Consider the following 56220-nt stretch of genomic DNA (forward strand, 5'->3'; position numbering starts at 1 on the left):
CGGTGATTCAGTTGTCGCGCCACATCTGCTATCTCGACGGTGAACTGGAGTCGCGACATCTCGATCTGCGTCCCTTCATCATCTACGGCAATGAGATCGAGGTGGTGCCGGGCGGTTTGACCCGGGTGGCGATGACCAAGGGTTCGCTGATCGTGAACTCATCGCAGGGCGGGGGCAGCAAGGATACTTGGGTCCTGGCGGACTGAGAGCGTTGGATCGATGTTGAGCCGGATCGCTGAATCACTCTATTGGATGACCCGTCATCTCGAGCGTGTCGACAACACCGCGCGGGTGCTGGACATCAACGTTGTCTACATGCTCGAGGCCGACGAAGGCGCGACCGAGGAGATGCAATGGCGTCCTCTACTGACCATCATGGATGCCGATGAGGTCTACGACGCCTTGCATCCGGATGCGCGGGTCACGGTTCAGCGGGTCATCCATCTCCTCACGCAGGACCGGACCAATCCGGGCTCGCTGCTGATGAGCCTGAAGCGCGCACGAGAGAATGCGCGCGTTGTCCGTGACCGCATCTCGAATGAAATGTGGGAGGCGCTCAACGAACTCTGGCTGGCCGTCGACAAGCATCTGAGAACGACGCTGCAGCCCTGGCGCGCCGCTGAGTTCTACGCCCTGATCCATCGTCAAACCGCCGCCTTCTTCGGGCTCACGCAAAGCACCATGATGCGTGGACCCGCCTATGGCTTCATGGCGCTTGGCACCCTACAAGAGCGGGCCGACATGACCGCGCGGATCCTCGACGTGCGCTACCATCTGCTGCTGCCTGATCTCCGGCTTGTGGGTTCGCCACTCGATTATTACCAATGGGCCGCGTTGCTGAAATCACTGTCTGGATTCGAGGCCTATCGCCGTCGTTACCAAACGGGCATCCGACCGATCGATGTGGTCGAGTTCGTGGTGTTGAACAGGGATTTTCCCCGTTCATTGAGCTACTGTGTCAACGGAATGGAGCGGGCGCTCGGACGCGTTGGCCCGCTGCCGAACGGCGAGATCCCGGAACGCCTCGCCGCGTTGCGGGGTCATCTCGATGGGGCCACGCCACAAGGGATTCTGGAGCTGGGTCTGCATGAATATCTCGACGATTTCCTGGCTTTGTTGGCTGATTTCGGCGCAGCCTTGCAAAGCGATTATTTCGAAGCGCACCTGGGGGACGCTCCGTGAGATACCAGATCGAACGGACCGGTCGGATTCAATTTGCCGCTCCGGCGCGCGAGCATCATGTGCAACTGCGCTTGGCACCTTGGGACGATGACAGTCAGACCTTGCTCAGGGTCGAGGTGACGGTGGCGCCAGAGGTTGGGATCGCCGCGGTGCGCGATGGGTTCGGTAACCTCGTCCACCACTTCGCGGTTCTGGGCGCGCATCATGAACTGGCGTTTCGTATGCGCGCCGAGGTCGAAACCCGACTCACGAACCCGTTCGACTTCCAACCGGTCCCGCTGGCACGCGAGCGGGCTTGGATTGCCGATGCGCTGCATCAGGCCCCTCGCTTATGGGACTTTGTGCTCCACCAGGGACCGCTCACGCCGGATTTACCGGCCCAGCTCCGGGATCAGCCCGTGCCGCAGCGGCGCGAGGACCGAGCCTTGTTCGATCAGATCCAGGAGCTCAGTGCTTGGGTGCGGACCCTCACGCCGTTCGATCCCGAGTTGGACAAGCCCGTGTGTGCGCTGCCGGCCTTATTCGACTTGGGACGCGGCTGCGCGGCCGATCTCGCGCACCTGTTGATTGCGGTGGTGCGCCAGTGGGGGGTGCCGGCGCGGTTCGTCACGGGTTATCTGGATGCGAGCTACTTCGAGCCGGATGACGAGGACCCACCTGGCACCGAACCCCGCCCACAGCGCTCCCATTTCTGGGTTGAAGTCCTGATCCCGGGGGCTGGCTGGCGCGGCGTCGATCCCGCCCTGGGACTTCTCGCCGACGCGACCTATGTGCGGGTCGCCATTGGTCGCGATGCCCGGGATGTCCTGCCGCTGCGTCAGGCATGCCGGGGGGTGGGCGTCGCGCCGACGCTTGAGGAAACGCTGAGCGTCATCCCCGACACCGCCTGATGGGCGCGGCATGGCCGTTTGAAGTCTGGTTGGTCCCACGCTCCCTCTTCAATGTTCGATCCGGGACGCTCGTGTCAACTCGGCGAAGCGAACGCCCCGCATCCCCCCGATCTCTTGACTCAGTTGTTCGATGTCGTGCGGTTTGCCACGAATGATGATGGTCTCGAGACAGTTGTGGTGATCCATGTGGACATGCGTGGTGGCCACCACATGAATGTACTGACGGTGTTGCGCCGCGAGGATGTGTTGAGTCAGCTCCCGCTGGTGATGGTCGTAGACGATCGTGAGGACGCCCGCGACCTCCTCGTCACCGCGCTCCCAGGTGTCCTCGACGATCCGTTCGCGGATCAAATCGCGCACCAATTCAGAGCGTGAGGCATAGCCTTTCTTAACAACCCGTTGATCGAGTTCATCAAGCAGCGGGCGTGGCAGCGAGACGCTGAAGCGAATGGTTTCTTCGGCACTGGACATATTGGCCTCATCAGAAATAAGAGCAACGGGGCGCTCCGGGCTGTCGCCTGGACGTGGAAAGACGGCCATGCCCGCGGGTGGCGTGCTGCCGCCGGCGGCTGTGGACGCCTCTGACGACGAGTGCTAAGGTGAGAATATGATTCATCTGGATTAAGTGCTACGAGGCTGGTGCGTTCATCGCGCGCCGGGTGGTTGCGATGCATATCGTTGATGGTGTTCTCAGCGCGCCGGTCCTGATCGGTGGTTCCCTGTTGGCGCTGGCTGGGATCGCGCGAGGTTTGCATGAACTCGATCCCGAATCGATCCCCCAGGTCGGTCTGTTCAGCGCCGTCTTCTTCCTCGCCTCATTGATTCATGTTCCAGTCGGTCTGTCGAGCGCCCATTTGATGCTAACCGGGCTGTTGGGACTCCTGCTGGGGTGGGCCGCGTTTCCCGCAATCCTGGTCGGATTGGTCTTGCAGGCCGTTTTTTTCGGGTTCGGTGGTGTGACCGTGATCGGTGTCACCACGCTCAATCTGGCACTACCGGCGGTTGTGATGGGAGTCCTGGGGCGTCATCTGCTCTGGCGCTTCGGTGGCTCGCCACGATCGCTCGGTGTGCTCTCCCTGGGGTTTCTGGTTGGCGCGCTCTCGATTGGCCTCTCGGCAGGGCTGGTCGCCATAGTGCTGGCCCTGAGTGGCAGTGAATATCGGGTCGCGGCCACTGTGGTGATGATTGGCCAACTGCCGGTGATGGTAGTGGAGGGATTGATCACGGCCGCGGCACTGCGTCTGATCCTGACGGTCCGCCCGGAACTCGTCCCGGTTGGTCTCGGCACCGACGCCCTTCGTGAACAACCGCAGGAGGCGTGAGGCCGTCCGAGCGGTGCGTGAAGACTTGCTTCCGGGGGGCGCGATGCCCATGCTTGCACCCCAAGATGAGTGAGCTCCCGAGACCAGCGCATGAGGCCCATCCGCAGCCCTGGATCGCGTGTCGACGCGAGCCGGGCGGTCAGGTGTGTCTGGTGATCGGCGGGTCTTGGCGCCTGGGGGCGGAGCCGGCCGATCTCGCCCGGGTGCGTGCGGAGCTGTTCGATGAGCCGGACCTGTCGGGCGTGGTCTGTGACGCGACTGAACTCGTTGAATGGGATTCCGGACTGGCCAGTGTCCTGGCCGCGTTGGCATGGCACTGCCAGGAGCGTGGGGTCGCGTTCGCGACCGCCGCGCTCCCCGAGGGGTTACGGGCTCTGTTGGGCTTGGTCGAGGGGGGGGCGCGGCCGAGCGGCGCCGGTGCACCGGATCGCGCCGATCCGTTCGTGCGCCGGTTCGGTCAGGATTTCATTGCTTTGGCACGTTCGACCGGCGAAATCCTCGCCTTCATCGGTGAGGTTGCCTTGGCCTTGCGCTCCTTGCTTGCGGGCCGTGCCCGCTTCAAGCGGGCTGACCTCTGGTTGCTGATCGAGGAAGTCGGAGCGGACGCCCTGCCGATCATCAGTCTGATCAGCTTTCTGGTCGGTCTGATTTTGGGCTATATCGGCGATCAACAACTGACCCAATTCGGCGCCGGGATCTTTGTCGCGGATCTCGTCGGCTTGGCGATCGTCATCCAGATGGGCGCGCTGATCACGGCCATCGTGCTCGCCGGGCGAACCGGTGCGGCATACGCGGCACAACTCGGGACCATGCAGGTCAACGAGGAGATCGATGCCCTGCGCACCCTGGGGATCTCGCCGATCGAGTTCCTGGTCCTGCCACGCCTGCTTGCACTCATCACCATGACGCCCTTGTTGGCGATCTATGCGAATGTGATGGGCATCCTCGGTGGTGCCTTTGCTGGAACCGTGGCGGGTGGTCTGAGTCTGACCGAGTATTTCACCCAGACCCAGCAGGCCATCGGCTGGAACCACCTATCGCAGGGGTTGATCAGTGCCTGCGTGTTTGGCGCCATCGTGGCCGTATCGGGTTGCTTGCGTGGCATGCAGAGTGGCCGCAGTGCCGCGGCGGTCGGTGAGGCAACGACCTCCGCGGTCGTAACCTCGATCGTCTTTATCGTGATTGCCTCGGCGGTGCTGACCATCGTGTTCGATGCCATTGGGCTGTCCTGAGTTTGGACGCGCTGATGCTTGGCGACAGTCAGGTGTGCGGCAGAGGATCCATACCCTCCTCTCATGAGGGGGCGCCTTCTGACCCACGCATCGCGCCAGGTGAGCCTGCGCTTTAAAGACTTCTCCCATGTCACGGCACCAGGTCACCCCAGCCAGATCGAGCAACCCATGTCATCGGATGTAGCGACCAAGCGAACCGCGGATGCCCACCTTGTTCTCGAAGGGGTTGCGGTCGGTTATGGCGAGCAACTGATCCAGCGTGATCTCAGCTTCGGCATCCGCCGCGGCAGTGTGTTTATTATCATGGGGGGCAGCGGGAGCGGGAAGAGCACTCTGATGCGCAGTTTGACCGGCCTTCTCGAACCCAAGGCAGGGCGCATCCTCGTTGACGGGGAGAGCTTATGGGAGGTGACCGCTCCGGTGCGCAGTCGTCTGATGCGACGCTATGGAGTGATGTATCAGAGCGGAGCATTATGGAGTTCGATGACCTTGGTGGAGAACGTCAGCCTGCCACTCGAGCAGTACACCGCGCTCGGGCGTGACCGCATTCGTGAGATTGCGCTTTATAAATTGGCGTTGGTCGGACTCGCTGATGCCGGCAACCGCTACCCGTCACAGATCAGCGGCGGGATGCGCAAACGTGTCGGGGTCGCGCGCGCGATGGCCTTGGATCCCGATGTGCTCTTCTTCGACGAGCCCTCGGCCGGCCTCGACCCCCTCAGCGCGCGGCTGCTCGACGACCTGATCTTGGAATTGCGAGCCAGTCTTGGCACGACCATGGTGGTCGTGACGCATGACCTCGCGAGTATTTTCGCGATTGCCGATGAGGCCGTTTTCTTGGATGCGGCCTCACGCACCATGTTAACCACAGGCGCTCCACGTGAGCTCCGTGAACACAGTGAGTGGGAGATCGTGCGTGATTTTCTGAATCGAGGCGAGACATGAGCAAGCAGGCCAACCCGACGGTGATCGGCGGCTTCGTGCTCGGGGCCTTGGCGCTGTTCGCGTTTGCGCTGATCCTTTTCGGCAGTGGCGCGTTCTTGCGCGAGCGGATCCCGATGGTGACCTTTTTCCCCGGTTCGGTCCAGGGTTTGAACGTGGGGGCTCCGGTCCAGTTCGAGGGCGTGACGGTTGGGCGTGTCACCGGGATCGAATTGAACTTCACGCCCGAGACAGGAGTCTTCAGTGTTCCGGTCTCCTACGAACTCTGGCCTGACAGCGTCAACATTCGCGGGGAGGAGCCCGGTGATTCAGCCGAAGAGATCCTGCGCGTGTTGGTGCGTGAGCGTGGACTGCATGCGCGTCTTGAGTCCGTGAGTTTCGTCACGGGTCAATACATGATTGCCTTGCAGCTCCAACCCGGACGCACCTCGCAGTTGTTGGTCGACCCGGACGATGTGATCGAGGTGCCCTCGTTGGAGGCGACCCGAGATCGCATGACGGAGATGCTGGAGAATCTTCGTCTCGACGACCTCGTGAACGAGGCCGCGCTGACCCTCGCCTCTATTCGTCAATTGATTGGCTCGGGCGAGGTGTTGCAGCTCATACGGAGCCTCGAGGCGGCGCTTGACCAGACCCGGGCGCTGTTTGTTGACATCGACCGCGAGGTGGAACCGATTGCCACGCAACTGCGCACGACACTGAGCGACTACAGTGAGCTTGCCAGACTGCTGAGCGACAACATTGTCCCATGGACCAAGGATCTCGATGCCGCGACCGATTCCCTGATTGGTCTGGTCGAACGGGTCGACGCTCAGGTCGTCCCCATCGCGACGGGAACCCAACTTGCCTTGGCTGAATTTCAGGAATCGATGCGCGTCTTGCGTCAGCTGACCATCGATCTGAACGGAACCCGTGCGCGGGCTGATACCTTCCTGACCGAGGCGTCCGGAACGGCCCGGGCGTTACGCTCCTTTGCCGATCAATTGGACCGACATCCCGAGGTGTTACTGCGAGGGAGGCGCTAGTCAGCGCCACTGATGGGACCTGGGATCTGGCCGCGTCGGCGCGGTGGGGATGCCGCCCGTGCGGCGGCGGAAACGACGTTGAACTCGGCGCGCTCAGATTGGTGGTCGCTGCCACCCACCGGCACCCTAGGGGAAAGCCGGTGGACAGTCGGGAGGAACGCCCTGCAATGGCGGATCAGGAACCGAAGATCAACTCGGACGTGAGGGCGGATTCGGTGGTGGATTCAGACAGGGTCTGGACCTCGACGACGGGCGTCTGATCCTGTTCCGCGGCGATGCGATCCGATTCGGTCATCACCATGGTGGTTTGGACCCCACCAATCAATAACGCGACTGCTGCGACGACGCCTAATGCACCCATGATGATCTCCAAAATTGTGTTTCTGATAAGATTATGGTTAGTATATTATCAAAATCTAATTAAGCAAGACCTAATATAGGTGTGCGCAGCACATCCGTTCGATCGGCCCCGTTAGGAGACCGGCAATCGGCTACGCCAGGTTCTCGGTTGAGCACTCCGCCTCATTCGGGCCGGCCTGCGGGAGGCGAGATCGGGCGCATACGACCATGCCGCGGTCTCGCGGGCGGGCACCCCGCATCTTGAACAACGGGGGTGGTGTCCGCAGGGCGTGCTGGCCTGAGGATGAGTTGCCGTCATCTGCGTCCTGAATGGAGGGAACGCCGAACGGCTGAACCAATCGGGGGGGCAAGCACCAAACGGTTGATGAAGAGGCCAGCATGAGTCCGATGTCTCGGCCTTCGCATATCAGTATGTTTGAACATTCGAAAATATTGATTAATGTCAACCAATCGGTTGCGGTTTCGCCATACTGTTGCACTGGTGCGAGAGGTCGTTCTGCTCGTACCTTGTTCAACCAGGTCGTTCGAACAGGAGAGAGGTGATGATGAAACTGAAACGCACTGTCCTGGCCGTGACGGTTGCGGGTGTTGCGGTACTTGCCTCAGCGTCCGCTAACGCCTTCTGGGGTTGGGGTTCGGGACCCTTTGGCATGTTCCCGGGCAACTGGGGCGGACCTTGGGGATCGCCTTGGCATCGCGGCCTTTACGGTTATCCCTATCATGGTTATGGCTATCCGTGGGGGGGCTATGGGACGCCCTATGGTTGGGGTACGCCTTACGGTTGGGGAGCGCCAGCTTACGCACCCTATCCGGGCCTGACCTACGCCCCCTATGCCTGGCCGAGCGTGACTCAGCCGAGCACCAGTTCAAGCCAGTAATATCAACGAGGGCCCCTGCGTCAGTGCCATGATCCCGTGGCGCGACGTAGGGGCCGATCCGCGCCCGCATCGCACCCCATGGCTCGCGATGATCATTGTTCCAACGCTGAACGCATCGCCACATCTGACCCCGACCGCTCGTGACATCACTGTGCAGGCGGCTGTGTCCAGTCCGCTTGCGAGTCGTGTCCAGGAACCGCTCCGTTTCGCGCTCCCGAGGTTCGGCGTGCGGTTGACGAGGGGCGAGTTGGCCTTGAGTCATCTGTCCTCGCGTGGTTGTAGTTGCCAAACCTGCTCCCTCAGCGCCGTTAGACCGCGCTGGCGAAATCGCGGCGCGTCATCGATGATGTCGAAGCTGGCGAGTGATTCGATGCGATAACGATCGGAGAAGAGGCGGCTGACCTCCTCGTCGGTCACGGCAAATGGCGGGCCGGACATCTCTTCCTGATCATAATCGAGAGTGATCAGGAAGCATGTGGCGGTTGTCGGGACGATCGCTTTGAACTGATCGCTGTAACGTGGGCGCATCCCGGGTGGCAGGGCGATCAACGAAGCCCGGTCGAAAACGGCCCCGACCTCGGCGAGATCGCATGCCGTGAGTTGAAAGTAGTCGCCGACCAGGATCTCAAGTTCGTCAACCACATAGCGGCGAAAGGGGGGCTTATCGCTCATCTGTGGGTGCAGCTCATGATCCTGAAAAAAGGACCGAATCGCCGGTTCACTGATCTCCACCCCCAGGACGCGATGTCCGCGACTGACGAGCCACAGCATGTCGAGCGATTTGCCGCACAGTGGCACGAAGACCTGGGTGTCCGGCGCAAGGTCGAGCTGTGGCCAATAGGCCTGTAAGTGGACATTGATCTCAGTCTGATGCCAGCCGATTTCCCCACGTTCCCACCGATTCAGCCAGAATTCCGGTGTCATCGTTGACCCTGTTGGTTGATGGTCGAGAGCGTGAATTCTAACGGAATGCGAAGCGGGCGCGCGCCGCCGGGTCCGCTCCGGTAGGATGGATGGCTGAATCGCGGGATGCCACGGCATCCTGCTGGGGGCAGCGTCCTGGGGCACGGCCCGGAAGGGTCTAGAGCTTGAAATGGGGGAAACCGATGCAGGTATTGGTTGGCGATATCGGCGGCACGAAGACGGCCTTAGGTCTTGCGACGACCGAGCAGAGCCGGGTCGTGCTGCAGCAGACACGGGAGTTTGCCAGCGCTGAGTTCGCCTCACTCGCGGCGATCGTGCAGCGCTATCTCACCGAGACCGACGTGAGCGTTCGCAAGGCGGCCTTTGCGGTGGCTGGACCGGTGCGCGAGCGCGCTAGTCGGACGACCAATCTGCCCTGGGAACTCGATGCGGATGCCTTGGAGCAGATGCTCGGCTTCTCGAACGTGGTCCTGCTGAACGATTTGGAGGCAACGGCCTGGAGTCTCACCGCGCTCGCGCCAGCGGATTTGGCAACGCTTTACCCCGGCGAATCCGTGACGGGGAACGCCTGTGTCGTCGCGGCTGGAACCGGTCTCGGCGAGGCGGGGCTCTTTTGGGACGGGCAGCGGTATCATCCCTTTGCCACGGAAGGCGGCCATGCCGATTTTGCGCCGACCAACGCTCTGGAATCCGCCCTGTATGATGTCCTGACCGAACGCTTTGGCCATGTCAGTTGGGAGCGCGTCGTGTCCGGGATGGGGATTCGTCATCTCCACGATTTTTTGTTGGTGTTTCGCGGTGCGCAACGGCCGGATTGGCTGAGCGAGGCCGCGCGGACGGGCGATGAGGCGGCGGCCATCGCTCAAGCGGCCGCAGCCGGTTCCTGTCCGATCTGCATGGAGGCGATGGCGCTATTCTTCCGCTTGTATGGCCGTGAGGCTGGGAACATGGCGTTGAAGCAGATGGCGCTCGGGGGGGTCTTCCTCGCGGGTGGAATCGCCCCGAAAAACCTAGATGCACTCAAACGCAGTGCCTTCCTCGACGGTTTTTTCGATAAGGGGCGGCTCGAACCTCTGATGCGGGCCATGCCGGTGCATGTGATCATGCAACCGCACGCGCCCTTGATCGGCGCGGCACGTTTCATGGCCGCGCAGTGATCGCATGACCGACCGGGTCTGGCCTGAACCGCGAGACGCGGTCCGCGTGCGGCGTCAACAATCCTGAATCCATCCACCCCATTCGCAGCGAGTCGAGAACAGTGAAGCAGATCATCGCGATTTCAGGTATGAGTTGTCAGCATTGTGTTCGTGCCGTCACCGAGGCACTCGAGGCGACCGCTGGTGTCGAGCAGGTCGTCGTTGATCTCGCAGCCGGCACCGCCGAGGTGCAGGGGCCTGCCGCCGCGGAGGATGTGCTTGCCGCGGTGAGCGCGGCGGGTTACGAGGCGCGCATCGAGGTGCTCTGATGCCCGCCTCGGATCCTTGATCATCTGGTGCTGTATCAGGATCGGGGGCTGATACCGGGTTCTGTCCCGGGAAGAGAACAGAAGAGTCGGCGGCGGCCACCCGAATGCCGCCGGCGCGGTCGTGGATGGTCATGGAGTCGTCAGCTGTGATGGTGAGCCGGGCAGTCATCGGGGAATGGATCGAGTCGCGCCGCGTGCAGCGGTTCATTCTCACCTTGATCGTGATCAACGCCGTGACGCTGGGTCTGGAGACCTCGGCGACGATGACGGCGCGCTATGGCGATGTGCTCTACGTGATCGACCGGATGATCCTGGGCGTGTTCGTGATCGAGATCCTGATCAAGCTCTATGCCCAGCGACTCGATTTCTTTCGTCGGTCGTGGAATGTCTTCGATTTCATCGTGATTGGGATCGCCTTGATTCCCGCCAGCGGACCCCTTGCGGTCCTGCGCGCCCTGCGGGTCTTGCGGGTCCTGCGCTTGGCCTCGGTTCACCCGCGGCTGCGGTTTGTCGTCGAGGCCCTGCTGAAGGCGATCCCCGGCATCACCTCGATTGCTGGGCTGATGCTGTTGGTCTTCTACGTTGCCGCCGTGATTGCGACCGGATTGTTCGGCGCGCGGTTTCCCGAATGGTTCGGCTCACTGGCCGCATCCCTCTATACGCTATTCCAGGTGATGACGCTCGAGAGTTGGTCGATGGGGATCGTGCGGCCCGTGATGGAGGCCTATCCCTATGCCTGGCTCTTTTTCATCCCATTCATCTTGATCGCGACCTTCACGATGCTGAATCTCTTCATCGGCATCATCGTCGACACCATGCAAACGATGCACGAGGCGCAGCATGCGATCGAGCGTGAGCGAATCGAGGAAACCGTTCACCGTGACAGTCTGCATGTCGAGACGGAGCTGCGCGCCTTGCGCGAGGAGATCGCCTCCTTACGCGACGAACTTCAACGCGGTCGCGAAGCGCCCTGAACGGCCTGCGCGCCCTTGTCACCAGGGGACCGACCCGAGGCCCGCCACTCGGCGCGCGCCGAGTGGCGGGCGGGCATGTTACGGCTCTTGACGCCGCCGCTTTCGCATGGACTCGTCCGAAATCGGGATCTCGATGATCGGTAGACCCAGGGTGTCGCTGTGCGAGACACCCCGCAGATCGTACCCGCGATGCTCATGGCCGGCCGGACCGAGGTAATAGTAGAACTCGCTCGTCCCGGTGAAGCGATGATAGGCGATCAGATCGACACTCAGGGTCGAGTCGAAACCAGGCATCATGCCCAGGGGGATGAAAAGACCTTGCTTGTCTTGATCGGTGCCGAGCGAGGTATAAAACAGATTCAGGACCTGGTCGGCGTGCGCTGGATCCTCGACGACTTCGATGCCGAACCGCCGTTGCAACTCGATGGCGAGGCGTTGATCGGCGTAGTCCTGAAACGGGGCATCCCGCACACCGAAATGGCTTACGAGGAGCAGCCGTTGGCCCCGCAGGGGTTCGAAGTCGTCACTCGGAAGTCGCCCGGCAACTTCATCGATGGAATAGGAGACGAGACGTTGCGCGGTTGCACCGGCCAAGGAATCGCTGGTTTGTCGGGCACTGCACCCACTCAAGGCCAGGGCGATGCCCGCCAGCCCGATGCTGGCCATGCGAATCGTTGCGAACTTCACTGTTGCGGTCCTCATTCTCGATGCCCGAACGATCGATACACGAACAGACGTCATGTGGCGGCCCTCGGGGCAGCCACAGGGAGGAGGCCTCGTGGCCGTCGCATCGTGACTGACAGGCTTGCATCCTGAGCCAGGTTCGGTTCGCAATGTTCGGTGTCGTGGATTGCGTCCATTCACCGTACCAGCGTCCTGTTCGCGATGTCTACTGGTCGGGTGGGCAGGCTCGGTCGGGCGACCCACTGTCAGGGACGCGGTGCCGCTGAAGCCCAATGGTCAGGAGGCGTCTCAGTGTTGGTTTTTGTGCTCGGCTTGTTGTATTGTTTCCACATTCTGGTACATGCCTCATGATGCGCGCGACGGGTCCGGGCTTGGGTCTGTGATGGCGCAACCTCATCTGGCCAACGCTTTGGGGAGGCGAGATGGATCAACGATCGCTCGTAGTGGCTTGGCGAGGCGACGCCGCCAACACGGGCCTCGTGACGCCGCGCCTGCTCGCTGCATGGTGCGTCCTGTTGTGCGCACTCCTGTTCGTTGCTCCGGCCCACGCGATCCGAATCGATGTTCGGGTCACTGGCGTCGAGGGCGAACAAGCGACGAACGTCATGGCGTTCCTGTCCATCTATCAGGAACGCGCCTCCCCAGACCTCACCCCCTCGCGCGTGCGCGCACTCCATCGTGCTGCCCCGGAACAGATTCGGCGTGCCCTGTCGCCGTTTGGACTCTATCGCGTCGAGGTGACCGAGCAACTCGACATTCCCGAGAACGAGCAGGGCACCTGGGTCGCCACCTATGACATCGTGCCCGGACCGCCGGTCAAGATCGGGGTCGTGGATTTCGTCGTGACGGGGCCGGGGGCGGATGATCCGCGCTTCCCCACAGTCTTTCCCATGAAGGTGGGGGATGTCCTGCTCCACAGCCGATACGAGGCGGCGAAATCGGATCTGCGTGCGCGGGCCTCGGCTGGCGGTTACCTCGATTATCGACTCGAGCGCCATCGGGTTCTCATTGATTTGGTTGCCTATGAGGCGATCGTGGAATTCCATCTCGAGACCGGCGAACGCTTCTACCTCGGCGATGTCACCTTCAAACAGGATCTCCTGAACGACGACTTCCTGCAACGCTTCGTGAATTTCAAGCCCGGCGCGGTTTACGATCCGGAGCTCCTGCTGACGCTACAGGGGCGGTTATTGAGCACCGAATATTTCAGCAGCGTCGAAATTCTTCCACAAAAAGACCTCGAAGGCGATCAGCAACTCATTCCGATCGAGGTCGTGGCCACCCGCAACAAGCGCGATAAGTACCGCATTGGTGTCGGCTACACGACGGACTATGGTCCCCGCGTCAGCGCCGATTGGCGTCGCCGCTACGTTAACCAATACGGTCACAATTTTCGCACCGACCTCCAATTGTCACCTGTCTTTTCGCAATGGAGTCTCGATTATCGCATCCCGATTCAAGATCCCATTCGTGACTACGTCATGATCAAGCCGCAGGTGAATTATTCGGATATCGTCACGCAGCAGGGCTGGTTGGCGTCATTACAGATTGCCCATTCTACCCTCACGGCGAATGATTGGCGGCGCAATCTTGGCTTCGATCTCCTCTATGAAGATTATGAGATCAGTGAGATCCAGACGGGGTCCTCGCTGAACTTCGGCCCAACCGCATCCTGGTCGAAGACGGTTGCGGACGATCCCATCAATACGCGCCGTGGGTATCGGATCCGCTATGGTGTCCTGGGTGCCTTGGAGGGGTTTCTGTCCGATGGCACCTACCTCAGCGGCGGACTGCAATTTAAATGGATCAGGAGTTTCGCCGAGCACTATCGGTTGATCACGCGAGCCGATTTAGGGGTGACGCTGGCGAGCGATCTCAGCGAGATTCCAGCGAGTCGTCGGTTCTTCACGGGCGGTGACAGTACGATTCGCGGTTGGGCCTTCAACACACTGGGGCCAACCGAGCCGAGCACGGGCGAGACAGTCGGGGGGCGTTACCTAGGAGTTGGGAGTCTGGAACTCGAGCGAACCATCCGTGGTCCCTGGAGTGCGGCGGTCTTCACTGATTTTGGCAATGCATTCGACCCGAGTTACGACAACACTTATGAACAGAGTGTCGGTTTGGGCGTGCGCTGGGCCTCACCGATCGGACAGGTCCAGGTCGATGTGGCCTTTGCCTTGACCCACACCGATTACGAGATGTTCGACGGCATTCCGCCCGCGCGACTCGTGCTCATCATCGGCCCGGATTTATGACGGAACCCCAAGCCCAAACCGCGCGAGCGGGGACATCGGTGGCGCGCTTGATCTTTCGTCCCGTGCGTTGGCTGCTGGCCGCGCTCCTGTCCGTGACCCTGCTGTTGATCCTGCTGCTGGCCTTCATCCTCGGCACGCAAACGGGGCTGAGGTTCGCGGTTGCCGTGGCGCACGAGCTGGCACCCGAGATGATCCGGGTGGGTCAGGTCGATGGTCGCGTGCTCGGTGCCCTGGCGCTCACCGATCTCGAACTTCAGCTTGGCGAGTTGAAACTCGACGCGGGCCGCATAGCCCTCGATTGGTCGCCGTTCGGTGCCTTGGGCGGCAACCTGGTGATCCGCTCCCTGCATCTGCGGGATCTCGACCTGGTCCTGCCGCCTCCCGCACCCGAGGAGGAGACTGCGGGGGCCTTCGAGCTCCCCGAGATTCGCCTCCCCCTGGATCTCGATTTGGGCGAGGTCAGCATCGCACGCATGCGACTCTTCCATGCCGATGAAGAGATGCCATTTGTCGCGCTCGATCAAGCACGTCTCTCCGCGGATTTCCGGGCTGGGACCCTTGAACTGCGTGCCTTGGAGGTCGCCTTATCCCATCCCGAATTGCAGGCCCAGGCGAACGGGCGCGCGGTGCTGTCCGGCGACTATGCCGTGGACCTCGAACTGGCTTGGTCGCTGCGCCAGGCGCCGGCGATCGACCTGCAGGGGCATGGCCGCATCGATGGCGATCTGCAGGCATTGCGGATCACACATCAATTGAGCGGCTCGGCGCGTGCCGAGCTGCAGGCTCGGTTGAGCGAGGTCATCCAGGCCCCGCGCTGGGACGCTCGCCTGGAGATTCGAGGCGTGGATTTGCCAGACTTTGAGTCTGAGTTGCCACCGATTGCGCTCACGGGTGTGCTGGAAACGATCGGGGATCTGAACGAGGCCGAGATCACCGGCCACCTGGAGGCGACGTCGCCCGATCATCCCGAATTGGGTCACCTCAAGGCCGTCTTGGAGACGAACTGGGCGCAGGATGTGCTGGCCATCCATCGTCTCGAACTCACCGAGCAGGCCTCCAACGCCATGCTGAGCGCGCGGGGACAACTTGACTTGCGTGCCGAACCGGGCCGGTTCGACATCGATGCGGATTGGCAGCGGCTGCGCTGGCCCTTGATCGGTGAGCTGCTGGTGGAATCCGAGGGCGGTCAACTCGCGGCCTCGGGCACCGTCGATGCCTTTGAGTATCGCGCGTCGGTGACGGCACAGGGTCCGGAGATCCCCGCGGCGACACTCGTGCTCCTAGGGACTGGCAGCCCGACCGAGACCCGGATCAGCGAGCTGACGCTGGCCGTCCTTGAGGGCGCGGTGCGTGGTGAGGGCAGGGTTTCCTGGTCTCCCGAACTCGCCTGGACGCTGACCTTGTCAGGTCAAGATCTAAACCCGCAAAGTCTGATCGAGGGGATCGAGGATCGTCTGGCACTGACCTTCGAGAGTGCTGGACATCTGGATGCATTCGATTACGGTCTTGAGATGCGCACGAGTGGCCCCGGACTGCCGGTGGCGCTGCTGCGCCTCAATGGCCAGGGTGATCACCGGCGGACCCAACTCGACAGCCTGGTCATCGAGGCCTTGAACGGACGGATCGATGGCAATGGGGTCATCACCTGGGATCCCGAGGTGACCTGGGATGCGACCCTGAGCGCGACTGGGCTCGACCCGAGCCTCTTCGCCCCGGAATGGGAGGGCAATCTGCAGGGACAACTGGTGAGTCAAGGCAAGCTCACCCCGCAGGGTCCTGATGTGTTCGCCAGAATCGATGCCTTTGAGGGCCTCCTGCGAGGCTACGTGGTGGCGGCCACGGGCACGGTCAGGATGCAAGGCGAGACCTTGAATATCGATGATTTCAGTCTCGCCTCCGGTCCCACGTCCCTGCAGGTCCAGGGCCAGGTTGACGAGACGCTGGCGCTGTCGTTCGTTGCCGAGTCGTCTGACCTCACAAGCCTGCTGCCGGACGCGCGGGGGGCCCTGACGATGCGTGGGAGTCTGATAGGACCACGCGAGACGCCCCGGGTCACGCTCGATCTGAGCGCGCGCGATGCCTCCTACGCGGGCCAGGGGATTGCGGCGCTATCCGGGACCGTCGATCTCGGCATCGCCGTCGATGATCCCTTCGAGATTCAGATCGATGGCACTGGTCTGGTCGTCGGTGATCAGACCTGGCAGAGTCTGCGGGTGCGTGGCGCGGGGCAACTGAGGGATCATCAGTTCGAATTGCGGCTCGAGGGCGACCCAGCCGCGCTCGACCTGGCGGCATCCGGCGCGCTCACCACCGAAGGGGCCTTTACCGGCCGCATCGGGCGTCTGGACCTGGTAAGTCAGCAATTCGGCACCTGGTCGCTGCGACGGCCGAGTCCGCTGGTCGTGGCCGATGGCCGCTTCGATCTCGGTCCCTTGTGCATCGACGGAGCCTATGGTGCTGGCGGCTGTGTGGAACTGAATCGTGACGCCGAGGAGCGCACCCGTGCGCGCTTCGATGCCGCGGTGGCCGACTTCACACTGTTCGCCCCGTTCATTCCAACGAATCTCGATCTAGCAGGCAACGCGCGTCTCGAAGGGCGTTTCGAGACCGACGGAGTGGTCTTGACGGGGCGCGCGAGCGCGGAGATCCCCGCCGGCTCCCTCTCGGTTGCGATGGATGGCGGACGTCAGGAAACACTCGATTTCTCCAGGTCGCAATGGACCCTCGACGCGAGTGCGCAGTCGCTCTCGGCGCGCCTTGGGATTCCCCTCGAGGGCCTCGGCCAACTCGACGGAACACTGACCCTCCCCGGATGGCGTCTCAATGATCCGGCGCGCCCCACGCAGGCGCTCGGCGGTGGTTTGCGTGCCGACCTGCGGGGGCTTGAGCGAATCTCGAATCTGGTGCCCGACCTGACCAACATGACCGGTGGCATCAATGTCGATCTCAACCTCGGTGGCACCATCGGAGCGCCCGATATCAGTGGGCAAGCCGCGCTGCAAGGGGGTGGGTTCGATGTCGAGCTGATCGGTCTGACGATCTCCGATCTCAATCTGTCCCTGAATGCCGCGGCCATCGATCGCTTCGTTCTCGATGGTCGGGCGCAGGTCGGCGGCGGTCAGCTCGCGTTGGATGGTGATGGCAGCCTTGGCGCAAGCGGATTCGTGGGGCGCATGGCCATCAACGGAACGAATCTCACGGTGGCCGACACCAACGAATATTTCGCCTTGGTGTCACCGACCCTCGAGCTTCAAACCGATGCCAATGGCAGTCGGTTGCGTGGTGAGGTGAGCCTCCCCGAGGCGCGGATCCGCCCGCGTTCCATCCCGGCGGGGGTCAAGTCACCCTCTGGCGACGTGGTGCTGATCGAGAAGGAGTCCTCGCGGACCGAACTTCCGCTCGATATCAATGTCACCCTGAAACTCGGCAACGAGGTCAATATCGACGCCTTTGGTTTGCGCGGCCGTCTCGCCGGCGAATTGAATGTCTCGCAGCCGCCGGGACGTGACATGCTGGGGAATGGTCAGTTGCAGATCATCGACGGTCAGTACCGGTTGGCGATCGGCTTCGGCTTGGCCGCGGAGCTCGGCGCACCCTTGACGATCGTGCAGGGGCGGGTCATTTACGCCAACAGTCCAATCGATAATCCGGGACTCCTGTTGCAAGCCGAACGCGAGGGTGGGGCGACCGTTGCCGGTGTGCAGGTTCTTGGCACGCTGCGCGATCCGAAACTGGCGTTTTTCTCCGAAACCGACCCGGGGATGAGCCAAGCCGAGATCACGAAATTTCTGCTGACCGGAATCGCACCGGGCACGGGTGACCAGTCGATGAGTTCAGGTCTCGCGATTGGCACCTACATCACGCCCAAAATCTTTCTCGAGTACGACACCGGTTTGGGAAACCAGGGTGATTCGGTGCGGATGCGCTACGATTTGACCAACCGGATCGAGATTCAGACCGAGACGGGCAGCAATCAGGGCGCCGACATCTTTTTCACCTTCGAGCGATGAGCCTCCATCATCCACGCTACTGGCTGAGTTGGGCGGGGGTCGGGTTCGTCTACGCGCTCGGTCGGTTGCCCTTCCCGGTGATCTGGGCCTTGGGATCCGCGCTTGGGCGTCTCGCCTATTGGCTCGCGGGATCCCGTCGGGTGGTGGCGCGTCGCAATCTCGCGCTCTGTTTGCCACAATCCGACGAGCGTGCGCGCGAACGTCTGCTGCGCGCGCATTTCGGTTGGCTCGGGGTGGCGGCCCTGGCACAAGGGATCGGGTGGGGCGCCACGCGTGCCCGCCTCAGCCGCCTCGTCGTCATCCGCAACCGTGAGCGCATCGATACCCTGATCGCGCAGGGGCGCCCAGTGATTGTTATGGTCCCTCACTTCGTTGGTCTCGAGCTGGGTGGGGCCGCGTTCACCGCGCTCGTTCATTCAGGCGTCTACATGTATCAGCGCATCCGCAACCCGGTCGTCGATCAGCAGGTGCGGCGTGCGCGACAGCAATTTGGCAGCCTCTCATTTGAGCGCCAGGATGATCTTCGTTCGCTCGTGCGCGAGATCAAACAGGGTACGCCCTTTTTCTATCTGCCCGATCAGGACGCGGGACGCCGGGGAATCTTTGTCCCGTTTTGCGGCCTTGCGGCCTCGACCGTGCCCATGCTGGGGCGTTTCGCGGCGATGACAGGCGCGACCGTGATCCCAACCTTCGCCCGGTTTTTGCCGCACGGCCGTGGCCTCGAGCTCATCTTTGATCCACCCTTGAGCGATTTTCCGAGCGGTGATCGCGAGGTGGATACGGCGCGGATGAATGCGGTCATTGAGGCCCGTATCGCATCGATGCCTGATCAGTATTTCTGGGTGCATCGTCGTTTCAAGACGCGTCCGCCCGGGGCTGAGCCGGTCTATCCGCCGAAGCGCCGCCGGCGCTGAATTGGGGAGACGCGCGACGCCATGCGGCTGTTCAATTCCCCCGATCAGGAGCCCTCCGAAGCGGGTGTGCGCCTTGGTCGGCCTCGTGACTGGCTGATCGGTACGGCCTTGCTGCTTGCGTTGTTGCTGGCGGTTCATTTCACCGTGGGCTGGGGGCCACTGCTCGCGCCTTGGCGGGAGCTTTCGCTCGGACTGCTGGTGGTTCTCTTCGTGCTCAGTGCGCTCAGCTACGCACTGCGTGCAGTGCGGGTCCATGACTATTTTCGCCCCCGTTTCAATGGCTGTTTTCCTACTGTTCTGCGGTTGAGCATCCTTCACAATGCCGCGAACAACCTGCTCCCGATGCGGACCGGGGAAGTGGTTTTCCCGCTGCTGATGCGCCGTTACTTCGGGCATGGCCTGCTCGATGCCTCGGCAGCGTTGCTCTGGATCCGCCTCCTCGATCTGCACTGTCTGGCGCTGATTGGGATCTTCATTCTCAACCTGCGTGATCCATCCGGGTGGTGGTGGATCCTGGCCATTGCCTGGACGGGCGCGGTCATGCTGCTGGTTCCGCTCGGGCGGTTTGCGGCCCGCATGAAGACATCGGGACGTCTGGATCGGCGCGCTGGGACCACCCGTGTGCTGGTGCGGGTCATCATGGCGGCCCCGCGGGAAATATGGACTCTGGCACGGGTCTATCTCTGGACTCTGCTGACCTGGGCGCTCAAATTCGCGGCTTTCGCGATCCTGCTCGGTCATTTCCTACCCATCGATTTCTGGCGGGTCATGACAGGCGTGATGGGCGCCGAGCTGTCGAGTGTGCTGCCGTTTCATGGCATTGCGGGGAGCGGCAGCTATGAGATTGCAATCGTCGCGGCGCTCACCCCCTTGGGCGTCGATCCACAACAGGCCTTGGCGGGCGCGGTGAATCTCCATCTGTTCCTGCTGGGCACGACCTTGATCCTCGCCGCGTTGGCATTCGCATTACCCCGTCGATCCCCTTGTCACGCCGCCCCTCCAGCCCCCTAGGTCTGATCCAGCAATCGCGGCTACCCGGGTGCTGATCGTTCCGGCCTGAGAAATAGTGTCATGAGGACCGCGCGAGGCCGCTTCGGTGTGCGTTTCGAAGCCAAAGGCACCTCCTTACGCTGCTGCGCCAGCGTCGGTTTCGCCAGCGACCGGACCGGCCTGTCGGCTGATTGAATCACCTCCTGTTGCAGTGCACAATATCTGCCCCGATCATGGACAGCATGGCTGCTGGAGCCGACCTGCTGAGCCAGGGCGGTGGCACTGGAGTGAGGAGAGGATCCGCTGCGCAGGGTGATCCGGGTGGTGACCCCGCGCTTCACTTCGCATCCTGCTCGCAGGTGCGCTCGGCGTCGAATCTCGTCACGATGTTGGTGTCGAATCGGCCAGCCCCAGCGTGCCCGGACGCCGCATCGGGCGGTGGAACATCGATCGGCTTGGAATCACCAAAGGTTCAAACCATGCAAACGACAAGACCTGTTTTCCTCGATCTGTGGCGGATCAAACTGCCTCCCTCGGGCATCGTCTCGATCCTCCATCGTATCAGCGGCGTCCTCATGGTCCTCGCGATCCCATTCGCCGCGGTGCTGTTCCATCTGGCGCTCTCGGGGCCGGCCGGATTCGCGAGCGCGGCGGCGGTGTTCGAGAGCTGGATCGTCAAGCTGTTCCTGGTACTGCTGGCCTGGAGCCTGCTCCATCATCTCTTCGCGGGGATTCGGTTTCTGCTCCTCGATGTCGGGATCGGTCTGGACCGATCCGTGGCACGGCGCAGTGCCATCATCGCGATGGTGGCCGCGGTGCTGGTTCTGATCCTGGTGATTGGCGGAGGTCTGGCGCAATGAGTCGACAAGCATCGGGTCTCATGGCCTGGGTCATCCAGCGCGCCACCTCGCTCTATCTGGCGCTCTTTCTCAGCTATCTGTTGATCCACTTTACCTTACAGGCGCCAAGCGACCACGCCGCGCTCGTGGCTTGGGCAACACATCCGCTCGTCGCCTTGGGGCTGGTTCTCTTCGTGCCTGTGCTCCTCGCGCATGCCTGGATTGGGATTCGCGACGTCTTGATCGATTATGTCCACAGTCTGGGACCGCGTATCGGGTTGCTGACCCTGTTCGCCTTCGTCTTCATCGCCTCGGGCCTGTGGGCCTACAAGGCCATTGTCACCGCGGGATTGCAGGGGTAATTCGGGCATGGGTATTCCAACTCGTCATTTCGACGCACTCATCATTGGTGCCGGTGGAGCAGGACTGAATGCCGCGCTGCAACTGGCGAGCGCGGAATTGCGCGTGGCTGTCGTCTCGAAGGTCTTTCCGACACGCTCGCACACGGTTGCCGCGCAAGGTGGGGTGAATGCCGCGCTGGCTAATGTGCTGCCGGACTCCTGGCACTGGCATATGTTCGATACCGTCAAGGGCTCGGACTATCTGGGCGACCAGGACGCCATCGAATTCATGTGCCGCGAGGCCATTCCCACCGTCTACGAACTCGAACATGCTGGCGTGCCCTTTTCTCGACTGGACGACGGCAAGATCTATCAGCGTGCCTTCGGCGGACAGAGTCAGAACTTCGGTGGCGATCAAGCCGCGCGGACCTGCGCGGCGGCTGACCGCACCGGTCATGCCATCCTGCATACCCTCTATCAGCAGAATATCCGTGCTCGCACGCATTTCTTCGACGAGTATTTCGCGATCGATCTCGTGCGCGACGCGCAAGGGACCATCTGTGGCGCCCTGGTCCTGGAGATCGAGAGCGGCGAGCCGCTGCTGATCGAGTCGAAGGCGACCCTACTCGCGACCGGGGGCTGGGGGCAGGTGTTCCGCACCACGTCCAATGCCCACATCAATACCGGCGATGGGGCGGCCATGGCCTTGAGAGCCGGTATTCCGCTGATGGACATGGAGTTCTTCCAGTTCCATCCGACTGGAATCGCGGGTAAAGGCATGCTCATCACCGAGGGTACACGCGGTGAAGGCGGCTATCTCATCAATCGGGATGGCGAGCGTTTCATGGAGCGCTATGCGCCGCGCGCGAAGGATCTCGCGAGTCGGGACGTGGTCTCACGTGCCATTGTGACCGAGGTCAAGGAGGGGCGCGGCTGTGGTCCCCAGGGTGATTACGTGATGCTCAAGCTCGATCACCTCGGAGAGGCGGTGATCGCGAAGCGGCTGCCCGGCATTCGCGAATCGAGCCGCATCTTTGCTGGCGTCGATCCCGTGATTGAGCCTATCCCGGTGTTCCCTACCGCTCACTACGCCATGGGTGGGATTCCAACCGATCGGTTTGGGCGGGTCGCGATGCCGGCAGGTCATGGGTCCGAGGAGGTGGTGGTCGGACTGTACGCGGCGGGCGAGTGCGCCTGCGCCTCCGTGCATGGGGCCAATCGCTTGGGCGGGAACTCCCTGCTCGATATCCTGGTCTTCGGGCGTCTCGCGGGCAAGGACATCATCGATTTCGTGCGCGAGAACCCCTATCCGCGTCCCGTCGACTCGGCAAGCCTGGAACAAGCCATGGGACGTTTGACCCGCTGGGATCAAACAGGGGACGGACTGACGGTTCAGCAACTGCGGGCGGATTTTCGCAAGTGCATGGAGGACCATGCCGGGGTGTTCCGGACCGAGGAGATCATGACCGAGGGCTATGAGAAGCTCAGCGCTTTGCGTGAGCGCCTGCCCGAGGTCCGCCTCACCGATCACTCCCGCGTCTTCAATACCGCGCGTATCGAGGCATTGGAGTTGGAAAACATGATGGACGTCGGCATGTCGATCGCCGTCTCGGCCCTCCATCGACAGGAGAGTCGTGGTGCGCATTCACGCCCTGATTTTCCAGGCCGTGACGATCAAGCTTGGCTCAAGCACAGTCTCTACTATCGGGATGGCGATCGCATGGACTATAAGCCCGTGCGCACCAAACCGTTGACGGTCGAGACCTTCCCCCCGAAGGAGCGGGTGTACTGAGTGTGGGTCCACCTCGGCCCGTGATCCATCCGGCGACACGCTCAACCAAGCCGACGATTCGGATTGGGTCTGGGTCGGGAGTGGGGTCGGCAAACGGCCCAGTTCCCGTGCTGCCGCGACCCTATGCGGCCAGGGCCGGGCGGCCTGACCCAGTCTCGGGGCCGCGGTGACCCGGCCATGACCAGAGTCTTTCCGATCGGATGTCGGAAGGCCAGGATGCTCCATTTGACTTGCTCGCGTGGCCCTGCCACCGGAGACACTATCGATGAAGATCAGCGTGTTTCGCTACAACCCGGATACCGATTCCAAGCCACGCATGCAGGACTACGAGGTTGCCACCTTCCAAGGAATGATGCTGCGCGACGTCTTGCTCGAAGTCAAAAAGCAGGACGAGAGCTTCAGCTTCCGTCACTCCTGTGGTGAGGGCGTGTGTGGGTCCGACGGTGTCAACGTCAACGGACGTAACCTGCTGGCCTGTATCACGCCGATCACGGACCTGAAGGAGCCGGTCGAAGTCCGCCCCTTTCCAGGGCGCCCCGTGATCCGTGACCTGGTCGTCGACATGACGCAATTCTACGAGCAATATCGTGCGGTCAAGCCCTATCTGGTGCGCAAGGATCCCCTTCCTGAACAAGAGCTGCTCCAATCACCGGCCGAACGTGATCAACTCGATGGACTCTACGAGTGCATCCTCTGTGGTTGCTGCTCAACGGCCTGTCCTTCCTTCTGGTGGAATCCGGAGAAGTTCCACGGACCGGCCGCGCTCCTGCAAGCCTGGCGGTTCCTGGCTGACAGTCGTGATCAGGCCACCGAGGAGCGCCTGGATGCGCTCGATGGACCCTACAAGCTGTTCCGCTGCCATAGCATCATGAACTGTGTCGATGTGTGTCCGAAGGGTCTGAACCCGACTCGCGCGATCGGCAAGATCAAGGATTTGATGTTGGACAAGGGGTTGTGAGGCCACTGTGACGAACAGCGTGCACTCCGCTGAAGCCGCGGCCGCGCAAGATTCCGCTGCCGCCGCGCAGACCGCATTGGAGATTCGCCGGTTGCGCTGGCAGTGCCGGCGCGGCATGCTCGAACTCGATGATGTGCTCGACCGCTTCCTTGATGCGGGCTACGCGGACTTGGATGACGCGCAACGCGTGCAATTCGTGCGCCTGCTCGCCGAGCAGGATCAGCGGCTGAGTGATTGGTTCCTATCCCGTGCCGAGCCACCGGATGCCGCGTTTCGGGATCTGGTTCGCCACATACTGGAGGTTGTTCGCGTGCGCTGAAGTAAGTGGCGTCTGGCTTCATGACGGAGGACCGCAAGCGTGCCATCGCACGACGCCCCACCGCTGCTGATCCGCCCCGGTTTTTCACGGCACCTCGCACTCATCATGACCTTCACGCATCTTCTGGCCTGCGTGGCCTTGGTTGTGATGGGTTGGCGGTGGTTCACCTTGCCACTTGTGCTCGCCGTGCTGCTGAGTGCGCTCCATGTCGGCTTCGTCGCGGTGTTGCGACGCGCCCCCTGGTCGATTTGCGCCGCCTTGTGCCAAGCCGACGGCACCTGGCAGTTGCAACTGGTCTCGGGCGCGGAGCATGAGGCAATCCTCTTGCCATCAACCTTTGTCAGCCTGCCGCTGGTGGTGTTGAACTTTAAACTGGGGCCCTGGACCCGGCGTTCGCTGCCCATCTTTGCCGATGCGCTCGAACCCGACCTCCATCGTCGATTGCGCCAACGGTTGCGGCTCGCGGGGGCGGCTCGAGTTCAGCCTGCCGAGCGCCCCTGATTCCGATCGAAAGTCGGATCGAGAGTCGAATCGCCGCGGCTTCTCAGCCTCCTGCTAGACCATCTTGGTGAGATGATATTCCAAGATTCCCTCGGCGCCCGCGGCGCGCAATTTGGGGATGAGGTCCCGGACGGCGTGGGCATCGACGATGGTTTCGAGTGCGAGCCATTCGCGATCGTAAAGATGACTCACGGTGGGTGCATGCAGGCTTGGGAGCAAGTCGACCAGGGTCTCGAGCCGCTCCGCCGGGACATTGCACTTGATCGCGACCTTCTGCCGGGCACGCAAGGCCGCCTGCAGCATGAGCGCGACTTGTTCGATCTTGGCCCGCCGCGCCGGATCCTCCATAGCCCGCCGATTGGCGATGAGGCGGGTTTCAGTCACCAGCAGGTCGGCGACGATCCGCAGACCATGGGCGCGGATGGTGCTTCCGGTCTCGGTGATCTCCACGATCGCATCGACCAACCCCTCCACGACCTTTGCCTCGGTCGCACCCCAGGAGAACTCGACGGCGGCCTTGATCCCGCGTTCGGCCAGATAGCGCTCCGTGAAGCCCACCAACTCGGTCGCGATTTTTTTTCCGGCAAGATCCGCGATCGACTGGATCGGCGAGTCCTCGCGGACCACCAAGACCCAGCGACTCGGTTGATTCGACGCCTTCGAGTAGGTCAGGGTACAGATCTCCTCGACCTCAGCGCGTGACTCCAGGATCCAATCCAAGCCGGTGAGACCCAGATCCAGGGTGCCGCGGGCGACATAGGCGGCCATCTCTTGAGCGCGAATCAAGGCGCAGCGAATGTCCGGATCGTCGATCTCGGGATAATAGTGACGCGCGCGAGCGGCGATCCGCCAGCCCGCCTGGGCGAACAGGTCAATGGTGGCCTCTTCCAGACTCCCCTTGGGGATGCCAAGCTTGATCAAGGACATGCGTGCTCCAGTGCCGCGTGGGTCCCGCCCCGAGAGCGGATTGATCGGCATCGGATCATGCCGCGGCTGTGCGCATGACGAGACCCCGAGGCCGTCCCGACGCCTGATCCGGCATCGGGGCGTCTAGGATACCGCAATCTGAATCCATGACCTGGCGTGCCGCGCCCTCGCGTCTGCCGCGGCCCGTCGCTTCAACCTGGAACCAGGGAGTCGCGCGAAGCCTATCGGCTGGTATACGAAACCCGAGCGGCGGTCCCGTCGATCGGATTCTTTGCTGCCCTGTCCTTGAGAATCAGCGGCTTCTAGGCTAACCTCCGGTCCCCCATGACCGCTCCAGCCACACTGAATATGTTGGCAAGGGCTGACACTTTGGAGGTACCCCAATGGGAACCATCAGGGTCACTGAGGCTGATCGCCTCACATCCCAGAACACCGCGACCCCGGTCGGCGCCCCGGCGGCCGAGGGCGTCGATCGGCGTACCGGTCTCTCGATCCAGGAATTGATGCGGGAGTATGTCCTCCCGGAGCGGCCGGTGATCCTCACCGACGCCGCGCGGGCCTGGCCAGGCCTGCAACGCTTCACGTTCGATTTCTTTCGTGAACACTATGGCCACCTAGTCAAGGAGGTGCATGGCCAGCGTTACACCTTGGCGGAGGCGATCGATCTGATCCTGGCATCGACTCCGGAACATCCGGCACCCTATCCGTTCAACTTCAACCTTGAGTCGTACTTTCCAGAATTGTTGCGCGAGATTCAGCCGGAGTTGGCGTTCGGCCCCCTTGATCGCGTCAATCATCCACTGCTACCGCGCATCTTGATGCGTGGGACCGAAGTCTACGAGATCTTCTTCGGTGGACGCGGGGCCTCTTTTCCACGCGTGCACTATGATGCCTTGTGTCTCAATACACAGATCACCCAGATCGTTGGCAGCAAGGAGTTTTTTCTCTATCCGCCAGATCAGGGAGACTTCATGTATCCACGCCCGAACGAGCCCAAGACCTCGCAGGTCGATTTCGCCGCGCCCGATCTAGAGCGTTTCCCACTGTTCGCGCAGGCAACGCCAATCGTTGCGACCGTCCAACAGGGTGAGACCATCTTCTTCCCTGCGCGTTGGTGGCATGCGACACGTATCCACGAGCCCTGTATCTCGCTGGGTAAGGTCCAGTTGAACGGGCAGAACTGGCCCCTGTACCGCGAGGACGTCCACGCCTTCTGGCTCCGCGGACATCCCTGGTTCGCGGCCGCGGCGCGGGCCTATTTGTCGGTGCTGGGGCCAGTGATGAACTGGCAAGAGCGAATCATCTTGTCGAGGGCCAAGTCATGAGTGATGCGAAAGAATCGTCTGATGGTGCCGGCATGATCGATGCTGTTAAAACGGTTGCGCGCAAGGTCCTGCAGGTGGATGCGCAGTCGTTGGTGACCCCCCTTCCACAAGTGACCTGGGTGGGCTCTGAGGTCCACGGTTACCCGGTACCCGAGGGATTTCTGGATGCCGACTCGATCTGCTATTGCGTGGGCGCCGGGGAAGACATCACCTTCGACACCGAACTGGCCGAGCGCTTTGGCTGCCAAGTGCTGCTGATCGATCCGACCCCCGAAGGCTGCAATCATTTCAATCGCGTCAAGGATCACATCAACCGCGGCGAACCGCTCTGGTCGGAGAACGGTGAGCCCTTTCGCTATCGGATCAGGCCCGAGCGTCTCGAGCTCCTGCGCTATCTGGAGATCGGCGTTTGGGACAGTGCGCAGCAGATGCGGTTTTACGAACCCACCCGAGACAACTATCCATCGCACTCCGTGGCGATGTTCCAGGAGTCGGGTCGCTATATCGAACTTCCGGTCGATCGACTTGGAAACATCATGCGATCGCAGGGACATACGGCGATCGATCTGTTGAAGCTGGAGATCGAGGGTGCCGAATACCGTGTTTTGGAGACAGTGATCGAGGATCAACTCGATATCAAAGCGATCCTCGTCGAGTATGACGAAGTGTGGCACTCGCAGGATCGCAGCCATCTGTTTCGGATCCGGGACTCGGCACAACAGCTACTGCAAGCGGGTTATCGGCTGGCCCACTCGACTGATCGGTTCAAACGCTTGTTCATCCGCGATGACCTCTTCGAGGATCTTGCTGGTCGCGAATGAGTCATGCCGGCGGGCTGTCTGGCCGTCGCTCACATCGGGTGCTGGTGGACGCGCGCCAACGCCGCGCCTTCGTGGGATGCGGGCTTGGATGGCCTCGCGGTGCCACGGCTTCGCCCCAGCCCCGTTCCGCGAGTGCCTAAGCGGGCGCGATCCTTGCTTGAATATCACACCTCGACCCCCCGCAAGCTGGTGGCGATCCCCTGGACGCACCCTGCATCGGACGTTCCGCCCGGAGGCCAAGTCATGTCCAGTCCGCGCCTGATCATGTATCACAAGCATGCGACCAGTGCCCGTACCCGCTTTCTGAAACTCGCCTATGGCGGTGTCTGTGGTTTCAGCGCTTTCCCGGCACAGGCCCGGGTGACCGATCCGTTACGCCCACCCGCCCGCGTGGTCCGGCATCCCGCGGCGATTGTGCGTGAGGCGGAGGCGCATCTGGACCTACCGAGCGGCAGTCTCGAGGTCGAGCCCGGGTTTCGCTGTGAGGTCGAGGCGGATCAGGAGCTGACCCAGGTCTTTCTCGCACGCTTCAAGAGTATCGATCCGCCTTTCGAAGCGGCTCACGCACAGGGTGGCCGCTTCATCGACCTCACTCAGGCACGCGGCCTCCCGCCCGTCGAGCTCGAACTGCTGCGTCGCAGCTACGAGCAGATTCTCGGCTGATCGGAGCGGTTCAGGTGGCCAGTCGCACTGCTGGCCATCCTGCCGGAGCCGGGCGCGGGGCCGTGCCCGTACCGCTCGGTTTCTGTGACGATCCCATCCCATCCCATCCCATCGCGCGGCATCTCGGCCAAAGACTAAAACCGGGTGATTGTCGGTTTTGCGCGCGAGTCGGGCCGATTTGTCGCAAGGGCGACAGGGTTCGGGCGACAGGAAGGCGATCGCGCGGGCCGCGATCCGCTGATTTCGGTTCGCCGCGCGCACTGATGATGGCGGTTATATCGTCCGTCTCTTGAAACCTGACGGGGTGGCGACCCGGCACTGAACCAAGCGGGATCCGCCGTGCGCGCCTCAGCATCGCTGCAGGGTGCTGGTGAGCGCGGAGACCAGCGCGTGCAGGAAGTAGGTCATCCGCGTGACATCGGATGTCGGCATGGTTTCTGCTGCATGTAGCGCTATATCGCCCTGGATATAACGATCGAACTGCGACCACGCCTCTGAAGATGACCGACACACCTGATGAGTGCATTCATCCGGCTGGATCTCTCTGGCTCGACCGAAAGAACGAGGGATTCGTCGGGCGCGGCCGCATTGAACTGCTCCGCCGAATTGGCGAGACCGGCTCGATCTCGCGGGCGGCTAAGGCGATGGGGATGTCCTACAAGCACGCTTGGGACGCGGTGGATGCGATGAACAATCTCTCCGAGCAACCGCTCGTGCGACGGCGCGCTGGAGGACGCCACGGTGGGGGCACGGAGCTCACGGAGGAGGGACGACGCTTGATCACCGTCTACGAAACCGCCGAGCGGGAGCACAGAAAATTCCTTGCGCGACTGCGCGAGGGCATCCGCGATTTCGATCGCTTCCATACCTTGATCGGAGCTTTGAAGATGAAAGTCAGTGCCAGAAACAACCTGCGCGGGGTGGTCACGACCGTGACACCGGGCGCCGTGAATGCCGAGGTCACACTCGATGTCGGCGGCACGCCGCTGGTCGCCATTGTGACCAATGAGAGCGTCCAGTCGCTTGGGCTCGCGCCTGGCGTTGAAGCCTATGCCTTGATCAAGGCGTCGTTCGTGATTCTGACGACCGAGGACGGCGGGCTGAAGACCTCGGCGCGGAATCGGCTGTGCGGAACGCTCGAGCGCATCACCGAGGGAGCGGTCAACACCGAGGTGGTTCTGGCGCTCGATGGCGGCGCACGACTGGCGGCCATCATCACGATGGAGAGTAAGAAAGACCTCGGGATCACCGAAGGCGGGCGGGCCTGTGCACTCATCAAGGCACCGCATGTCATCTTGGCGGTCCGCGATTGATCAGCCTCGCCTGGCCAACCCCTCGAACTGGAGCCTCGTTATGGATTCGATTCGCACACTCTTGACCGCCATCACCGCCACCCTGGCCCTGGGCTTGACCACTCCGATGCTAGCCGAAGAGTCCGCTAGCGCGGGTGCCATCACCATCGCCGCCGCGGCGGATCTCAAGTTCGCGATGGACGAGATCGTGGAGGCCTTTCGAGTCGCCCATCCGGATGCCAAGGTCGACGTCATCTATGGCTCCTCGGGCAAGTTCCACACCCAGATCCAACAAGGAGCACCCTTCGATCTGTACTTCTCGGCCGACATTGCCTTTCCGCGTGGACTCGAGGAAAAAGGTCTGTCCGCCGGCCCGACGCGGCCCTATGCCCTGGGGCGCATCGTGCTCTGGAGCCCGGGGCTGGACGCCACGACCATGACATTGAACGACCTGACGGACTCGCGGATTCGCAAGATCGCGATCGCCAATCCACGGCACGCGCCCTATGGCATGCGTGCCGAGGAGGCGCTGCGAGCGCTTGGCCTCTGGGATGCGCTGCAGGGCAAGCTGGTCATGGGAGAGAACATCGCGCAGACGGCCCAGTTCGTGCAGACCGGCAACGCCGAGGTCGGCATCATCGCACTGGCCCTGGCGCTGAATCCGACGCTGGCGGAGGCCGGCGGCTATCACCTGATCGACGACAGACTGCATGAGCCGCTGGAGCAGGGGTTCATCGTCACGCTGCGTGCCAAGGACAACCCGCTGGCCCATGACTTCGCGGACTTTATGACCAGCCCGCAAACCCGCGCCATCATGTCGCACTATGGCTTCGTCCTGCCGGGCGACGCGGTCGAGGAGTGACGGGGCGATGGCTGAGTTTCATCCGGCACTGACCCAGGCGGACTGGTCGGCGGTCTGGCTGACCTTCAAGCTCGCGAGCGTGGTCACGGTGATCCTATTGCTGGTCGGCACGCCGATCGCGTGGTGGCTCGCTCGCACGCGATCGAAATGGAAGGGTCCGGTCGGCGCCTTGGTCGCGTTGCCGTTGGTGTTGCCGCCGACCGTGCTCGGGTTCTATCTGCTGGTGGCAATGGGTCCGCATGGGCCGGTCGGGCAGTTCACGCAGTGGCTCGGGATCGGGCTACTGCCCTTCACGTTTGCGGGTCTGGTGGTCGGCTCGGTGTTCTATTCGATGCCCTTCGTCGTGCAGCCGATCCAGAACGCCTTCGAGGCCATCGGCGAACGACCCCTGGAGGTCGCCGCGACGCTGCGGGCGAACCCTTGGGACCGCTTTTTCACCGTCATGCTGCCCTTGGCCAAGCCCGGCTTCATCACCGCCGCGATCCTTGGCTTCGCCCATACCGTTGGCGAGTTCGGGGTGGTGCTGATGATCGGCGGCAATATCCCGGAGCAAACCCGTGTCGTCTCGGTCGCCATCTACGACCATGTCGAGGCGCTCGAATATGCCGAGGCCCATCTCTTGTCGGCGGGCATGCTGATCTTCAGCTTTCTGGTGCTGTTGGCGCTCTACTCACGGAAGACCAGCGTATGGAGATGAGTGGCGTACCCCAAGCGATGAGCCAAGCTGCCGCGTCGACCGTCGAGGCCCGGTTTCGGGTGCAATGGCCGGGATTTGTACTCGATGTGGACCTGAATCTCCCGGGGCGCGGGGTCACCGCGCTCTTTGGCCATTCGGGGTCCGGTAAGACCACACTGTTACGCTGCATCGCGGGGTTGGAGCGGCAGGGTCAGGGGCGTCTGAGTTTCAAGGGCGAGGTCTGGCAGGACAGTGCGCGGCACACCTTCGTTCCGACCCATCGACGTCCCCTGGGCTATGTGTTTCAGGAGGCCAGCCTCTTCCCGCATCTGTCGGTGCACCAGAATCTGATCTACGGCCGCAAGCGGGTGGGCGGCGCGCACCGGGTCTCACTTGAGCAGGCCATCGACCTGCTCGGCATCGGGCACCTGCTCGAGCGCATGCCCGATCGTCTCTCGGGCGGCGAACGGCAAAGGGTCGCCATCGCCCGAGCGCTGGCCACCAGTCCACGCCTTCTGCTGATGGACGAACCGCTCGCCGCGCTGGACCTGAAACGCAAGGGCGAGATCCTGCCCTATCTGGAACGCTTGCACGACGAGCTGGAGATCCCCGTCTTCTATGTCAGCCATTCGCCCGACGAGGTCGCGCGTCTGGCGGATTATGTGGTGCTGCTCTCTGAGGGGCGCGTGGTCGCCGAGGGGGGGCTTCAGGAGACGCTTGCACGGCTCGATCTGCCGACCGCTTTCTCCGAGGACGCCGGGGTGGTGATCGAGGCGGTCATCGCCTCGCATGACGAGAACTATCACCTGTCGCGACTCGACTTCCCCGGCGGCAATGTGGTGGTCGCGCAACGGCGGGAACCGATCGGCCACCGTTTGCGTTTGCGAATCCATGCCCGTGACGTGAGCATTGCCCTGGAACGGGCCACCGGCACCAGCATCGCCAACCTGCTGCCAGCAACCGTCGTGGAGATCGCCGATGCCGACACCCCGGCCCATGTTCTGATCCAACTCGCCGCGGCGGACACCACGATCATCGCCCGGATTACCCGCCGCTCGCTGGATCAGCTCGGACTGCGCCGAGGGATGCCGGTCTGGGCGCAGATCAAGGCCGTCGCCCTGCTCGGTGATTGAGCCCGCGCGCCACCGGTGGACGTGGCTTCCAGCCGCTTCCTGACACGCCTAGATGGCGCGTCGACTGATCACTGAGCCAACACCTGGGCTCTGGAACGACATTGAGCATGGCAGTCTTCAGCAGCGGGCCGACAAGGAACCGGTCCTGCCGAGCGGGGACGCACCGCCGTCTCGGATGTCGCATTCCTGATGGACAGGGCACCACTGCATTGCAGACAATCGATCGGTCTCATTGGTCCGCGAACTCATGATGTGCAACCTGACCGAGGCGCTATGCGGGCCGGCATCCCACGGCCTTGTTCCATATTCGAGGGTCCATCGCTTTGCAGAAAACAGAAAACCTGAACATCAGTGGTTTCGACCCGATGCCCTCGCCGCGCGCGATTCATGATGCCGTGCCCATGTCCGATCAGGCCGCGGCGACGGTGCTGACCGGCCGCGCGACCTTGCAGGCGATTCTGGATCGGCGCGATCCGCGTCTCTTCGTCGTCGTGGGACCCTGTTCCATCCACGATCCAGAGGCCGGGCTGGATTATGCCCGACGGCTGAAATCGCTGGCCGATGCGGTCGCGGATCGATTGGTGTTGGTGATGCGGGTCTACTTCCAGAAGCCGCGCACCACCACGGGTTGGAAGGGCTTCATCAACGATCCGAACCTGAATGACACCTTCTGTATCGCGGAGGGGATGGAGCAGGCGCGCCGGTTTCTGCGCACCGTCACCGAACTGGGGTTGCCGACCGCGACCGAGGCACTCGACTCGATCGCGCCCCAGTATCTGTGGGACCTGGTCTGCTGGACGGCGATCGGGGCACGCACCTCCGAATCCCAGACGCACCGTGAGATGTCATCCGGTCTCTCGACCCCGGTCGGGTTCAAGAATGGGACAGATGGCGCGGTGGAGATTGCCATCAATGCGATCCTCTCCGCCGCGCAGCCGCACAGCTTCCTCGGGATCAATGCCGATGGCGTGACCAGTGTCGTCCGATCACGCGGCAACCCCTATGGGCATCTCGTGCTGCGTGGCGGCGGCAATCGCCCGAACTATGACACCGTCAGCGTCGCCATGGCCGAGGAGGCCCTGAATAAGGCGACGTTGCCGGCGAACATCGTGATCGACTGTTCGCACGCCAACAGCTTCAAACGGCCCGAACTCCAACCCCTGGTGATGCACGATTGCATTAATCAGGTCTGCGGCGGCAATCGCTCGATTGTTGGCCTCATGGTGGAGAGCTTCCTGGAGGCCGGGAACCAACCCATCCCCGCCGATCTGACCTCGTTGCGCTATGGTTGCTCAGTCACCGACGCCTGTATCGACTGGCCGACGACCGAGCGCATGATCCGAGATGCCCACGCGGCCTTGTCGGAACCGCTGCTGTCGCGGCGCGCGCGGGAAGTCCGCACCGCTGCTCGGCCTCCGGAGGCTTGAATGCCCCGGCTGACCGGTGCGCGCAGTCTCCACTGCAGTCCGCCGCTCAGGTGACTGCTGGGGTCTGGTGCAGGTAGGTTTGGTCGCTGAGCTGTTGCAAAACGAAGTCCGCGACGTCGGCCCGGCTCACTCGTCCGCCCTTGATGGTCGGATCGAGTCCGGACCGATAGGTGCCCGTGTGGGGGCCGTCGGTCAAGCCGCCGGGACGCACGATGGTCCAGTCCAGACCGCTCGCCTTGATCAGCTCTTCTTGCTCGGCCTTCGCGCGCATGATCGTCTTCAGCGTCAGGTCCATGAGGATTCGAAACACGGGATTGAGTTGTCCACGGCTGTCTCCGACACCCAGTGAGGTGATGGTAATGAGCCGCCGCACGCCATGGCTTTGCATCGCTGTGAGGATGTGCGCTGTTCCGGCGGCCTCGATGGGGGTGCGACCACCATGGGAGCCGAGCGCGCAGATCACCGCCTCGGTGCCCTGGACGCACTCGGCGGTTGGGGCGAGATCAAGGACATCGCCGTGAATCAGCGTCACCCCCGCTGGGGCCGTTAAACGCGTGGGATCACGTACCAGTGCCCTAATCTGATGTCCCTGACTGATTGCTTGGGCCAGGATCTGGCGGCCGGTCCCACCGGTGGCACCAAAGAGTGCGATCTGCATCGGGTCTGTGCTCCGTGTTCGAGGCTGTGGTCGGGAAAGTCCGTGCGGTCCACTCGCGCTCCGGTGCCCGGTCAACCAAAGGGTTTCAGATGGCAGCGGCCAGCGCCACCAGACAGGCCAGACAGGAGACGAAGGACCCATTCGCGAGCGATACACCCAGGATCACCAGTGCCTGGTCCTCGCAACATCCGGTTGCCATGACGAGCGAGGGGAAAGCGCTGGCCGAGCCACTCGACCAGTTGCTCGATGGGTCCGGTAGAACCGCTGACACAGCAGATGCCCTCCACTGGGTGGCATTGCAACCAGCTTTGGTCGGCCGCGACGCCTGCTCCCAGCGCGGCGATCGGCAAGAGTGCCGATCCTAGGCGTTCGCGGACCGGGAGGCGCGCGGCAGCGGGCGGTGGCGAATCAGAGCCAGCGGGTGTCAGTCTCGACATGAGTTGAGTGTCGATGACGACGATCAGGTCTCCAGGAGACGCTTGATCTGTTCGACGGAGAGGACCTTGCCCATGCTTTTCACCTCGCCGTCGATCGCGAGGGCCGGTGTGCTCATGACCCCAGCGTCGATGATGGCATTGAGGTCGGTGACTTTTTCTAATTTGAAATCAAGCCCCAGGGACTGCGCGGCGGTTTCTGTATTGAGCGCCAGTGTCGCGCATTTCGCACAGCCAGAGCCGAGAATTTGCAGTGTGATCATGTCTTGTGACGCCTCGCATCAGTCGGGAACGAATCAAGGGAAGACGGTGCCGAACACCAGCCCGCAGAAAGTGGCCATGATCACCACCAACAGGGCATACACCAGGGTTTTTTCGGTTCCGAGGATCCCTCGGATCACCAGCAGGTTCGGCAGGGACAATGCGGGTCCAGCCAGCAGCAAGGCCAGTGCGGGCCCCTTGCCCATGCCGGCACCGAGAAGCCCTTGCACGATGGGCACCTCGGTCAAGGTCGCGAAATACATGAGCGCGCCAGCCACGGCGGCGAACAGATTCGCGCCCAAGCCATTCCCGCCAACCGCCGCGTTGATCCATTGCGACGGGATCAATCCTTCGTGACCAGGGCGTCCGAGCAGGATGCCCGCCAAGAGCACGCCGATCAGCAGCAGTGGCAGGATGAGTTTCGCGAAATCCCAGGTCTGCGCAAGCCAGTCCTGCCCATCGCCGGGCTGGAACGCAGCGCTCAGGGTCAGGCCAAGCATGCCGGCGGTGAACGCGAGTTCGGGATGGTGCGGCAGCAGCCATGCGAGCAGCGCGACCACCAGCGCGGTGATCGCCAAGGGGGGCCAGGCCCAGTGCCAGCGCCAGATGAGCAGTAGGGCCAAGCCCAATCCCGCGAGCGCGGTCAGAATCCACTTGGCCGCGGCGATGGCGTGCCAGACCGGACTCTCGGTGGCACTGGCGGGAACCCAATTGGCGAACACCAGGATCGCGATCAACAGCGCGAAGAAGAGCGCGGTCTCGCCGAGTGGGCGACCCGCCTCGCCAGTCAGGATGAAGCCGCGCTGTTGCTCCACGCGGGCGCGCTCCTCACGCCGATAGAGCCAGCCCATGATGAATCCGATGACCAGTGCAAAGAGCACGGCGCTCAGCGCGCGCGCGAGACCCAGTTCGAACCCGAGAACCTTCGCGGTGAGCACGATCGCGAGCACATTGATCGCCGGGCCTGAATAGAGGAAGGCGACCGCGGGTCCAAGTCCCGCGCCACGCCGATAAATGCCACCGAACAAGGGCAGTACGGTACAGGAGCAGACCGCCAGGATGGAGCCGGATACCGAGGCCACGCCATAGGCCGCGAACTTGTTCGCCTGCGGCCCCAGATAGGTCATCACCGTGTCCTTGCCCAGGTAGACGGCGATGGCCCCGGCGATGAAGAAGGCGGGCACCAGACAGAGCAGGACATGCTCGCGTGCATACCAGCGCAGCAGCGCGAGACCCTCGAGTATGGCCGTATCGAATCGCGCCGTGCCGACCGGCATGATCCAGATCAAGCCAAAGATCGCGAGCGCGCCGAGCAACCACTTCAACTCGCGCGGTTCGCTGAACACCCGTTCGCGCACATGTGAGAAGGCGCGGACGAATCTCGACGGGGCCAGTGGTGCGGTGGGTGGCCGGCTCATCGGTCTGACATTATCCCTTGGAGGTGGATTCAATCCAGGATGATATCTGGAAAATCAGATATAGGCGAGCCGTGACGCGGGTGATGCTGTGAACCGGTTCGATCGGGCCGGATCAGTCCATCCCGGCCGGATCAGTAGATCCAGGGAATGAGCTTTCGCACCTGACTCGCGTAGGCCGCGTACTCGGGGTGTCGTTCGCTCAACCAGGCCTCTTCCTTACTGGCTTTGTAGTCGAAGAAGACAAAGCCGAGAATGAGGATCAGCAGGTGTGAGAGGCTGAGCGTGAAGAGTACCCAGCCCGCGGCCGCGAACAGCTGGCTGCTGTAGAGCGGGTGTCGCACCCGTGCGTAGGCCCCATGCTTGACCAATTGATTGTGATCGACCGGATAGGGCAGGGGGGTGAGATAGTCACGGATGTGCAGTGCGCCAAAGATCCCGAGGGCGAGCGCGGCGCCCCAGCAGAGCAGGAGTGCCGGCCACCGCAGCGGCGCGAGCATCTCAAGCAGGCCTGGAGTGACCAATGGATTCCAAGCCGGGGTGACGATGAAGCCGAAGAAGATGACGAACTGCAGGGCGACGAGGTGTTCGCCGCGCTCGCCACGCAAAAATGAGAAACGGGACATGATGATGGGCCTCTCTGCCACGGACGGTGGGAGTCGGTCGCATTTATCCGACTGACTGGGTTTGAGAATCTGTAACGGGCTATGTGGGCCCAGTGGTGATGCCGGACAAGTGACCCGCTCTTCGGGCGTTGAGACCGGCGCGTGGCGGCGGGACTGGATTGGCTCCGAACGGGCACCGGACTGGCGCGGCTCGGGACCGGCTCCGCGCCCACCCCGTTCGGTCGGGCATCGCGGTCTCTCGACGAAGCGGACACCCCGAACCGGGTGCACTCGTACCTAGCCATCAGGCACTTGCTTCTAGGCTGAATTGCCGCTTTCCGGTAGACTCCCAGAGTTTGAGTCCTAGGCGACATTTCAGGCCGAGTCGTGCCGACAGTTGATGAGACACCCGAGTTGACCTTCGATTGGCTTGTGCGCGTGTACTACGAGGATACGGACGCCGGTGGGGTCGTCTACCATGGGCGCTATCTGAATTTTTTCGAGCGGGCGAGAACCGAATGGCTGCGGACGCTTGGATACGAACAGGATCGGCTGCGTGAGCAAGAGGGAATCCTCTTTGCCGTACGGCATGTCGACATCGATTATCTGGCTCCGGCTCGGTTCAACGACGCCTTGCGTCTCGCGGCGCGATTGACCCGCGTGGCTGGAGCGAGCCTCGAGTTCGAGCAACACGCCCTGCGGGACGCGGACGGTAGCTGTTGTTGCCGAGCACAGGTGAAGGTCGCCTGCGTCGACACCGAAACACTGCGCCCGACCCGCCTGCCGCGTCACCTTGCGTCTGATCTGCTGGTCTTGATGCGCGCCCCCGCGGAGTCTCCTTCATGACGTCCGACCTCTCCTTATTCAGCCTCATCCTGCAGGCCAGTCTGGTCGTCCAATTGGTGCTCTTGGTGCTGGTGCTGGCTTCCATCACCTCCTGGATGATGATCTTCGATCGCGCTCGCGTCCTCACGAGTGCGCGTAAAAAGGCGGCCGCCTTCGAAGAGCGATTCTGGTCTGGCGGGGATCTCAGCGCCCTCTACATGGATCTCAGCCAAGGCAAGCAGGGCGAGCAGGGACTGGCGTCGATCTTCCGTGCCGGCTTCAAGGAATATGTGCGCTTGCGCAAGATCGAGGGCAACGATCTCATGGCCGTCCTGCACGGCAGCGAACGCGCCATGCGCGTGGCGCTGAGCCGCGAGGTCGATCGCCTGGAAACCAGTCTGAACTTCCTGGCTACCGTTGGGTCGACAAGTCCCTATATCGGCCTGTTCGGCACCGTCTGGGGCATCATGCACGCCTTCCATGCCCTAGGGAACGTGGAGCAAGCGACCCTCGCGCTGGTTGCCCCGGGAATCTCGGAGGCGCTGGTCGCAACCGCGATCGGTCTGTTTGCGGCGATCCCCGCGGTGATTGCCTACAACCGATATTCCGATCAAGTCGAGCGCCTGAGCAACCGCTACGAGGAGTTCATGGAGGAGTTCTCGAGCCTGTTGCAGCGTCAGGGTCAGGCCTGAGCGAGCGAGGATTAGGCATCATGCTCAAACGTGCCCGCGTCCGGCAGCGGCGCCGGCCGATGTCCGAGATCAATGTCGTCCCTTACATTGACGTGATGCTGGTGTTACTCGTCATCTTCATGGTGACGGCGCCGCTCATCACCCAGGGCGTGAAGGTCGCGTTACCACAAGAGCGTGCCGGCGGCATTCCCAGTCCGACGACGGATGCCGTCATCATTACGGTCGATCAGTTTGGTGATTTCTACATCGATATCGGTGAGGACAAGAATGCCCCGGCGAGCGAGCAGATTTTGTTCGAACGCATCCGTGTGGTGCTCCAATACCAGCCTGGCACCCCGATCCTGGTGCGGGCGGACAATCGCGTTGAATACGGTCGTGTGGTGCGGGCGATGGTGATCGCTCAAGCCGCCGGTGCTCCGGACGTCGGACTGGTGACGGTGCCTCCCGAGCGTTCCGAGCGTCGCTAGCACCGACGACTCCAAACATGTGGAACATCCTGCGGCGCAATCCTGGTGCACTCTATGGTTCGCTGGCGCTGCACGTCTTCTGCGCCTTGCTCCTCTTCGTTGGCATCCACATCGATCACCCGGTCACGGATGCCGGCAGCAAGGCGCGTGTGGTGCAGGCAAGCCTCGTCAGTGATGCCGCGCTCGAGGAAATGGTCGCCCAGTTTGCCGCCGAGCAAACCCAGCGCGCCGCCGGTCCCGAACTGAGCGAGCCGGTCCCGGGTGACACTGCCGCTGCAATGCCGCCGAGTCCCGCCGTGACAGACGAGGCCGCGGCACCCCTGGACACCGCGCAGGCGGCTCAGCTGGAGAGCGAGCGGCTGGCCGCCGAGCAGGCCGCCGAGGCCGAGCGTCAGGAGGCGTTTCGAGAGGCCGAGTTGCAACGTCAGGCCGAGGCTGAACGGTTGGACGCCGAGCGCTTGGAAGCCGAGCGCTTGGCGGCCGAGCAACAGCGTCTTGAGGCCGCCCGACGAGCCGCGGAGGACGCGGCGCGGGCCGAGGCGCAACGACTTGCCGCCGAGGCGCAAGCGCGCGCGGAGGAACAGGCCGCTGAGCGCCGACGCCGCGAGGCCGAACGCCAGGCGGAGCGGCAACGTCAGGCCGAGCTCGAAGCCGAGCGTGTGGCCGCCGCCCGACTGGAGGCGGAGCGCCTCGCCGCCGAGGCCGCCGCGCGCGCCGAGGCCGAACGATTAGCGGCCGCGGAACGCGCTCGCGAGGAACGCGCCGAGGCTGAGCGTCGCGCCGCCGAGGAGCGTCGTGTGCAAGCCGAGCGCGCAGCGGCTCTGCGTGCCGAGATCGAGGCCGAGCGGATGCGCGAACTCGAGGAAGAGGCGCAACGGCTTGCCCTGATGGAGGAGCAACGTCTCATCGAGGAGTTGGCCCAAGAGCAGATCGCGCGCGAAGCACGGCGCTTGGCCGAGGAGGAGCAACGCGGCTTGGCGGCCGAGACCGCGCAGCGCACGGCCACGGGTGATCGCTTTTCGGACCGTGCCACGGAACAACTCGCACGTGAAGCCGATCGCTATGTCCCCGTGATTCGGGATCGTGTGCGCCAGTTCTGGGTGCGGCCGCCCGCGACGGATCGTGGTCTCGCCACTGTCGTCTCCGTCCGCTTGATCCCGGGCGGCCAGGTGGTGCCCGACAGCGTGCGGGTGGTGCAAAGCAGCGGCAACATGGCATTCGATCAGTCCGTCGTCGCCGCCGTGAATCAGGCCTCACCCCTCCCCGTGCCTTCGGGTCCGCTGTTCGAGCGGTTTCGGGAGTTCAATTTCACCTTCAGACCATAAGCGCTAGGACTGTGCCCATGTCTCGACAACCGCGTTGTCATCCCCGCGTCGCACTGCGTCTCGATCTGCTGATGGTGTTGCTCTGCGGTCTCTGCTGCGGAGTCGGGTCGGCGCAGGCCCGACTCAACATCGAGGTCACGGGTGGGGTTGAGGCCGCGCAGCCGATTGCGATCGTTCCCTTCGGAGTTAGTGACGGGTTGATCCCACCGGTCGATGTGGCGTCCGTGATCGCCTCCGACCTGGCTCGCACCGGTCGCTTCCGAGCGCTTCCCACCCGTGACATGCTCGCCATGCCATCGCGCCATGATGACGTGGATCTGCGCGATTGGAGTCTGCTTGGCATGAACAACTTGGTGATTGGGCGCGTCGAGCCGGAGGGGGCCGGGTTTAAGGTGGAGTTCACCCTCTATGACGTCTTTCGCGGCCAGCAGCTCGCGAGCAGTAGCGTGACCTCCACCGCGCCGGGCCTGCGTAATGCCGCGCACCGGATCGCTGACATCATCTATGAACAGCTCACCGGTCAGCGGGGTGTCGCGGCGACCCGCATCGCCTATGTCACCTCCAGCGGAGAGGGTGAGTCCCAAACCGTGACCCTGCGGGTGGCCGATGCCGATGGCGCCAATCCGCAGACCATCGTGTCCTCGGGCGAGCCCATCATGTCGCCGGCCTGGTCGCCGGATGGACGCCGTCTGGCCTACGTCTCATTCGAGAACAAGCGCCCGGCGATCTACATCCAGGAACTGGCAACGGGGCGGCGCGACCTGGTCGCGAGTCACCCCGGTATCAATGGTTCGCCGGCCTTCTCGCCGGACGGTCGCAAGCTCGCGATGACCCTCTCCAAGGACGGTAACCCGGAGATCTATGTGCTGAATCTTCTGACGCGCGAACTCGTGCGCCTGACTGATCACTTCGCCATCGACACCGAACCGGCCTGGTCGCCCGATGGTCGTGAGATCATCTTCACCTCCGATCGTGGTGGGAGCCCGCAGATCTATCGCATGTCCGCGGACGGTGGACCCGCGCAGCGCATCAGCTTCGAAGGCGACTACAATGCGCGTGCCTCGTATGCGCCAGATGGTCGCTCCATCGTCCTGGTCACCCGGGCCGGTGGGCGCTTTCGGATTGGCTTGATGGATCTCGACAGTGGCTTCACGCGCCTCTTGAGTAACGGCAGTCTCGATGAGTCACCGAGTTTCGCGCCGAACGGGAGCATGGTAATTTACGCGACCATTCAGGGCGGGCGCGGCATCCTTGCGGTCTCCTCGATCGACGGTGGCGGCAATCAACGCCTGTCACAGGATACTGGGGAGGTGCGCGAGCCCGCCTGGTCTCCATTCATCAATTGAGCCCCATTGAGCCAGGGCGCGAGGGATCATGACGGTGACTTCAAAACCGGTTGAGGTGCTATGGGGTTGTGTGCTGATCATGGCGCTGCTCGCGGTGAGCGGCTGTACCAGTGCGCCCAAGCCCCCACCAGCCGCGGCACCCGCGAGTGGCATGACGACGCCAGCAAGCACCGCTCCACTCGAACCGGCGGTCCCGGTCTATGCCGGACCCTGGGAGGATCCCAGCAATCCGCTCTATCAGCGTACCATCTACTTCGATTACGACAAGGCGGAGGTGCGGCCCGAATACCTGCCGCTCCTGCGTACCCATGCGCGCTATCTGGGAACGCACGCCTCGCAACGGGTCACGCTGGAAGGGCATACCGACGAGCGCGGTTCGCGTGAATACAACCTCGCGCTCGGCGATCAGCGTGCCGAAGCCGTGCGGCGGTTGATGATCGCCGATGGGGTGCAGCCCAATCAGCTCTCGACCTTGAGTTATGGTGAGGAGCGTCCCGCCAACACGGGGCGTACCGAGCAGGCTTGGCGACAGAACCGTCGGGTCGTGATCCAATACTAAAGGCTCCGCGAACCAGCCGCCGGTTTGTCCAAGCGGCCCGTGCGCAGCCATTTCCAGGAGAGGATGCGATGGACTCCCGATCGCTCAAATGCATGCTGGCCCGTGGGCTGATCACCGCGGCCCTGGCCCTGGCCCTGCCCGCCGCTGCCGTGGCCGACCCCATGCTCGAAGGTCGGATCGCGCGGATCGAACGGATCCTCGATAACCAGGCCGGCTCGGAACTCCTGCTGCAAATGCAACAGATGCAGATGGAGATGCAGGAACTGCGTGGGCTCGTTGAGCTGCAGCATTTCGAGATTCAGCGCCTCCAGCGGCAGCAACGCGGCCAATTCATCGATGGCGATTCACGACTCGGCAGTGAGCGCGATGACCCCCCGGATGCGCGCTTCAGCGATGGCACTCCGGTTGATCCCAATGATCCCAGCGACCTCTCGCTACCCGGCGCGCTCGACCTCAGCGTCAGCGATCCCGCTCGCAGCGCACGTCCGACGGCCTCAGGGCCGACATCGTCCGCCGCGACCGGAATTCCATCCTTGCCCTCCCCCGAAACCAGCGGCGGTAGCGAGCGCGACAGCTATGCGGCGGCGTTCGAACTGCTGAAAGATCGTCAGTTCGAGCAAGCTCAAGAGGCCTTCAACGATCTCCTGCGCCGCTATCCTCAAGGGCAATTTACCGACAATGCCCGCTATTGGCTCGCCGAGACCTACTATGCCCAGCGCAACTACCCCGCCGCGATGGCGGAATTCGACCGGCTCGTCCAATTGAATTCGCAGAGCCCCAAAGTGCCCGGTGCCTTGCTCAAGATCGGTTCCATCCAAGCCGAGCAGGAGGATCTGGAGCAGGCCCGCGCTATCTTCCAAGAGATCATCAACCGCTACCCCCGAACCACGGAGGCACGGCTCGCGAGAAGCCGTCTTGATCAACTGGGCGCGGCCCCGCGTTGAGCATCACTGCTTACGCTGGCCGGGTCAACGGATCACCAACGTCCGTTGCGCGCACCGAGCTGGTGCGTTGATGGAGGCGATCACGTTGACCTGCGCGCCACTCATGAGCACAGGTCTCGGCTACCCCACTGGTTGCGAGACATCCTGATATAGCAGGAGCGCCAGTGGCCCTTCAAAACCGAACGGTGAGACCGTATAATCACGCACTTTAGCGCCCTTAGCTCAGTTGGTAGAGCATCTGACTTTTAATCAGGTGGTCGCAGGTTCGAGCCCTGCAGGGCGCACCAAATTAAACAAGGGCTTAGGTTCATCGCCTAAGCCCTTTTTCATTGCGGAACCCAAATTAGGTGACGCTGTAGGTAACACGCGGCTGCTGAGCGCCCAAATCCCCCGACCGCAAACCCGGTCTGAGCTTGCCCGCCAGCTCACGGATCGCCTCGACGGCTTGAGCCCGGGCGGCACAAGGGAGGGGGAACCCATGTCCCCGGATGACTGCGCTAAGGAGTCAGGCATGACCCTCACCGACAGCGCATATTCATAGATCACGTCACTGTGCCCTCTGCGGGGCGCCCCTGGTTGCCCCGCAAGGCCAGCCGCCCGCCGCCTTCGTCTGCCCCGGCCATCCGCTGCTCGACGCCGTCATCGATCTCACCCTGGAGCGCAACCGCGACCTGCTCAAGCACGGCACCCTGCTGGTCGACGAGCGCGACCCCGGCACCGCGCCGCGCGTGGTCTTCTATCTGGAGCACGCCATCCAGGATGCTGGACTCACCCGCGCCGGGGAACGCCGCATCGTCTCCAAGCGCATGCTGTATGTGGAGCAGGACGCCGACGGCGCCACCCGCTACGTCCACTATGCCCCCTATCTCGACTATCGTCCGCTGGCGCCGGACGAGCCGGGAATCGACGCCATCCTCGACCGCACCGAGTGCCGGTGGATCGACCGCGAGCTGGAAAGGAAGGCCCAGCTCTCGCCGCTCCCGCCGGTGGTACTCGGCGGTCTGTTGGTGGTCCCGATCGGACTGATCCGGGCCATGACCGGCCAGACCAGCAACGAGCCGACCCATCCGGTCGACACCCAAGCCAGCGCTGCCCGCGCTCGCGCCATCGTCATGGCGGTCGAGCGCGGCCTCGGCTTCGAGCCGACCGACCGTGAATTCGAGAAGCTCGGTTACGACATCGAGAGCCGTGTCCCAGGAACCGGCAAGCTGCGCTCCAGGCGATCGCAAAACGACTGTTCTCTTCTTTTACGAGGCGGCAGTGCGACTTGTTGACGGTCCAGCGCCAGAAGCCACGGAAACAGCCGCGAATCCTGGAGAAGACGCAGCCTATGTCGACATCATGGCCACGTTTTGCGCGCAATACGGCCTAGACGGGAACGGCGTCACGGAGGAGGACGAAGCGCTTCACTCGGCCCTCGAGACCTTCGGGCGGTATAACGTTGGCTATCACGTCTGGCCATATTGGCGTGAATATGTTCAGAACACATGCGCGCGCATGGGTATCCCGCCGATTCCGGTTCCGATGTATCGGCTTCCAGCGTCGTCCGCACCTAACGCCGACAGGATCAGTGAATCGACACCATGAGGGTTCCAGGAGGAGACCATGGGGTTCTGGCATACCGGGTATTTTGAGTTCAAGGATCCGCTGGATCTTGACGGCGCCTACAAGCCAGGTCCGACGATCTATCGCTGCCAACAGTGCGAAGCGACCTTCAACACAGCGGGCGCTGCGGACGCACCGTTTCGGGCATCATACCCACTACCGACCAACCCTCTTTCTCGCCGGCCGTGAAGTCGGGACGACGCCCGCGCGCGACCATCGCGCGGGCGAATCGCAGCAGGCTTACGCCATCCTCGGGGGATGCGGCGAAGTGGCGGACGAGGGCCTCGGTGCATCCGCGCAGCGCGTCGCCTTCCTCCGTGCCGGCTTCGAGCGCGTCATCGGTTCGGTCGTCGTCCGGAACCAATGCGGCCAATCCCTTTGGCGCGCTCATCGAACGGAAGGCGGCCTCATCGTCCGGCCTCCAGTCTCAGCACGGTCTTCGATCCCGTCGCGCGGGCATACCGGTCGAGCGTGCGCAGGCTGGGCAGGGTCCGGCCACTCTCCAGGCGGGCGACGGTCGATTACGAGGTGCCCATTCGCTCGGCGACCTGAGCTTGACTCAGGCCGGCGCGGGTGCGTGCGGCGATCAGCTCGCGGGTAACGGCGTATTCCGCCTCCATGGACTCGTATGCGGCGCGGGTCTTGGTCTCTTCCAGCAGGCGGGCCTTCAAATCTGCGAGCTTCATCATCGGTCACGATGTACGTCTATCGCTCACGCGCGGCATAGAACGCCGTCTTGGAGACGCCCGCTTGACGCGCCATCGACGCGATGAGGGTCGGGGAGAAAGGCGCCTTGGGACAGTCCACCGTGACCTTGTAGCGCCTGCCGCCTTCATCCTTGACCCACTGCTCGTGTGAGCCGCTGCCGCCCTTACGGTGCTCGAAACCGAGTGTGCGTAGAATCCGCTTGACCTCGGCGCAGGTCAGCGGCGGGAAGTGCCCGCTCATTGAGCGAGTGACAGCGGGAGGCGTCCATTGAACGGGCGATGGGTGTCGTCGTGTCGGCGGATGCGGCGCCAGAAGGCGAACCACCAGAAGCGCAGCCAGTACCGCAGCGGCGCGCGGCGATTCAGCAGCGCGTCGGCATAGGGCTGGTCTTCCCCGTCCCATGCCTCGCGCACGTAGTCGTTGATCATGGCGTCCAGCTTGCCCTTGGCCTCCTCGAAGGTCTCGCCTTGGGCGGCCAGGTCGAAGTCCAGGCAGAGGGCGACCCAAACGCCCGGCGCCTCGCGCTCGGCGTAGCAGCGGACCTTCAGCTCGGAAGGGCGGATCGTCGTCATTGACACATTATGGGATGAATTGAGACGGACTGTTGTCCATCGTTACCGCGAGGGTGCCCTCTGTCAACTTTCTCGGATCGGTCATCCCTGCCGCTGCGCGCGGGGCATCTCCACCTCGTTGCCGGCCTCGATCTCGCCGACGATTCGCAGCGCGTAGCTGGCCCATGCGTCCAGGGCTCCGCGGCGCTCTTCGAGATACAGCGCGCGGTTGTAGGTGCCGGCCACGCCAGCCCTTGAGCCAGAGACGTGGTTGATGGTGGCCTCGATGACATGCGGCGGGATGTGCAGATCCTCGGTCATGCGGGTGGCGAGCGTGCGGCGAAGGTCATGCAGCGTCCAGGGTGCGATGCCAGCGCGACCGTCCAGGCGTGCCTTCGACTTCGACCAGCCCGAGAACGATGTCGGCGGCTTGCCCTCGCGGGTGATGCCGGACGTGAACACGAAGTCAGTCTTGAGGCGCATCGCGCGCTGCTCGGCCTTGCGGTCCTCCAGGATCGCCAGGACCGGTTCGGACAGGTGAACAATGTGCTCACGATGATTCTTGGTGCGGCTCTCCGGTAGCGTCCAAGTGGAGCCGTTGATCTCACTCCAGCGCATCCCGCCCACTTCTTCGCGGCGCTGCCCCGTGAACATCAGGATTCGCACGATCCCGGTAAACAGGTCGCCGTGGTTGACCTGGGTCGGTTCGGTGCCCTGCCAGATCGCACGCATCTCATCGAGTGTCAGCACGCGCTCGCGGCTGTGCTCGGCGCCCGGCTTCTTGATCCCTGCGGTCGGATCGAGGGTGATGATCTCGCGATGCAGCGCCGATCCGAACAGCATCGACAGATAGGCCAACGTCCGGTTGGTCATGACCTCGGAGCCGCGCTCCACGAGCACGTCCAGCACGTCCATGACATCGCGCTTGGTGATCTTGGCCATCGGTCGTGCGCTCCAGTCGGCGAACAGATCCGATTCGAGCATGCGCTTGATCTCGGCCATCGTGCGCGGCGCCGGCTTGCGGTTCTGGCGACCGCGGTATTTGCGCAGGAACTCGCCGACGACGGCCACGAAGGTGTTGCGGCTCGCATCGATTTGAGCCACCTTGCGCTCGGCCTTCACTTCGGTGGGAGCAAGTCCCTGGGCGGCGCGATTCATCGCCTCTTGGGCCTGCCGGCGCGCAGTGGGCAAGTCCAACTCGGTCGCGGTTCCGAGATTGGTGCGCGTCATTTTCCACGCGCCGTCCTTCAGGGTGCGGACCATGACGAAGTAGGTCTTGCGCTTCCTGCCGACGCGCAGACCGAACGCGGGGAGGACGGTATCGAAGTAATCCTCTTGGGCTTTGTCGGCCGGCGGGGAGACCTTCTCGACGAACGGGATGGTGAATCGCTTCCTGGGCATGATCTGTTACCTAATCCGGTTTAGGTGACAGTATAGGTAACAGGATCGGGTGTTTCAGACTGTTACCTAGCGTTAGTAGCAGTCTATAACATGCAGCAGAAAAAAGAATTATAACTAAGGCTTATGATAGTTTTCCCGGACTGATAAGTTATGGTCCGAGATGGCCTGAAATCGGCTTTTCGCTGATTTTTATTCAGGTGGTCGCAGGTTCGAGCCCTGCAGGGCGCACCATAAAAACAACGGCCTAGGTGTAAAACGCTTAGGCCGTTTCCTTTTGAGGTCGGTTTCGTCCCCGCTCCGTCCCCATTTCGCCGGTCCCAAGCGGCCGGATTACCCACGAACTCACGCGACCATCTGCGTCCGAACCTGCGACGCTGCATCCACTCAGTCAAGGACCATTTAAGTGACTCGACTCGCCTTGACCGCGGCGGGATGACGTTGCCCACAACAGATGCAGTGTGTTCGGGTGCCCGAGTCGGATCGACGTCTCCCGTGACGCCGCGGCGTTAGCGCCAACGAAGAGCAGTCCCTGAAAATGTCCATCGGATCGATATCATAACGATATGACATATCGAAAAAAGGGTCTGCTTCCGCAGCGAATCGGTCCATGGAAATGTCCGGCATCCGCGCACGTGCCAACTCCTTCACCAGCGTGTTCGAGGACGCCAAGGGTGGATTCGCGAGTGTGCCAGGATGTTCGCCGCGCTCCAGCAAACCGGGTTCCCCGCGGCCGCCGCTCAGCCTGATTCCGGTTCATAGGCCAGGTTTGGGGCCAACCAGCGTTCGATCTCGGACTTCGGCATGCCTTTGCGTTCGGCATAGTCGGCGACCTGATCGCGCGCGAGCTTGCCGACCGCGAAATAGCGGCTGTTGGGGTGCGAGAAATAGAGTCCGCTGACTGCCGCGGTGGGCACCATCGCTTTGGACTCGGTGAGCCAGATACCGACGTTGCGTTCGACGTCCAGCGCCTGCCAGAGCAGATCCTTTTCGGTGTGGTCGGGCGAGGCCGGGTAGCCCATCGCGGGCCGGATGCCTTGGTAGCGCTCCTCGATCATCTCCTCGTTCGTCAAATCCTCCTCTGGGGCGTAGCGCCAATGGCGCGTGCGCACCCGCGCATGCAGCATCTCGGCGAGGGCCTCGGCGAGGCGGTCGGCGATGGCCTTGAGCATGATGGCGGAGTAGTCGTCGTGATCGGCCTCGAAGGCGGCGACCCGCGCATCGATGCCGATCCCGGCGGTGCAGGCGAAGCCGCCGACATAGTCCGGGATGCCGGTCTGCGCCGGAGCGACATAATCGGCGAGACACTCATTGAATTTACCCGCGGGCTGCTTGCCCTGTTTGCGCAGACAGTGGAAGGTGAGGATTGCCTCGCTGCGTTCCTCGTCAGGATAGACCAGGATGTCATCGCCAACGCTGTTCGCGGGAAAGAGACCGATGACGGCGGCGGCGCCGAGCCACTTCTCGGTGATGATCTGGTGGAGCATCGCTTTGGCGTCATCGAATAGCTTGCGCGCCTCCACGCCTTTTTCCGGGTCATCGAGGATCTGCGGGAAACGGCCACGCAGTTCCCAGGCATGGAAGAAAAAGGTCCAGTCGATATAGGCGGCGATCTCCGAGAGTGGGATCTCATGCAAGACCTGCACCCCCAACTCGGCTGGGACGGGGGGTTGGTAGTGCTCCCAATCAATGGGGGTTCGATTCGCCCGGGCCTGCGCGAGCGGGACCAGATCGCGCGCCTCATCCCGTTGGGCGCGGCGCTGGCGGATCTGCTCGTATTCCTCCCGGACGTTGGCGACGAAGCCCTCTTTCAGGTCCTTCGAGAGCAGGCTGCCGGCGACGCCAACGGCACGCGAGGCGTCCTTCACGTGGATCACCGGAAAGTCATACTGGGGTTCGATCTTGACCGCGGTATGCAATTTCGAGGTGGTCGCGCCCCCAATCAGGAGGGGAATGGTGAACCCCTGGCGTTTCATTTCCTTGGCGACATGCACCATTTCATCCAGTGACGGGGTGATGAGGCCCGACAATCCGATGATGTCGGCATTCACCTCGCGAGCCTTGGTGAGGATCCGATCGGCCGGCACCATCACGCCCATGTCGACCACGTCATAGCTGTTGCATTGCAGGACCACGCCGACGATGTTCTTCCCGATGTCGTGCACATCCCCTTTGACCGTGGCCATGAGGATGCGGCCTTGCGTCTCACCCTCGCATTTCTCGGCCTCGAGATAGGGCTCCAGGTAGGCGACCGCCTTCTTCATCACACGCGCCGATTTCACCACCTGGGGCAGGAACATCTTGCCCTCGCCGAAGAGGTCGCCGACCACGTTCATGCCGTCCATCAACGGACCTTCAATGACGTTGATCGGAGCGCCGAGCAACTGGCGCGCCTCTTCGGTATCCTCGACGATGAAGTCGGTGATGCCCTTGATGAGCGCGTGCTCGATGCGCTTCTGCACCGTCGCCTCGCGCCAGGAGAGATCCTGCTTATTCTCGATGCCACTCCCATCACCCTTGTACTTGGGCGCGATGTCGAGCAGGCGTTCGGTGGCATCGGGGCGGCGATTGAGGATGACGTCCTCGACCGCTTCGCGCAGTTCCGCCGGCAGGTCGTCATAGATCGCCAACTGGCCAGCGTTGACGATGCCCATGTCCATCCCGGCGCGGATGGCGTGGTAGAGGAAGACCGAATGGATCGCCTCGCGCACCGGGTCGTTGCCGCGGAAGGAGAAGCTGACGTTGGAGACCCCGCCCGAGACCTTGGCATAGGGCAGTTCGCGCTTGATGCGGTGCGTCGCCTCGATGAAGTCAACGGCGTAGTTGTTGTGCTCCTCGATCCCGGTGGCGACCGCGAAGATATTGGGGTCGAAGATGATGTCCTCGGGCGGAAAGTCGAGTTCATCGACCAGGATGCGGTAGGCCCGCGCGCAGATCTCGAACTTGCGCTCTTGGGTGTCCGCCTGACCGACCTCGTCGAAGGCCATGACTACCGTCGCCGCGCCATAGCGCTTGATCTTGCGGGCCTGTTCGCGGAAGGGTGTCTCGCCTTCTTTCAAGCTGATGGAGTTGACGATGCACTTGCCCTGCACGCACTTGAGCCCGGCCTCGATCACCGACCATTTCGAGGAGTCGATCATGATGGGCACGCGCGCGATGTCCGGCTCGGCGGCGATCAGGTTGAGGAACCGGACCATCGCGGCCTCGGAGTCGAGCATCGCCTCGTCCATGTTGATGTCGATGATCTGCGCCCCGTTCTCGACCTGTTGGCGGGCGACATCGAGCGCGGTATCGAAATCGCCATCGAGGATGAGTCGCTTGAACTTGGCCGAGCCGGTGACATTGGTGCGCTCGCCGATATTGATGAAGCTGGCTTGTGGGGTCATGGGTAGGATTCGCTATCACGGGAGGCTGATCGCCTTGCGTTCGGTTCAGCCGTTGAATGGGGTCGCGATGACTCGGCCCCGGATGTCGCGCGGTCCGGGTGGTCAGAATGGGCACATTATCCTGGAAAACCGCCTCGTTTGGTCGCCGCGTCCACACCCGAGTGCCGACGAACCGGGATCCTCAGCCGCCCTGTGCCCCCGCAAACCGGTGGGCAGGCTCACCAGCCGCGCTCCAGGAGCGGTTTCAGATAGCGCCCCGTGTGTGAATCCGGATGAGCGGCGATGGTCTCGGGGGTCCCGGTCGCGATGATCTCACCACCGCGATCCCCGCCTTCTGGTCCGAGATCGATGATCCAGTCCGCGGTCTTGATGACATCCAGATTGTGCTCGATCACGATGAGGGTGTTCCCATGGTCACGCAAGCGGTGCAGGACGTCGAGCAGATGTTTGATGTCATGCACATGTAGGCCGGTGGTCGGCTCGTCAAGCAGGTAGAGCGTGCGGCCGGTTGCCCGCTTGCCAAGCTCGCGACTGAGCTTCACCCGCTGGGCTTCGCCGCCGGACAGGGTCGTCGCGCTCTGACCGAGGCGCACATAGGCTAGTCCGACATCCAGCAGCGTCTGGAGTTTGCGCTTAATCAGGTGCACGGGGGCGAAGAACGTGAGCGCGTCCTCGACGGTGAGGTTCAGCACCTCGTCGATCGTGAGTCCCTTGTAACGGATGTCCAGGGTCTCGCGGTTATAGCGCCGACCCTTGCAGGTGTCGCACTGGACATAAATGTCGGGCAGAAAGTGCATCTCGACACGAATCAGTCCATCCCCCTTGCAGGCCTCGCACCGACCGCCCTTGACATTAAAACTAAAGCGCCCCGGTCCATAGCCACGGGAGCGCGCCTCGGGGACGGCTGCGAAGAGATCCCGCACCAGGTTAAACAGCCCGGTATAGGTTGCCGGGTTGGAGCGGGGGGTGCGACCGATCGGGCTCTGATCGATATCGACCACCTTGTCGAAGTGCTCAAGACCCTCGATCGCCCGATGCGCGGCCGGCTGACGGCTGGCGCCATTGAGCTGGCGCGCGGCGACCGGGAAGAGGGTGTCGTTGATGAGGGTCGATTTACCCGATCCAGAGACGCCGGTCACGCACACGAGACTCCCGATCGGAATCGCGGCGTCGACCGTGCGGAGATTATGGCCGCAGGCGCCGAGAATCCGCAGTTGTCGCTGCGGGTCGTTGGGGGTACGCACGCTTGGGATGGCAATGCGTTCCTCACCAGAGAGGTAGCGACCGGTCAAGGATCCGGGCACGGTGGCGATCTCATCCGCGGTCCCAAGGGCGACCACCTCGCCCCCGTGCACCCCGGCGCCCGGTCCCAGATCCACGACGAGATCGGCGCAGCGGATCGCCTCCTCATCGTGCTCGACCACGATCAGCGTATTGCCAAGATCGCGCAGATGATTGAGCGTTTTCAACAGGCGCGCATTGTCGCGTTGGTGCAACCCGATCGAGGGTTCATCCAGGATGTACATGACCCCGACCAGGCCGGCGCCGATCTGGCTCGCGAGTCGGATCCGCTGCGCCTCCCCGCCCGAGAGGGTCTCGGCGCTGCGCTCGAGGCTCAGATAATCGAGCCCGACATCCACCAGAAAACCCAGCCGCGCGGCGATCTCCTTGATGATCCGAGTGCCGATCTCCCCGCGCTGACCGGGCAGTTCGAGCCCCGTGAAGAACCGCAGCGACTCCCCGATCGGCAGGGCGGTGAGCGCGGGGAGCGTCTGGTCGCCGAGAAAGACATGACGGGCCGCCTCGTTCAACCGCGAGCCCGCACAGCTGGGGCAGGGCTGGCGTGAGAGGTATTGGGCAAGTTCCTCGCGCACGGCGCTGGAGTCGGTCTCACGATAGCGCCGCTCCAGCGTGCGCAGGATGCCTTCGAACGGGCGGCCCTGACCGGCGCCGCGGCCGCGGCTGGACTTCAGCCTGATGCGCTCCTTGCCGGTGCCGAACAGAAGTCGCTCCTGAGTGGTCCGCGCGAGCTGGTTCCAGGGTGTTCGGATATCGAAACCATCGTGCTCGGCCAGCGCCTGAATGGTCTGAAAACTGGTGATGTTGCGTTGATCCCAGCCCCGGACCGCGCCCTCGACGAGACTGCGTTCGGGCTGCGCGACGACCTTGTCCGGGTCGAAATACTGCTCCGAGCCCAGACCATCGCAGGTGGTGCAGGCCCCGGCGGGATTGTTGAAGGAAAAGATTCGCGGTTCGAGTTCCGGGATGTTGTAACCACAGATCGGGCACGCGAAGGAGGACGAGAAGGTCAGGAGCGCCTGCTCGGGGGCATCGAGCGCGGCAATGCGGGCGCGACCGCCCGAGAGCTTGAGCGCGGTCTCGAGCGATTCGGCGAGGCGCAGGACCAGATCGGGCCGCACTCGGAACCGGTCGACCACGACCTCGATGTCGTGTTTCTTGCGCAGATCGAGTTCGGGCGGATCATCGAGTTCGTAGAGATCACCATCGATCCGCGCCCGCACGAACCCCTGCGCATGCAGTTCCGCGATCAGGCGATGGTACTCACCCTTGCGGGCCGAGACCACGGGCGCGAGCAGCATCACGCGCTCGCCGGGTGGCAACTGGAGCACCTGATCAACCATCTGGTCGATCGTCTGTGCCTCGAGCGGCTCGCCATGCGTTGGGCAACGCGGCTGACCGACCCGCGCGAACAAGAGGCGCAGATAGTCGTAGATCTCGGTGATGGTGCCAACAGTCGAGCGGGGATTATGCGAGGTGGTCTTCTGCTCGATCGAAATCGCGGGCGAGAGTCCCTCGATCTGGTCGACATCAGGCTTCTCCATGACCGAGAGGAACTGCCGGGCATAGGAGGAGAGCGATTCGACATAGCGGCGTTGACCCTCGGCATAGATGGTGTCGAAGGCGAGGGAGGATTTCCCGGAACCGGACAATCCAGTGAAGACGATGAGGCGCCCGCGGGGGAGTTCGAGGTCGATGTTCTTGAGATTATGGGTCCGTGCGCCACGAATGCGGATGGTGTCCATGATGCTGCGTGATCCACGCCCCTGCTGGCCAAACCGCCATTCTAACCCAGCCGGATCGGACCGCTCGACGGGGCGCTGGCAGCGGCGCCAGTGCCCCAGCGCGCGGGGTCCCTCCAGACGCCCGCCCCGCCGGTCTCCGTCTCGTCGCCCATGGGCCCGTCAAACCCCAACGGATCGGTTATCATGTGCCGATTCGCCGTCTCCTCAGTCTGGGCCCTCGGTTTGACTTCGACCCATCACACGCTGGTTGCCTTCACCGCGCTGGAGAAGCGCGCCGCGATCGGTCTCGCGGCCATCTTCTCGACGCGCATGCTCGGGCTCTTCATGATCCTCCCGGTCTTCGCGCTCTATGCACACGATTTACAGGGCGCGACCCCCTTGCTCGTCGGGCTTGCGATCGGGGCCTATGGCTTGACCCAGGCGCTGTTTCAGATTCCGCTCGGTTTGTTGTCGGACCGGATCGGGCGCAAGCCAGTCATCTACGGTGGCCTGGTCCTCTTTGCCCTCGGCAGTGTCATCGCGGCCCTGTCGGAACAGATCTCCTGGGTCATCTTCGGGCGCGTGCTCCAGGGCAGCGGAGCCATCGCGGCGGCGACCATCGCGTTGACGGCCGATCTGACACGCGACGCGGTGCGCACCCGCGCCATGGCGGCGATCGGGATCAGTGTCGCCCTGTCCTTTGCCGCGGCACTCGTGCTCGGGCCGCCCTTGGCCCGGTGGCTGGGCATCGGGGGCGTCTTCTGGTTGACCGCCGGGCTCGCAATTGCCGGCATGCTGGTGTTGGCCTATGTCGTTCCCGATCCCGAGCGCTCGAGCGTGCATCGGGAGGCGCAGCCCGTGCTCGATCAATTCTCCGGGGTGCTCGCCAATCCAACCCTCCTGCGGCTCGATCTGGGGATCTTTCTGCTGCATCTCACCATGGTGAGTCTCTTCGTGGTGCTGCCGTTGTCGATCGAAGCGGCGGGGCTGGCTGCCGTCGATCATTGGCTGCTGTATCTTCCCGTGGTCCTGCTGGCGATCCTGGCCATGGTGCCCTTCATCATCATGGCTGAACGAGGTGGGCGCGTGAAATCGGTCCTGCTGGGCTCGGTGGTGGCGATGGGCGCGGCCATGTTGGGGTTCTATTTCTTCAACGACTCGATCTGGATTCTCGGGGTGCTGCTTTTCGTGATGTTCACCGTCTTCAACCTCATGGAGGCGATCTTGCCGTCACTGGTCTCGAAGGCCGCGCGGGCCGGTGCACGCGGAACGGCGATGGGCGTTTTCTCTAGTTCGCAGTTCGTTGGCGCCTTCCTTGGGGGGTTGCTTGGCGGACTCGCGCATCAGAGTTTCGGTGCCGATGCGGTCTATCTCGTGGGTGCCACGACCGCGGCCCTGTGGATCGTCTTGGCGGCCACCCTGGTGGTGCCCGCAAACCTGACGGCGCATGTGCTCGCCTTGGGTGATCACTCGGTGCAGGAGAGCGCCGGCCTGCAGTCGCGCCTCTTGGCGATCCCGGGCGTTGAGGATGCGGTGGTCGCGCTCGATGAAGGCGTGGCTTACCTCAAGGTGGACAGTGGTCGCTTGGATTGGTCAACATTGCAGACATTTTCCGCCAGGGCCTGAGGCGTTCTCGCTGAGGTCGTTGGCGTCTTTTTGGGCACCACGCGCGTCCGCTGAGGGCGCGGATTGGAGGACGGCATGGCAGGCGTCAACAAGGTGATTCTCATCGGCAACCTGGGTGCGGACCCGGAGGTGCGGTACATGCCCAGTGGCGACGCAGTGGCGAATGTGCGCATCGCGACGAGCGAAACCTGGAAGGACAAGAACACGGGCGAGAAGCAGGAGCGCACCGAATGGCATCAGGTGGTGTTCTTCGGCAAGCTTGCTGAGATCGTCAAGCAGTATCTCCACAAGGGCTCCAAGATCTACGTCGAAGGCAAGCTGCGCACCCGCAAGTGGCAAGGCCAGGACGGACAAGATCGCTACACGACGGAGATCGTGGTCGACATCAACGGCACCATGCAGATGCTCGACAGTCGTTCGGGCGGGGGCGGCGCAATGGGTTCCTCCGTGCCGTTCGATGACGACGCCA

57 protein-coding genes, 1 tRNA gene and 1 pseudogene (2 of these 59 running past the window's edge) are annotated in these 56220 nt (G+C 62.9%); 40 read left to right on the plus strand and 19 right to left on the minus strand.

Annotated elements, in window-relative coordinates; genetic code table 11:
• The 3 genes in view from CKO25_RS06920 to CKO25_RS06930 are tightly spaced (at most 13 nt apart) and all read left to right on the plus strand, a layout consistent with a single transcriptional unit that may run on beyond the window.
• A protein-coding gene (locus tag CKO25_RS06920; RefSeq protein ID WP_200387189.1) for a circularly permuted type 2 ATP-grasp protein crosses the window boundary here: on the plus strand, window positions 1-206 show its end. Its footprint begins 1267 nt before the window's first position; 206 of the gene's 1473 nt are visible here — the last part of the coding sequence; the start codon falls outside the window, past its left edge; it ends in the stop codon at window positions 204-206.
• Between the two features lie 13 nt (window positions 207-219).
• Window positions 220-1182, plus strand: coding sequence for an alpha-E domain-containing protein (locus CKO25_RS06925; RefSeq protein WP_200387190.1), 963 nt, complete (start codon window positions 220-222; stop codon window positions 1180-1182).
• On the plus strand, window positions 1179-2072 hold the full coding sequence (locus tag CKO25_RS06930) for a transglutaminase N-terminal domain-containing protein (RefSeq protein WP_200387191.1): 894 nt from the start codon (window positions 1179-1181) through the stop codon (window positions 2070-2072). Before CKO25_RS06925 ends, CKO25_RS06930 begins: the two co-directional genes overlap by 4 nt.
• Before the next feature lie 48 nt (window positions 2073-2120).
• Here CKO25_RS06930 and nikR read toward each other — a convergent pair whose 3' ends face one another.
• The gene (nikR, locus tag CKO25_RS06935) at window positions 2121-2543 is read right to left on the minus strand and encodes a nickel-responsive transcriptional regulator NikR (RefSeq protein WP_200387192.1); all 423 of its coding nucleotides are present in this window, start codon (window positions 2541-2543) and stop codon (window positions 2121-2123) included.
• A 197-nt stretch (window positions 2544-2740) separates the two neighbouring features.
• Here nikR and cbiM point away from each other — a divergent pair, with 197 nt between their 5' ends.
• The 4 genes from cbiM to CKO25_RS06955 all read left to right on the plus strand — a co-directional run bounded on the left by cbiM (window position 2741) and on the right by CKO25_RS06955 (window position 6593).
• Window positions 2741-3394 (plus strand): cobalt transporter CbiM, encoded by a 654-nt coding sequence (cbiM, locus tag CKO25_RS06940; RefSeq protein ID WP_200387193.1) that lies wholly within the window; start codon window positions 2741-2743, stop codon window positions 3392-3394.
• Window positions 3395-3459: 65 nt separating this feature from the next.
• Window positions 3460-4626 (plus strand): MlaE family ABC transporter permease, encoded by a 1167-nt coding sequence (locus tag CKO25_RS06945; RefSeq protein WP_200387194.1) that lies wholly within the window; start codon window positions 3460-3462, stop codon window positions 4624-4626.
• Window positions 4627-4794: 168 nt separating this feature from the next.
• On the plus strand, window positions 4795-5571 hold the full coding sequence (locus CKO25_RS06950) for an ABC transporter ATP-binding protein (RefSeq protein ID WP_200387195.1): 777 nt from the start codon (window positions 4795-4797) through the stop codon (window positions 5569-5571).
• Window positions 5568-6593, plus strand: coding sequence for an MlaD family protein (locus CKO25_RS06955; protein WP_200387196.1), 1026 nt, complete (start codon window positions 5568-5570; stop codon window positions 6591-6593). Before CKO25_RS06950 ends, CKO25_RS06955 begins: the two co-directional genes overlap by 4 nt.
• A gap of 175 nt (window positions 6594-6768) precedes the next feature.
• Here CKO25_RS06955 and CKO25_RS06960 read toward each other — a convergent pair whose 3' ends face one another.
• Window positions 6769-6954 (minus strand): hypothetical protein, encoded by a 186-nt coding sequence (locus CKO25_RS06960; protein ID WP_200387197.1) that lies wholly within the window; start codon window positions 6952-6954, stop codon window positions 6769-6771.
• Between the two features lie 541 nt (window positions 6955-7495).
• On the opposite strand from CKO25_RS06960, the gene CKO25_RS06965 reads away from it, so the two are divergent.
• On the plus strand, window positions 7496-7831 hold the full coding sequence (locus tag CKO25_RS06965; protein WP_276569016.1) for a sulfur globule protein CV3: 336 nt from the start codon (window positions 7496-7498) through the stop codon (window positions 7829-7831).
• Between the two features lie 258 nt (window positions 7832-8089).
• Here the strand turns inward: CKO25_RS06965 and CKO25_RS06970 are convergent, their stop codons facing one another.
• Window positions 8090-8755, minus strand: a complete 666-nt coding sequence (locus CKO25_RS06970; RefSeq protein WP_200387198.1) for a thiopurine S-methyltransferase — start codon at window positions 8753-8755, stop codon at window positions 8090-8092.
• A 182-nt stretch (window positions 8756-8937) separates the two neighbouring features.
• Here CKO25_RS06970 and glk point away from each other — a divergent pair, with 182 nt between their 5' ends.
• The 3 genes from glk (at window position 8938) to CKO25_RS06985 (ending at window position 11194) form a co-directional block, all read left to right on the plus strand.
• Window positions 8938-9912, plus strand: a complete 975-nt coding sequence (gene glk, locus CKO25_RS06975) for a glucokinase (RefSeq protein WP_200387199.1) — start codon at window positions 8938-8940, stop codon at window positions 9910-9912.
• A 101-nt stretch (window positions 9913-10013) separates the two neighbouring features.
• Window positions 10014-10220 (plus strand): heavy-metal-associated domain-containing protein, encoded by a 207-nt coding sequence (locus tag CKO25_RS21595; RefSeq protein WP_338115082.1) that lies wholly within the window; start codon window positions 10014-10016, stop codon window positions 10218-10220.
• A gap of 149 nt (window positions 10221-10369) precedes the next feature.
• Window positions 10370-11194 (plus strand): ion transporter, encoded by an 825-nt coding sequence (locus CKO25_RS06985; RefSeq protein ID WP_200387200.1) that lies wholly within the window; start codon window positions 10370-10372, stop codon window positions 11192-11194.
• A 78-nt stretch (window positions 11195-11272) separates the two neighbouring features.
• Here the strand turns inward: CKO25_RS06985 and CKO25_RS06990 are convergent, their stop codons facing one another.
• Window positions 11273-11881, minus strand: coding sequence for a hypothetical protein (locus CKO25_RS06990; protein WP_200387201.1), 609 nt, complete (start codon window positions 11879-11881; stop codon window positions 11273-11275).
• A 419-nt stretch (window positions 11882-12300) separates the two neighbouring features.
• Here CKO25_RS06990 and CKO25_RS06995 point away from each other — a divergent pair, with 419 nt between their 5' ends.
• The 10 genes from CKO25_RS06995 (at window position 12301) to CKO25_RS07040 (ending at window position 24797) form a co-directional block, all read left to right on the plus strand.
• Window positions 12301-14133 carry an autotransporter assembly complex protein TamA gene (locus tag CKO25_RS06995; protein WP_200387202.1) on the plus strand — a complete coding sequence of 611 codons (1833 nt, stop codon included), beginning with the start codon at window positions 12301-12303 and terminating at the stop codon, window positions 14131-14133.
• Complete coding sequence (locus tag CKO25_RS07000; protein ID WP_200387203.1) at window positions 14130-18143, plus strand: translocation/assembly module TamB domain-containing protein; 4014 nt, start codon at window positions 14130-14132, stop codon at window positions 18141-18143. Before CKO25_RS06995 ends, CKO25_RS07000 begins: the two co-directional genes overlap by 4 nt.
• Window positions 18140-19057 (plus strand): lysophospholipid acyltransferase family protein, encoded by a 918-nt coding sequence (locus CKO25_RS07005; protein ID WP_200387204.1) that lies wholly within the window; start codon window positions 18140-18142, stop codon window positions 19055-19057. Before CKO25_RS07000 ends, CKO25_RS07005 begins: the two co-directional genes overlap by 4 nt.
• A 21-nt stretch (window positions 19058-19078) precedes the next feature.
• A complete protein-coding gene (locus CKO25_RS07010) occupies window positions 19079-20068 on the plus strand; it encodes a lysylphosphatidylglycerol synthase transmembrane domain-containing protein (protein ID WP_200387205.1) in 990 nt (329 codons plus the stop codon).
• A 458-nt stretch (window positions 20069-20526) separates the two neighbouring features.
• Complete coding sequence (gene sdhC, locus CKO25_RS07015) at window positions 20527-20907, plus strand: succinate dehydrogenase, cytochrome b556 subunit (protein ID WP_200387206.1); 381 nt, start codon at window positions 20527-20529, stop codon at window positions 20905-20907.
• Window positions 20904-21248 (plus strand): succinate dehydrogenase, hydrophobic membrane anchor protein, encoded by a 345-nt coding sequence (gene sdhD, locus CKO25_RS07020; protein ID WP_200387207.1) that lies wholly within the window; start codon window positions 20904-20906, stop codon window positions 21246-21248. Before sdhC ends, sdhD begins: the two co-directional genes overlap by 4 nt.
• Window positions 21249-21255: 7 nt before the next feature.
• A complete protein-coding gene (gene sdhA, locus CKO25_RS07025; RefSeq protein WP_200387208.1) occupies window positions 21256-23019 on the plus strand; it encodes a succinate dehydrogenase flavoprotein subunit in 1764 nt (587 codons plus the stop codon).
• Between the two features lie 265 nt (window positions 23020-23284).
• Window positions 23285-23977 (plus strand): succinate dehydrogenase iron-sulfur subunit, encoded by a 693-nt coding sequence (locus tag CKO25_RS07030; RefSeq protein WP_200387209.1) that lies wholly within the window; start codon window positions 23285-23287, stop codon window positions 23975-23977.
• Between the two features lie 7 nt (window positions 23978-23984).
• On the plus strand, window positions 23985-24296 hold the full coding sequence (locus CKO25_RS07035) for an FAD assembly factor SdhE (RefSeq protein ID WP_371829705.1): 312 nt from the start codon (window positions 23985-23987) through the stop codon (window positions 24294-24296).
• A gap of 39 nt (window positions 24297-24335) precedes the next feature.
• Window positions 24336-24797 (plus strand): protein YgfX, encoded by a 462-nt coding sequence (locus CKO25_RS07040; protein ID WP_200387210.1) that lies wholly within the window; start codon window positions 24336-24338, stop codon window positions 24795-24797.
• Between the two features lie 54 nt (window positions 24798-24851).
• Here CKO25_RS07040 and hisG read toward each other — a convergent pair whose 3' ends face one another.
• Window positions 24852-25724, minus strand: coding sequence for an ATP phosphoribosyltransferase (hisG, locus tag CKO25_RS07045; RefSeq protein ID WP_200387211.1), 873 nt, complete (start codon window positions 25722-25724; stop codon window positions 24852-24854).
• A 383-nt stretch (window positions 25725-26107) separates the two neighbouring features.
• Here hisG and CKO25_RS07050 point away from each other — a divergent pair, with 383 nt between their 5' ends.
• From CKO25_RS07050 to CKO25_RS07085, 8 genes are all read left to right on the plus strand, one after another.
• Window positions 26108-27049 (plus strand): cupin-like domain-containing protein, encoded by a 942-nt coding sequence (locus tag CKO25_RS07050; RefSeq protein ID WP_200387212.1) that lies wholly within the window; start codon window positions 26108-26110, stop codon window positions 27047-27049.
• Window positions 27046-27870 carry an FkbM family methyltransferase gene (locus CKO25_RS07055; RefSeq protein WP_200387213.1) on the plus strand — a complete coding sequence of 275 codons (825 nt, stop codon included), beginning with the start codon at window positions 27046-27048 and terminating at the stop codon, window positions 27868-27870. Before CKO25_RS07050 ends, CKO25_RS07055 begins: the two co-directional genes overlap by 4 nt.
• 243 nt (window positions 27871-28113) lie before the next feature.
• Entirely contained in the window at window positions 28114-28533 is a 420-nt protein-coding gene (locus tag CKO25_RS07060) for a hypothetical protein (protein ID WP_200387214.1), read from the plus strand.
• 500 nt (window positions 28534-29033) lie between these two features.
• Window positions 29034-29846, plus strand: a complete 813-nt coding sequence (locus CKO25_RS07065; protein ID WP_200387215.1) for a TOBE domain-containing protein — start codon at window positions 29034-29036, stop codon at window positions 29844-29846.
• Window positions 29847-29886: 40 nt separating this feature from the next.
• Window positions 29887-30687, plus strand: coding sequence for a molybdate ABC transporter substrate-binding protein (gene modA, locus CKO25_RS07070; RefSeq protein WP_200387216.1), 801 nt, complete (start codon window positions 29887-29889; stop codon window positions 30685-30687).
• 7 nt (window positions 30688-30694) lie between these two features.
• Window positions 30695-31384 carry a molybdate ABC transporter permease subunit gene (gene modB, locus CKO25_RS07075; protein WP_200387217.1) on the plus strand — a complete coding sequence of 230 codons (690 nt, stop codon included), beginning with the start codon at window positions 30695-30697 and terminating at the stop codon, window positions 31382-31384.
• On the plus strand, window positions 31381-32496 hold the full coding sequence (gene modC, locus CKO25_RS07080) for a molybdenum ABC transporter ATP-binding protein (protein WP_200387218.1): 1116 nt from the start codon (window positions 31381-31383) through the stop codon (window positions 32494-32496). The genes modB and modC overlap by 4 nt, the downstream gene beginning before the upstream one ends.
• A 323-nt stretch (window positions 32497-32819) precedes the next feature.
• A complete protein-coding gene (locus CKO25_RS07085; RefSeq protein ID WP_207162077.1) occupies window positions 32820-33923 on the plus strand; it encodes a 3-deoxy-7-phosphoheptulonate synthase in 1104 nt (367 codons plus the stop codon).
• 46 nt (window positions 33924-33969) lie between these two features.
• Here CKO25_RS07085 and CKO25_RS07090 read toward each other — a convergent pair whose 3' ends face one another.
• The 5 genes from CKO25_RS07090 to CKO25_RS07110 form a co-directional block, all read right to left on the minus strand.
• A complete protein-coding gene (locus CKO25_RS07090) occupies window positions 33970-34581 on the minus strand; it encodes an NAD(P)-dependent oxidoreductase (RefSeq protein ID WP_200387219.1) in 612 nt (203 codons plus the stop codon).
• Between the two features lie 85 nt (window positions 34582-34666).
• Window positions 34667-34852, minus strand: a complete 186-nt coding sequence (locus CKO25_RS07095; protein WP_200387220.1) for a disulfide bond formation protein B — start codon at window positions 34850-34852, stop codon at window positions 34667-34669.
• Window positions 34853-35041: 189 nt separating this feature from the next.
• Window positions 35042-35278: a thioredoxin family protein gene (locus tag CKO25_RS07100; protein WP_200387221.1), complete on the minus strand. Its 237-nt coding sequence runs from the start codon at window positions 35276-35278 to the stop codon at window positions 35042-35044.
• Window positions 35279-35311: 33 nt separating this feature from the next.
• Window positions 35312-36694 carry a permease gene (locus CKO25_RS07105; protein ID WP_200387222.1) on the minus strand — a complete coding sequence of 461 codons (1383 nt, stop codon included), beginning with the start codon at window positions 36692-36694 and terminating at the stop codon, window positions 35312-35314.
• A 131-nt stretch (window positions 36695-36825) separates the two neighbouring features.
• Window positions 36826-37317, minus strand: coding sequence for a methyltransferase family protein (locus CKO25_RS07110; RefSeq protein WP_200387223.1), 492 nt, complete (start codon window positions 37315-37317; stop codon window positions 36826-36828).
• Window positions 37318-37683: 366 nt separating this feature from the next.
• Here CKO25_RS07110 and ybgC point away from each other — a divergent pair, with 366 nt between their 5' ends.
• The 8 genes from ybgC to CKO25_RS07150 all read left to right on the plus strand — a co-directional run bounded on the left by ybgC (window position 37684) and on the right by CKO25_RS07150 (window position 43741).
• The gene (gene ybgC, locus CKO25_RS07115; protein WP_200387224.1) at window positions 37684-38142 is read left to right on the plus strand and encodes a tol-pal system-associated acyl-CoA thioesterase; all 459 of its coding nucleotides are present in this window, start codon (window positions 37684-37686) and stop codon (window positions 38140-38142) included.
• Window positions 38139-38813: a protein TolQ gene (gene tolQ / locus CKO25_RS07120; RefSeq protein WP_200387225.1), complete on the plus strand. Its 675-nt coding sequence runs from the start codon at window positions 38139-38141 to the stop codon at window positions 38811-38813. Before ybgC ends, tolQ begins: the two co-directional genes overlap by 4 nt.
• Before the next feature lie 20 nt (window positions 38814-38833).
• Window positions 38834-39280 (plus strand): protein TolR, encoded by a 447-nt coding sequence (tolR, locus tag CKO25_RS07125; RefSeq protein WP_200387226.1) that lies wholly within the window; start codon window positions 38834-38836, stop codon window positions 39278-39280.
• Between the two features lie 17 nt (window positions 39281-39297).
• Window positions 39298-40605, plus strand: coding sequence for a cell envelope integrity protein TolA (tolA, locus tag CKO25_RS07130; RefSeq protein ID WP_200387227.1), 1308 nt, complete (start codon window positions 39298-39300; stop codon window positions 40603-40605).
• Window positions 40606-40622: 17 nt separating this feature from the next.
• Window positions 40623-41951 carry a Tol-Pal system beta propeller repeat protein TolB gene (tolB, locus tag CKO25_RS07135; RefSeq protein ID WP_200387228.1) on the plus strand — a complete coding sequence of 443 codons (1329 nt, stop codon included), beginning with the start codon at window positions 40623-40625 and terminating at the stop codon, window positions 41949-41951.
• Window positions 41952-41979: 28 nt separating this feature from the next.
• Window positions 41980-42510, plus strand: a complete 531-nt coding sequence (pal, locus tag CKO25_RS07140) for a peptidoglycan-associated lipoprotein Pal (protein WP_200387229.1) — start codon at window positions 41980-41982, stop codon at window positions 42508-42510.
• Window positions 42511-42578: 68 nt separating this feature from the next.
• A complete protein-coding gene (ybgF, locus tag CKO25_RS07145; protein WP_200387230.1) occupies window positions 42579-43454 on the plus strand; it encodes a tol-pal system protein YbgF in 876 nt (291 codons plus the stop codon).
• A 211-nt stretch (window positions 43455-43665) separates the two neighbouring features.
• Window positions 43666-43741, plus strand: a tRNA-Lys gene (locus tag CKO25_RS07150).
• A gap of 255 nt (window positions 43742-43996) precedes the next feature.
• On the opposite strand, the gene CKO25_RS07155 is transcribed toward CKO25_RS07150, so the two are convergent.
• Window positions 43997-44203 (minus strand): hypothetical protein, encoded by a 207-nt coding sequence (locus CKO25_RS07155; RefSeq protein ID WP_200387231.1) that lies wholly within the window; start codon window positions 44201-44203, stop codon window positions 43997-43999.
• On the opposite strand from CKO25_RS07155, the gene CKO25_RS07160 reads away from it, so the two are divergent.
• Entirely contained in the window at window positions 44183-44728 is a 546-nt protein-coding gene (locus tag CKO25_RS07160; RefSeq protein ID WP_200387232.1) for a hypothetical protein, read from the plus strand. The two genes, CKO25_RS07155 and CKO25_RS07160, sit on opposite strands and share 21 nt — an antisense overlap.
• Window positions 44729-45168: 440 nt before the next feature.
• Here CKO25_RS07160 and CKO25_RS07165 read toward each other — a convergent pair whose 3' ends face one another.
• The 8 genes and pseudogenes from CKO25_RS07165 to uvrA form a co-directional block, all read right to left on the minus strand.
• Window positions 45169-45450 carry a hypothetical protein gene (locus CKO25_RS07165; protein ID WP_200387233.1) on the minus strand — a complete coding sequence of 94 codons (282 nt, stop codon included), beginning with the start codon at window positions 45448-45450 and terminating at the stop codon, window positions 45169-45171.
• 16 nt (window positions 45451-45466) lie between these two features.
• A pseudogene (locus CKO25_RS21790) lies at window positions 45467-45568 on the minus strand (transcriptional regulator); the annotation flags it as partial.
• Between the two features lie 12 nt (window positions 45569-45580).
• A complete protein-coding gene (locus tag CKO25_RS21080) occupies window positions 45581-45748 on the minus strand; it encodes a hypothetical protein (protein ID WP_242467464.1) in 168 nt (55 codons plus the stop codon).
• 16 nt (window positions 45749-45764) lie between these two features.
• Window positions 45765-46007, minus strand: coding sequence for a type II toxin-antitoxin system HicA family toxin (locus tag CKO25_RS07175; protein ID WP_200387234.1), 243 nt, complete (start codon window positions 46005-46007; stop codon window positions 45765-45767).
• Window positions 46004-46339 carry a DUF1902 domain-containing protein gene (locus CKO25_RS07180; RefSeq protein ID WP_200387235.1) on the minus strand — a complete coding sequence of 112 codons (336 nt, stop codon included), beginning with the start codon at window positions 46337-46339 and terminating at the stop codon, window positions 46004-46006. The genes CKO25_RS07175 and CKO25_RS07180 overlap by 4 nt, the downstream gene beginning before the upstream one ends.
• 81 nt (window positions 46340-46420) lie before the next feature.
• Window positions 46421-47719, minus strand: coding sequence for a tyrosine-type recombinase/integrase (locus CKO25_RS07185; RefSeq protein WP_200387236.1), 1299 nt, complete (start codon window positions 47717-47719; stop codon window positions 46421-46423).
• Between the two features lie 737 nt (window positions 47720-48456).
• Complete coding sequence (gene metH / locus CKO25_RS07195) at window positions 48457-51102, minus strand: methionine synthase (protein WP_200387237.1); 2646 nt, start codon at window positions 51100-51102, stop codon at window positions 48457-48459.
• Between the two features lie 218 nt (window positions 51103-51320).
• Entirely contained in the window at window positions 51321-54146 is a 2826-nt protein-coding gene (gene uvrA, locus CKO25_RS07200) for an excinuclease ABC subunit UvrA (protein WP_200387238.1), read from the minus strand.
• Between the two features lie 183 nt (window positions 54147-54329).
• Here uvrA and CKO25_RS07205 point away from each other — a divergent pair, with 183 nt between their 5' ends.
• Window positions 54330-55751 carry an MFS transporter gene (locus tag CKO25_RS07205; RefSeq protein ID WP_200387239.1) on the plus strand — a complete coding sequence of 474 codons (1422 nt, stop codon included), beginning with the start codon at window positions 54330-54332 and terminating at the stop codon, window positions 55749-55751.
• A gap of 75 nt (window positions 55752-55826) precedes the next feature.
• Window positions 55827-56220 carry the 5' portion of a single-stranded DNA-binding protein gene (ssb, locus tag CKO25_RS07210; protein WP_200387240.1) on the plus strand. Its footprint extends 110 nt past the window's final position, so 394 of the gene's 504 nt are visible here — the first part of the coding sequence; its start codon is at window positions 55827-55829; its stop codon lies off the right edge, out of view.

This window comes from Thiocapsa imhoffii (assembly GCF_016583985.1).
Lineage (GTDB): Bacteria > Pseudomonadota > Gammaproteobacteria > Chromatiales > Chromatiaceae > Thiocapsa > Thiocapsa imhoffii.

Excerpts from the sequence above, each read along its gene's own strand:
- tolA (WP_200387227.1), top strand. The coding sequence starts at position 39,298 with ATGTGGAACATCCTGCGGCGCAATCCTGGTGCACTCTATGGTTCGCTG.
- CKO25_RS06965 (WP_276569016.1), top strand. The coding sequence starts at position 7,496 with ATGATGAAACTGAAACGCACTGTCCTGGCCGTGACGGTTGCGGGTGTT.
- CKO25_RS07030 (WP_200387209.1), top strand. The coding sequence starts at position 23,285 with ATGAAGATCAGCGTGTTTCGCTACAACCCGGATACCGATTCCAAGCCA.
- CKO25_RS07005 (WP_200387204.1), top strand. The coding sequence starts at position 18,140 with ATGAGCCTCCATCATCCACGCTACTGGCTGAGTTGGGCGGGGGTCGGG.
- pal (WP_200387229.1), top strand. The coding sequence starts at position 41,980 with ATGACGGTGACTTCAAAACCGGTTGAGGTGCTATGGGGTTGTGTGCTG.
- CKO25_RS07105 (WP_200387222.1), bottom strand. The coding sequence starts at position 36,694 with ATGAGCCGGCCACCCACCGCACCACTGGCCCCGTCGAGATTCGTCCGC.
- CKO25_RS07065 (WP_200387215.1), top strand. The coding sequence starts at position 29,034 with ATGACCGACACACCTGATGAGTGCATTCATCCGGCTGGATCTCTCTGG.
- CKO25_RS07050 (WP_200387212.1), top strand. The coding sequence starts at position 26,108 with ATGGGAACCATCAGGGTCACTGAGGCTGATCGCCTCACATCCCAGAAC.
- glk (WP_200387199.1), top strand. The coding sequence starts at position 8,938 with ATGCAGGTATTGGTTGGCGATATCGGCGGCACGAAGACGGCCTTAGGT.
- metH (WP_200387237.1), bottom strand. The coding sequence starts at position 51,102 with ATGACCCCACAAGCCAGCTTCATCAATATCGGCGAGCGCACCAATGTC.
- tolR (WP_200387226.1), top strand. The coding sequence starts at position 38,834 with ATGCTCAAACGTGCCCGCGTCCGGCAGCGGCGCCGGCCGATGTCCGAG.
- sdhC (WP_200387206.1), top strand. The coding sequence starts at position 20,527 with ATGCAAACGACAAGACCTGTTTTCCTCGATCTGTGGCGGATCAAACTG.
- CKO25_RS06945 (WP_200387194.1), top strand. The coding sequence starts at position 3,460 with ATGAGTGAGCTCCCGAGACCAGCGCATGAGGCCCATCCGCAGCCCTGG.
- CKO25_RS07090 (WP_200387219.1), bottom strand. The coding sequence starts at position 34,581 with ATGCAGATCGCACTCTTTGGTGCCACCGGTGGGACCGGCCGCCAGATC.
- CKO25_RS07000 (WP_200387203.1), top strand. The coding sequence starts at position 14,130 with ATGACGGAACCCCAAGCCCAAACCGCGCGAGCGGGGACATCGGTGGCG.
- CKO25_RS07100 (WP_200387221.1), bottom strand. The coding sequence starts at position 35,278 with ATGATCACACTGCAAATTCTCGGCTCTGGCTGTGCGAAATGCGCGACA.
- sdhD (WP_200387207.1), top strand. The coding sequence starts at position 20,904 with ATGAGTCGACAAGCATCGGGTCTCATGGCCTGGGTCATCCAGCGCGCC.
- CKO25_RS06925 (WP_200387190.1), top strand. The coding sequence starts at position 220 with ATGTTGAGCCGGATCGCTGAATCACTCTATTGGATGACCCGTCATCTC.
- CKO25_RS07180 (WP_200387235.1), bottom strand. The coding sequence starts at position 46,339 with ATGACGACGATCCGCCCTTCCGAGCTGAAGGTCCGCTGCTACGCCGAG.
- modA (WP_200387216.1), top strand. The coding sequence starts at position 29,887 with ATGGATTCGATTCGCACACTCTTGACCGCCATCACCGCCACCCTGGCC.
- CKO25_RS06955 (WP_200387196.1), top strand. The coding sequence starts at position 5,568 with ATGAGCAAGCAGGCCAACCCGACGGTGATCGGCGGCTTCGTGCTCGGG.
- CKO25_RS07205 (WP_200387239.1), top strand. The coding sequence starts at position 54,330 with ATGTGCCGATTCGCCGTCTCCTCAGTCTGGGCCCTCGGTTTGACTTCG.
- CKO25_RS07055 (WP_200387213.1), top strand. The coding sequence starts at position 27,046 with ATGAGTGATGCGAAAGAATCGTCTGATGGTGCCGGCATGATCGATGCT.
- modC (WP_200387218.1), top strand. The coding sequence starts at position 31,381 with ATGAGTGGCGTACCCCAAGCGATGAGCCAAGCTGCCGCGTCGACCGTC.
- CKO25_RS07010 (WP_200387205.1), top strand. The coding sequence starts at position 19,079 with ATGCGGCTGTTCAATTCCCCCGATCAGGAGCCCTCCGAAGCGGGTGTG.
- modB (WP_200387217.1), top strand. The coding sequence starts at position 30,695 with ATGGCTGAGTTTCATCCGGCACTGACCCAGGCGGACTGGTCGGCGGTC.
- CKO25_RS06950 (WP_200387195.1), top strand. The coding sequence starts at position 4,795 with ATGTCATCGGATGTAGCGACCAAGCGAACCGCGGATGCCCACCTTGTT.
- uvrA (WP_200387238.1), bottom strand. The coding sequence starts at position 54,146 with ATGGACACCATCCGCATTCGTGGCGCACGGACCCATAATCTCAAGAAC.
- cbiM (WP_200387193.1), top strand. The coding sequence starts at position 2,741 with ATGCATATCGTTGATGGTGTTCTCAGCGCGCCGGTCCTGATCGGTGGT.
- tolQ (WP_200387225.1), top strand. The coding sequence starts at position 38,139 with ATGACGTCCGACCTCTCCTTATTCAGCCTCATCCTGCAGGCCAGTCTG.
- tolB (WP_200387228.1), top strand. The coding sequence starts at position 40,623 with ATGTCTCGACAACCGCGTTGTCATCCCCGCGTCGCACTGCGTCTCGAT.
- CKO25_RS07175 (WP_200387234.1), bottom strand. The coding sequence starts at position 46,007 with ATGAGCGGGCACTTCCCGCCGCTGACCTGCGCCGAGGTCAAGCGGATT.
- ybgF (WP_200387230.1), top strand. The coding sequence starts at position 42,579 with ATGGACTCCCGATCGCTCAAATGCATGCTGGCCCGTGGGCTGATCACC.
- CKO25_RS21080 (WP_242467464.1), bottom strand. The coding sequence starts at position 45,748 with ATGATGAAGCTCGCAGATTTGAAGGCCCGCCTGCTGGAAGAGACCAAG.
- CKO25_RS06995 (WP_200387202.1), top strand. The coding sequence starts at position 12,301 with ATGGATCAACGATCGCTCGTAGTGGCTTGGCGAGGCGACGCCGCCAAC.
- hisG (WP_200387211.1), bottom strand. The coding sequence starts at position 25,724 with ATGTCCTTGATCAAGCTTGGCATCCCCAAGGGGAGTCTGGAAGAGGCC.
- CKO25_RS07185 (WP_200387236.1), bottom strand. The coding sequence starts at position 47,719 with ATGCCCAGGAAGCGATTCACCATCCCGTTCGTCGAGAAGGTCTCCCCG.
- CKO25_RS06960 (WP_200387197.1), bottom strand. The coding sequence starts at position 6,954 with ATGGGTGCATTAGGCGTCGTCGCAGCAGTCGCGTTATTGATTGGTGGG.
- CKO25_RS07110 (WP_200387223.1), bottom strand. The coding sequence starts at position 37,317 with ATGTCCCGTTTCTCATTTTTGCGTGGCGAGCGCGGCGAACACCTCGTC.
- CKO25_RS06970 (WP_200387198.1), bottom strand. The coding sequence starts at position 8,755 with ATGACACCGGAATTCTGGCTGAATCGGTGGGAACGTGGGGAAATCGGC.
- nikR (WP_200387192.1), bottom strand. The coding sequence starts at position 2,543 with ATGTCCAGTGCCGAAGAAACCATTCGCTTCAGCGTCTCGCTGCCACGC.
- sdhA (WP_200387208.1), top strand. The coding sequence starts at position 21,256 with ATGGGTATTCCAACTCGTCATTTCGACGCACTCATCATTGGTGCCGGT.
- CKO25_RS07165 (WP_200387233.1), bottom strand. The coding sequence starts at position 45,450 with ATGAGCGCGCCAAAGGGATTGGCCGCATTGGTTCCGGACGACGACCGA.
- CKO25_RS06985 (WP_200387200.1), top strand. The coding sequence starts at position 10,370 with ATGGTGAGCCGGGCAGTCATCGGGGAATGGATCGAGTCGCGCCGCGTG.
- CKO25_RS07060 (WP_200387214.1), top strand. The coding sequence starts at position 28,114 with ATGTCCAGTCCGCGCCTGATCATGTATCACAAGCATGCGACCAGTGCC.